Genomic DNA, 55,800 nt, shown 5'->3' with positions numbered 1-55,800 from the left:
TGTTCGGCCACTTCCTCACGCTGTCGCTGATGTCGGTCGGCGGCGCCATCTCGACGACGTCGGAGATGCACCGCTTCCTCGTCGAGCAGCACCACTGGCTCACGCAGGAACAATTCAACCAGTCGATCGCCCTCGCCCAGGCCGCCCCGGGGCCGAACGTCCTGTTCGTCGCCCTGATGGGGTGGCATGTCGGCATGAACGCCGGCAGCACGGCCGCCGCCCTGTTCGGCGTGCTCGTGACGATGGTCGGCATCATGACGCCGTCGACCGTCATCACGTACACTGTGGCCGGCTGGGGCCACCGCAACCGCGACCTGCGCGCCGTGCGCGCGTTCAAGCAGGGCATGGCACCCATCGTGATCGCGCTGCTGCTGTCGACGGCATGGATCATGGCCAGCTCGGCGGCCATCATCACGCCACCGGCCGGCGCCGCCATCGCTGCCGGCACATCCGTCGCATCCGTCGCTGCCGCGCCAGCCGCTGCCGGCCCCGCCGCCGCCGCGCTGCGCGCCGCGCTGGCGCAATGGCCCCTGTGGCTCACGGTCATTGTCAGCTGCCTCGTCATCTGGCGCACGCGCATTCACCTGCTGTGGCTGCTGGCTGCCGGCGCCGTGCTGGGCGCGCTCGGGCTTATCTGAAGCGCGTTGGCGGCCCGTCCGCGCACAGGGCATACTTGTGTTTTTGACCATCCTATCCTCCGACGGACCGAGCCATGACCGAACTCCTCAGTGAACACGCTTGCTTCGACGGCGTCCAGCGCTTCTACCGCTACGATTCCGCCGCCATCGGCTTGCCGATGCGTTATTCCGTTTACCTTCCTCCCGGCGCACAAGGCAAGCGCCTGCCCGTACTGTTCTACCTCGCCGGCCTGACCTGCACCGAGGAGACCTTCATGACCAAGGCGGGCGCCCAGCGCGTGGCAGCGCAGGAAGGCCTGATCCTGGTCGCGCCGGACACGAGCCCGCGCGGCGCCGGCGTGCCGGGCGAGACGGACAGCTGGGACTTCGGCGCCGGCGCCGGCTTCTACGTCGACGCCATCTGCGCCCCGTGGTCCACGCACTACCGCATGTACAGCCACATTCTCGAACTGCGCGAACTCGTACTGGCTACCTTGCCTGCCGACCCGGCCCGCGTCGGCATCTTCGGCCACTCGATGGGCGGCCACGGCGCGCTGATGCTCGCGCTGCGCAACCCCGCCCTGTTCCGCTCCGTCTCCGCGTTCGCCCCCATCGCCGCGCCGTCCCGCTGCCCGTGGGGCGAGAAGGCGTTCGGCGGCTACCTGGGGCCGGACCGCAGCACATGGCGCGCGTACGACGCGACGGCGCTGATGGCCGCCGCCGACGCACCGCCGTTTCCGAAAGGGATCCTGATCGACCAGGGCCTCGCCGACAAGTTCCTGGCCGAGCAGCTGTACCCCGACGCGTTCGCGGACGCTTGCCAGGCTGTCGGCCAGCCGCTCGCGCTGCGCCGCCATCCGGGCTACGACCACGGCTATTACTTCATCTCCACCTTCGTCGAAGAGCACCTGCGCTTTCACCGCCGCAACCTGGGCTGACGCCGCCGCCCTCTTCCGCGTCATGCGGACGGACGGGGCGGACGGCGCACGCCCACGCCGTCATTGACCCGCGCGGGTTCGCGAAATTCCCCGCTTTCGTCCACCGCCTGGCCGGGATCAAACCTCGGCCAGGGCGCCCGCGCACGTATCGGGACACCACTTGCAAACGCATGTCGACCGCCCTATAAATGGGAGTGGCGGCGTCCGGCGCGTCGTCGGACGTCATTCCTGAACGTCATTCCGAGATTAACAGGGAGGTCTATCATGAACCTGATCAGAAGAGGCACGACGCCGCTTTCCACGTTGCGTCCCGGCGCCATGGAAGACCAGTTCGGCCGCATGGTCGAGAACATGTTCCAGGATTTCTTCGCCCCGCTCGCCCAGAGCCGCTGGGCCGGCGAGGACGTCGGCATGCCCCGCCTGGACGTGAGCGAGACGGAAAAAACCTTCGAAGTGAAAGCCGAGCTGCCAGGCGTCAAGAAGGACGACGTGCACGTGTCGATCGACGGCCAGCGCGTCACGATCGAGGGCGAATGCCAGCAGGCAAACGAACAGCGCCAGGGCGAACAGGTGGTGTATTCTGAGCGCTCGACGCGCAAGTACCAGCGCAGCTTCACGCTGCCCGCCGAGGTCGACGATGCCAATGCGCAGGCCCGCCTCGAGGACGGGGTGCTGATGCTGTCGCTGCCCAAGAAACAGGGCGGCACGGCGCGCCAGCTGACGATCCAGTAAGCCGCAACGCGCCGCCGCGCGAACCGCGGCTTCGACAGAGAACCGCGGGAGCAGCGCATCATGGTCGATCACCGTCCATTCAAGAACCGCACCGAGGCCGGCCGCCAGTTGGCGAAGCGCCTCGGCGCCTATGCGCGGCGGCCCGATGCCGTCGTGCTCGCGCTGCCTCGTGGCGGGGTGCCGGTCGGGTTCGCCATCGCGCAGCGGCTCGGCATCGCCCTCGACATCCTCCTCGTCCGCAAGCTCGGCATGCCGGGCCATGAAGAGTTCGCGATGGGCGCCGTCGGCGGCGGCGGCGTGCGCGTGCTGCAGCCCGGCGTGCCCGGCCTGATGGGCGTCACGCCCGAGGCCGTGGAAGCCGTCACGGCACGCGAGCTCGCGGAGCTGCAACGGCGCGAGCTCGCCTACCGCGGCGGCCGCCCGCCCCTCGACCTCGCCGGACGCAGCGCCATCCTCGTCGACGACGGCGTCGCGACGGGCTCCACGATGCTGGCCGCCATCGAAGTGGCGCGCCGCCTGGGGCCGCGCACGCTGGCGCTGGCGATCCCCGTCGCACCGCCCGACACGGCAGCCGCGCTGGAGGCGCGCGTCGACGATTTCGTCTGCCTGTCGACCCCGTTCCACTTCCGCGCGGTCGGCCAGTGGTACGACGCGTTCGACCAGACCACCGACGAGGAAGTGCAGGATTTGCTGGCCACCGCCTGGCATGACGAGGCGGCGGCCGGGGCCAGACCAACCGGAGGAGCGAACCATGAAAAACACGACGGACACAGGTTATGAAATCGCGCAATTGCTGGGCGGGGCCGCGGCGGGCGCCCTGCTGATGTACATGCTCGATCCGGACCGCGGCAGCGCGCGCCGCGCCCAGTCGGCGCAAGCCGTGCGCGACGCGGCTGCGGGCACGTCCAGTGCGCTGGGCAGCGCCTGGCGCGGTGCGGGCGCGCGCATCGGCGCCGTGACCGACGACTTGCGCGAGCGGGCCTCCAGCCTCGCCGACACGGCGGTGACGCGCGTCACGAGCGCGACGTCCGGCTCGGCGCTGGAACGCATGGGCCACGCGGCCAGCGAGGCACTCGACGCCGGTATCGACAAGGCAAAGGACGCCATCGACACGGGCAAGGCCAAGGCCCGCGGCATGCTGGCCGATGATGGTGTCAGCACTGGCAACCCTCTCGATAGAACCAGCGACGCGCTTGCCGACGCGACGGGCGCCGGCGGCCTGCGCGCGCGCATGCGCGACGCGCTGCACGCCGGTCCCGGCGACGAATGGACACCCAGCGCGCGCAATTCGGCGCTGGCCGGCGGCGGCCTGCTGGCCTTGTACGCGCTGACGCGCCGCTCGCCGCTGGCCCTCGTGCTGGGCCTGGCCGGCGCCGCGCTGCTGGCCCGCGGCGCCACGAACCAATCGCTGCTGGGCCTGCTACGTGGCCGCGGCGTCGGGCTGGACCAGACCATCGACTTCAGCAAGTCCATCCACATCGACGCGGCGCCGGACGACGTGTACGACGTGTGGACCAATTACGAGAACTTCCCGCATTTCATGTCGCACGTGGTCGAAGTGCGCGACCTGGGGCGCGAGCGTTCGCACTGGGTCGTGCGCGGCCCCGGCGGCAGCGAGTTCGAATGGAATTCCGTCCTCACCGAGCACACCCGGCCGCACCGCCTCGCCTGGCGCAGCGAGGCCGGGGCCGAGATCCCGCAGAGCGGCTCGATCCAGTTCGAACCACACCGCGGCGGCACGCGCGTTACCGTGCGCATGTCGTACACGCCGCCGGCGGGCGCCATCGGCCACAGGCTCGCCACGTTGCTCGGGTCCGATCCGAAGGCGCAGATGGACGACGACCTCGCGCGCATGAAGGCGTTCATCGAGCGGGGCGCCGTCCCGCGCGACGCCGCGCGGCCCCGTGCCGGCAGCCGCTGGCTGCACTGAGGACGACATGGCAACCGCGCACACGATCAACGCGCTCCGCGCCGCCGCCCGTCCGCTGACGGGTGGCGAGCGCGACTACGACGCCCTGCTCGACCTCGTCGGCGACGCGCGCTTCGTGCTGCTGGGCGAGGCGACGCACGGCACGCACGAGTTCTACGAGGAACGGGCGCGCATCACCCGGCGCCTGATCGAGGACAAGGGCTTCCATGCCGTGGCCGTCGAGGCCGACTGGCCGGACGCCTACCGCGTCAACCGCTACGTGCGCGGACGCGGCGACGACCGCGATGCGAACGAAGCGCTGTCCGGCTTCAAGCGCTTCCCGAACTGGATGTGGCGGAACACGGACGTGGCCGCCTTCGTCACCTGGCTGCGCCACCACAATGCCCGCGCCGCCGGCCCGCAAGTCGGCTTCTACGGGCTCGACCTGTACAGCATGTTCACGTCGATCGAGGAAGTGCTGCGCTATCTCGACGAAGTCGATCCACAGGCGGCGCGCCAGGCGCGCGAACGCTATGCCTGCTTCGACCACTACCACGAGGACAGCCAGCACTATGGCTACACGGCGAGCCTCGACTTGTCCGCGTCGTGCGAGGAAGGTGTGCTCGAGCAATTGCGCCAACTGCAGCAGCGGGCCGCCGACTACATGTACCGGGACGGCGACGAGGAAGCGTATTTCTATGCCCAGCAGAACGCGCGCCTCGTCAAGAACGCCGAGGAATACTACCGGACGATGTTCCGGGGCCGCGTGTCGTCCTGGAATTTGCGCGACAGTCATATGGCGGAAACCCTGGACGCGCTTGCCCACCACCTGTCGAAGGACCACGAGCCGGCCAAGATCGTCGTCTGGGAACATAACTCCCACATCGGCGACGCGCGCGCGACGGAAATGGGCGAGATGGGCGAATGGAATGTCGGCGAACTGGCCCGCAAGGAATACGACGGGCAGACGCGCCTGATCGGCTTTTCCACGTTCGACGGCTACGTCACGGCCGCGTCCGAATGGGATGCGCCGGCCGAGCACAAGCGCGTGCGTCCCGGCATGCCGGGCAGCTACGAGGAATTGCTGCACGAGACGGGCCTGCCCCGCTTCCTGCTGCCGCTGCGCGACGGCGACGCCGCCGTCCGCCAGACGATGCTGGAGCGCAGGCTCGAGCGGGCCATTGGCGTCATCTACCTGCCGCGCACGGAACGCCACAGCCATTATTTCGCGGCCGAGATGGCGCGCCAGTTCGACGCCGTGATCCACATCGACCACACGACGGCCGTGCGACCGCTCGACGCGGGCGGCGGCTGGCATGCGGAAGAACCGCCGGAGACTTACCCGACCGGCATCTGACCACGCGCCCGGGCTCTTCCACCACGACTGTCGCGCTGCCTCGGCGCGACGGCTCCGCACACCACGCGAAATATGTGTCGCAATCGCATCGATGTGAGAATTGGCGAGATTGCATTCGATTCAAGATTGTAAAATGAACAAACTCATTGCACGCTTGTTGCGCTTCGTCAATGACGATTCGTACAGTGCAATTATTCAAAACATTTGTTCACAATCGAGGGTCATGAAACCAATCCGGGTATCGATCATTGCCGCCCTGCTCGCCGGCAGCGCCAGCCTGCATGCGCAGGACACCAATTCCAAGGTCGAGCATTGCGACCGTCCGCTCGGCACGCTCGCCGTGACGGAAGCCCAGAGCGACAGTTCGCGGGCGCTGCAGAGCTACGGGCTGGGCTCGCCGGTCGCGCTGCTGCGCATCATGGTGCAGCAATCGAATTGCTTCCAGGTCGTGGAGCGCGGCGCCGCGATGGCGAATCTGCAGCAGGAACGCGAACTTGCGGCGAACGGCGAGACGCTGGCCGGCAGCAACGTCGGTAAAGGCCAGTTGCAGGCGGCGGACTTCGTGATGACGCCCAATGTCCAATTCGCCGCGAAGGACACGGGCGGCATCGGCGGCGCGCTGTCGAACTACGGCGGCCGGCTGCTGGGCGGCCTGGGCCAGATCGCGGGCGGCATCGCGGGCAACCTCAAGTTCAAGGAAGCGCAGACGAGCCTCCTGATCGCGGACGTGCGCTCCGGCATCCAGGTGGCCGCGGAAGAAGGCGTCGCGACGAAAACGGACTTCGGCGTCTCCGGCTGGAGCTGGGGCGGCGGCGATTACACGCGCCTCGGCGGCTACACGAATACGCCGGAAGGCAAGATGGTCGCGGCCAGCCTGCTCGACAACTACAACCGCATCGTCCTCAAGATCCGCAACCAGCCCACCCTCGTGCGCACGGCCAGCGTGGCCGCCAAGGCGAACGCGCGCGCATCGACGCGCGAAGGCGTGCCGGTCGCGGCCGGCGCCAGCGTGTACGCGCGACTGGCAAGCGTCAAGGTGTTCACGGAACCGCGCGCCGGCAGCAAGGTGATGGGCACGCTCAAGCGCTCGGAAGAAGCGATCGCCACGGGTGAAGAGCGCGACGGCTTCGTCAAGATCGACGGCGAGAACGTCTCCGGCGGCTGGGTCCAGCGTACCCTGGTGGCGACGGAGCCGGCACCACAGTAAGCCGGCCTGTCAACGCAGGCGCGTCGCCGCCTGCGGCCCGGGCGGCGCGACCGTTGCGTCCTCCCTGCGCACGACGCAACGGTCGCGTCCGCCATTCTTGGCCGCATACAGCGCCGTGTCGGCCCGACCCAGCACCTGGTCCTGCGTGGGCGGCGGGCCGTCCGCGCCGTGTACGAGCGCGATGCCGACGCTGGCCGTCACGTCCAGGTTGCCGGCGCCCGTCGCGAACGGCCGGCGGATCGCTTCCACGATCTTCGCGCCGATCCGCTCCGCTTCCTCGACACCCTTGACGTCTTCCAGCAGCACGACGAATTCGTCGCCGGCGAGGCGCGCCGGGGTGTCGGTCACGCGCACGCAGCCGGCCAGGCGCTGGGCGAATTCCTTCAGCACCTCGTCGCCGACGCCATGCCCCCACGTGTCGTTGATCGTCTTGAAGTGGTCGATGTCCATGTAGGCGACGCCCAGCACCTGGCGCTGGCGCCGCACGCGTTCCAGCGCCTGCCCCAGCATTTCGCCGAACAGCCGGCGGTTCGCGATACCCGTCAGGCTGTCGAAGCGCGCCATCTGCACGAGGCGGCTCTCGGCCTCCTTCACGCGCGTCATGTCGTGCGCGAGCGCGTACACGCCCGCGACGGCGACGGTCACGCGGCCTTGCGCCTGCACGTCCGGCACGAACGTCCATTCCAGGATGCGGTGCCGGCCCAGCGCCTGCAGCGGCATCTCGAACGTGGCGCCGACACCCTCGAACGCCTGGCGCAGGCGCGGCCGCGCCGCGTCGTACGCGGGCTTGCCGAGCACTTCGGCGAGGTGCATGCCGGGCAGGTGCACCGGATCGAGGCCCAGCCACGCATGGAACGTCGCGTTGCCGAAGCCCATGCGGTGGTTGCGGTCGATGTAGCAGATCAGCACGGGCAGGTTGTCGGCGATCAGGCGCAGGCGTTGCTCGCTCGCGGCCTGCGCCAGCTCCGCCTCCTTGCGCTCGCTGATGTCCATCGCAAGGACGAAGAAGCCGACGACGCGGCCGTCGGCGTCGACGTCGGGAATCGTGTCGATCATCTGGTGGCGCCTGGCGTCGTCGCTGCGCACGTCCTCGACGTGGCCATGTTCGCCCCGCAGCGCGGCGCGAATCAGGGGTTCCAGCCGCGTGTAGCCGGCGTCGCCCAGCGCCTCGCGCACCGTGCGCCCGAGGGCCCAGTCGGGCGCGGTGCCGATCATGCGGTCGAAGCCGGCGTTCGTGAATTCGAAGCGCTCGTCGCGGTCGACGTAGGCGATGACGGCCGGGACGTTGTCGGCGATCGCGCGCATGCGGGCGGCCGCGCGCTCGCGCGCGTGCACGAGGTCGTGGAACGCGCGCCCCAGTTCGCCGACCTCGTCGCGGCGGGCCAGCGCGAGCACGTCGGTCGCAGCCCCGCCGTGGCGCACCGCGGCCACGTTGCGGCGCAGCGCATCGAGCGGCTGCAGGCCGCGCCGCACGAGCCACCACGCGAGCGTCGCGGCGATCAGCGCCAGCGCGCCCGCGACGGCCAGCACCGTGCGGCGCACGCGCGCGAGCGGCGCGAACGCCTCGGCCTCCGGGTAGTGGGCGCCGAGGATCCAGCCGTTCGTCGCCAGGCGTTTATAGGTGACGATGGCGGGACCGGACCCGTCGCTGCCGTGCAGCCAGCCCTCGAAGCCGCGCAGCGCCGCCTGCAGGCCGGCCTCGCCGCCGCGCTTGTCGTCCATGCGCTCCATCACCCGCTCGCGGGCCGGGTGGTCGATCAGCACGCCGTCGGCGGACATCAGGAACAGATAGCCGGTGCCGCCCGGGCGCAACGCGTCGACCTGGCGCAGGAAGCGCGCATGCTGCAGGTCGATGCGGCCGGCCAGCACGTAGACGATCTCGCCGTGGTCGTTGAACACGGGCGCCGTGACGAGCACCATCTTGGCGCCGGACAGGCGGTTCTGCAGGGGATCGGAGACGATGCCGCGTCCGCGCAGCAGCGTCTCCTCGAAATACGGGCGGCCGGCGGCCGAGAGGGGCTGGACGCCCGGCGCGGTCGCCCCCGACGCAACCAGTTCGCCGCTGCGCGCGAAGGCGCTGATGTCGGCGAAGCCATCGGGCGCATCGGCCGTGCGCGCGGCCAGCCAGGCCTGCATGCGGCGCGGGTCGCGGCGCGCGTCCGCCGGGAGCGCGGCGGCCAGCGCCGCCATCTGGCGCAGGCGGGCCTGCAGCAGGTCATCGAGGAAGGCGGCGGCGCCGGACACCATCGTGTACTGCTGCCCGCCCAGCACGGCGCGCAAATCCTGCTCGGCCACGTCCAGCGCGAGCGGCCCCGCCAGCAAGGTGGTACCCAGCACCAGCACGCCGACGGCACCGGCCAGGCGGCTGCGCAAGGTGGTCGGCAAGGAAATCGGTCGTCGCATGAGGGTCGGGTCGGGACGGTGCGTCGCTGCGTAGGGGACCGCACCAGTATGTCACAGCGCCCGGATTTGATGCGAAAAATGCCAAAACGTTGCTCGCGACGGGGCCGTTTGGTTTAGCATGGCACAGTTTTAGTCCGGCACCGAATCCATCCCACGAGACATGAGTAAATACACACTGCACGTCAACGGCAAGGCCCGCGCCGTCGACGTCGAAGCGGACACCCCGCTGCTGTGGGCACTGCGCGATACGCTGGGCCTCCCCGGCACGAAATACGGCTGCGGCGTGGGCGCCTGCGGAGCGTGCACCGTGCACGTGGACGGCCAGCCGGCGCGGGCCTGCCAGCTGCCGGTCAGTAGCGTCGGCAAGCGCCGCATCACGACGATCGAAGGCCTCGACGCGCGCGCCATGCATCCGCTGCAGCAGGCCTGGGTCGAACTGGACGTGCCGCAGTGCGGCTATTGCCAGGCCGGGCAGATCATGACGGCGTGCGCGCTGCTGAAGCAGCATCCGCGCCCCACCGACGCGCAGATCGACGAGGCGATGGCGGGCAACCTGTGCCGCTGCGCGACGTACGTGCGCATTCGCGCCGGCATCCACCGCGCCGCGGACATCGCGGCCGCGGGCACCGCGAAGGACAAGGCATGAGCCGCGCGCCGACCTCACCCGCCCGCCGCCGCTTCCTCGGCCACGCCGCCGGCACCGCGCTGCTGCTTGGCGTCCTGCCCGGCGGGGCGATCGTTGCGGCGGCCGATGCCGCGGCGGCCGATGCCGCGGCGGCCGACGCCGAGACGGGTGCCGACTTCGTCCCGAACGCGTTCATCCGCATCGGCACGGACGGCCGCGTGACGCTCGTGTCGAAGCAGCCGGAAATCGGCCAGGGCATCAAGACGTCGCTGCCGATGGTGCTGGCCGAGGAGCTCGACGTCGACTGGCAGTCGGTGCGCGTCGTGCAGGGCGACCTGAACCCGATCTACGGCTCGCAGGGCGCAGGCGGCTCGACGTCGACGCCGACGAACTACGACAACTTCCACCGCCTCGGCGCCACCGCCCGCGCGCTGCTCGTGCGCGCCGCCGCGCAGACGTGGAACGTGCCGGCGTCCGCATGCCGCACGGAGAACGGGACCGTCGTGCATGGCGCGAGCGGCCGCAAGCTGGGCTACGGCGCCCTCGTGCGCGCGGCCGCCGCGCTGCCCGTGCCGCCCGCCGCCGACGTCGTCGTGAAGGCCCCGGCCACGTACCGCCTGCTCGGCACGCGCGTGGGCGGTGTCGACAACGCGGCGATCGTCGCGGGCGATCCGCTGTTCGGCATCGACACCCGGCTGCCCGGCATGCTGTACGCGACGTACGTGAAATGCCCCGTCCTGGGCGGGCGCCCCGTCGAGGCGAACCTGGACGCCGTCAAGGCGATGGCCGGCGTGAAGGCCGCATTCATCGTCGAGGGCACGGAAAACCTGAATGGCCTGCGGCCGGGCGTCGCCATCGTCGCCGACTCGACGTGGAACGCGTTCCGCGCCCGCAAGAAGCTGCAGGTGGCATGGGACGAAGGCGACGGCGCGCACCACAGCTGGTCGGGCTTCCTCGCCCAGGCGCACGCAGCGAGCGGCCAGCCCGGCGCCGCGATCATGCGCAAGGACGGCGACGTGGAAGCCGCCCTCGCCGGCGCCGCGCGCACCGTCGAATCGAACTACTTCTACCCGTTCATCTCGCACGCGAGCATGGAACCGCAGAACTGCACGGCATGGTTCAAGCCGGCGGACGGCACGCTCGAACTGTGGGCGCCCACGCAGAACCCGGGCGCGGGCCAGGCACTCGTGTCCACGACATTCAACATCCCGAAGGACAAGATCACCGTCCACATCACGCGCAGCGGCGGCGGCTTCGGGCGCCGCCTGTCGTCCGACTTCATCGTGGAGGCGGCCGCCATCGCGCAAAAGGTCAAGGCGCCCGTCAAGCTGACGTGGATGCGCGAGGACGACCTGCGCCACGACCACTTCCGCGCGGGCGGCTTCCACTTCCTGCGCGGCGGCGTCGACGAGCAGGGCAAGGTGGTCGCGTGGCACGACCACTTCGTCACGTTCGCGAACCGCGTCGAGAAGAAGGAAAACGACGGCGGCACGGCGAGCGTGCTGCAACCAGGCAGCGGCGCCAACCTGTCCGGCGACGAATTCCCCGGCCGCTGGCTCGCCAACTGCCTGATCGAACAGACGCCGCTCGAATGCCGCATCCCGATGGGGCCGTGGCGCGCGCCGGGCAGCAACGTGTTCGCGTGGGTCTTCCACAGCTTCATCGACGAACTCGCGCACGCGGCCGGCCGCGACCCGATCGCGTTCCGCCTCGACCTCCTCGGCGACAAGGACCTCGTCGCGGGCACGGGCGAGCGCGGCGTGCCGTACAACGTGGGCCGCATGCGCCACGTGCTCAAGGCGGTGGCGGAAAAATCCGGCTGGGGCCAGCGCAAGTTCGCGCGCGGCCAGGGCGCCGGCGTCGCCTTCCACTTCAGCCACCGGGGCTATGTCGCCGAAGTGGCCGAGGTGACGGTGTCGAAGGAAGGCCGGCTGCGCGTGGACCGCGTCGTCGTCGTCGCGGACATCGGCGCGCAGATCGTGAACCTGTCCGGCGCCGAGAACCAGGTGCAGGGCTCCGTCATCGACGGCCTCTCCACGCTGATGTATCCGGCGCTCGACATCGACAAGGGCCGCATCGTGCAGAGCAACTTCCACGACTACCCGCTGCTGCGCATGCCGGACACGCCGACGAAGATCGAAGCGCATTTCCTCAAGACGGACTACCCCGTCACCGGCCTGGGCGAACCCGTATTCCCGCCGCTCGCGCCGGCCGTCTGCAACGCGATCTTCGCCGCTACGGCTAAGCGCGTGCGCGAGCTGCCGCTTGCGACGACGGACCTGTCGTGGGGCTGAGCGGGTGACGGCACCCTCCGTGTCCGACCTGCTGGGCCAGGCCGTCCGCCTGCACCAGCAGGGCCGGCTCGACGACGCCCTCGCGCTGTACCGGCGCGTGCTGGAGATCGACCCGCGCCAGTTCGATGCGCTGCACCTCGTGGGCGTGGTCGAGCGCCAGCGTGGCCGGCCCGCGCGCGCCGTGGAACTGATCGAGGAAGCGCTGCGCGTCGACCCGCGGCAGCCGCGCGCCCACTGCAACCTGGGGGCCGCGCTGCAGGACCTGGGCCGGACCGACGCGGCGCTGGCCAGCTACGAGGCGGCGCTGCGCCTCGACCCCGGCTATGCGCTCGCCTGGGACAACCGGGGCAACACGCTGCGCCGGCTCGGGCGCCTGCAGGACGCGCTGGACAGCTACGAACGCGCCCTCGGCATCGCCCCGGCGCTGGCGGACGCGTGGTGCCACCGCGCCATCGCGCTGCACGACCTGGGGCGCCACACTGACGCGGCCGCGAGCGCCGAACAGGCCCTCGCGCTGCGGCCCGCGCATGCCGACGCCCTCGTCGCGCTGGGCCACGCGCTGCAGGCGCTGGACCGGCACGCGGCCAGCGTCGACGCCTATGACCGCGCGCTCGCGCTGGCACCGCGGGCCGACACATGGTGCGCGCGCGGCGCCGCGCTGAAGAAATCGGGCGACCTCGCCGCCGCGCTGCACAGCTACGAACGGGCGCTGGCGCTGAAGCCCGACTATGCGCTGGCCGAGCACTACCGCGCAAACGCCTTGCGCGCGCTCGGGCAGCGCGACGCGGCCATCGGGGCCTATCGCCGCGCGCTCGCGCTGGGCGCGGACGCGGACGACATCCGGTTCGCGCTGGCCGCGCTGGGCGAGGCGGCGCAACCGGACGCCGCGCCCGCCGACTACGTGAAGCATCTGTTCGACCAGTACGCGGGCCATTTCGACCGCCACCTCGTCGACGTCCTCGGCTACCGCACGCCGGCGCTGCTGGACGCGCTGCTGCGCCCGCACCTCGCGGCGCTGCCACTCGCGGCCGTGCTGGACCTGGGTTGCGGCACGGGCTTGTGCGCGCCCTTCCTGCGGCCGCTGGCGCGCCACGTCACGGGTGTCGACCTGTCGCAGCGCATGCTGGACAAGGCTGCGGAACTGGGGCTGTACGACGAACTCGCGTGCGCCGACATCGTCGAGTGGCTGGCGGCGCGCACGGCGCCGTGCGACCTCGCCGTCGCGGCCGACGTGCTCGTGTACCTCGGGGACCTGGCACCGCTGTTCGCCCGGATGCGGCGCGTGCTGCGCGCGGGCGGCGTGTTCGCGCTGTCGTGCGAGGCGCTGGCCGACGACTGTGTTGGGGCCGCGGCCGGATATACGCTGCAGCCGTCGAACCGGTTCGCGCACGCGCTGGCGTACGTGACGGAGACGGCGCAGGCGGCGGGGTTCGCGGTGATCGCGACGGAACGCGCCGTGCTGCGGCGCGATCACAGCCGCGATGTCGACGGGTATCTGGTTCTGCTGTCGTAGGGTGGGCACCCCGTGCCCACGCGTAACGCATGCATGTCGCTCACGTGCGCGTGGGCTCGGGGAGCCCACCCTACCTCCACGGGAATCACGCGACGGGAATTACGCCATGGCGATCACGCGACGGACAGCGCGACCATCCCGAACTCGCCGAGGCGCACCGGCACTGCGCCGCGCGCCACCATGCGGTCGAGCGCACGCCTGCCGTCGCCCGGGTGCACGTCGACGGCGCGCATGGCTTCCGGCACGACGAGCGTCGTCAACCCCTCTTCCAGCGCGTCGCTGACGGTGTTCAGTACGCAGTAGTCCGTCGCCAGACCCACCACCGTCACGCGCTCCACGCCGCGGGCGCGCAGCTGGGCGGCCAGGTCGGTGGCGCCGAACGCGGAATAGGCGTCGACGGGGGCCGTGTCGGCCTTCGAGATGACGACGGCGTCGTCCGGCAGCGCCAGCTCGGCCGCGAATTCGGCGCCAGGCGTGCCAGCCACGCAGTGTGGCGGCCACGGTCCGCCCTGGGCCTGGAACGAGCAGTGGTCTTGCGGGTGCCAGTCGCGCGATGCGAACACGGGCAGGCCCTGGGCGCGGTACAGCTCGATCAAGTGGTTGATGGGTGCGACGACTTCATGGCCGCCGGCCACCCCGAGCGCTCCGCCGGGCAGGAAGTCGGCCTGCATGTCGATCACGAGCAGGGCGTCGGACTTGTCGAGGTGAATCGCACTCATATCGTTTCTCCAAAAGCGGCGGCACGCCGCGACATCCCATTGTCGCGCAAACTCAGTGCCGCGTCTGGCGCGCGGCGAGCGCGGCGGCCGATGCCGGGTCGGGGTCGTGGCCGCCCAGCCGGTCGAGGATCGCGGCGGCCCGCTCGGCCAGCGCCGCATCGGCCGGGCTCACCGTGACCTGGCAGTCGCGCACGTCCTCCTGCGCGACGGGCGCGTACGTGTGCGAATAGGCGGTCTTGCCCGTGACGGCGGGCGAATCGCCCACCGTGAAATTGCCCTGCGGTGGACCGGCCTCGTCTACGCGGACGTCGATCGCGACGTCGTCGGCCGCGATGCCCGCGGCCAGCAATTCGAGGCGCGCCTGCTCGGCCGCGGTGACGTGCTTGAACGTGCGTACGATGGGTTGCTGCATGGTGTCCTCCTGCATCGATTCACTTGCCCCCACCGTACCAGAATCGCGCGCCCGGCGTCGCCCGTCCCGCTCCCGCACGATGTTTTCTCATATGCAACGAGCATTATCAGCCGAATATTCACTTGTGCGGCAAGGTTTCACGGCTTTAGTACAATTAGGAAACACCATGCCTTTGGCAGCCGCGCCTTGACTTTTCAGTAACATCATTCCCAAGAGAGAACAATGAAAATTTCAGCCCGGATCGCGTCTTCCCGTCCACTCGCCACGACAGCCATGCACGGCCGCGTGGAAACGCTGCGTAACGAAGGCCAGTCCGTGATCGATTTCTCGATCGCCATCTCGCATTTCCCCGCGCCCAGGCCTGTGCTGGACGCCGTGAACGCCGCCGTCGAACGCCAGCGCATCATGCCGTACACGAGCGTCGTGGGCGCGCTCGACGTGCGGGCACACCTGGCGGCCAAGGTGCGTGCCGAAAACGGGGTGGACGCGAGCCCCGACGAGATCATCGTGACGAACGGCGCCAAGCAGGGCTTGTACGAAGCACTGTATACAATGGCCGATCCGGGCGACACCGTCCTCGTGTTCAAGCCACACTGGCCCGCATATGTTGCTACGTCACAACTACTGGGCTTGCGCCCCATTCTGGCCGACTTGCCTGAGGAAATCACGCCCGCCTTCCTGGACGGGCTCGGCCAGCCGGACATCGTCATCATCAATAACCCGCACAATCCCACCGGCAAGGTGTACACTCGCCGGGAACTGGAATACCTTTGTGCATGGGTGGCGCGCATCGGGGCGCGGGTGATCGTCGACGAAAGCTACGAACACCTGATCTTCGAGGGCGGACACACCAGCCTCGCGGCATTGTGCGACTGGCGGGAGATCGGCGTGGTCACGCTGTTTTCGGCCTCGCAAAGCTATGCCATGATGGGCTGGCGGGTCGGCTTCGCGCTGGCGCCTGCGGAGGTGGTCAACGCGATGCAGACGCTGCAGGGCCCGATCACGGCAGCCGCGCCGCATTTGTCGCAGGTGGCGGCGAGCGTCGCCTTCGCGACCGGTGCCCCGCGCGCGATGATGGCGGACTACCGTGAACGGCGCGACCTGGCAGCGCGGCTGTTTGCCGAGGTCCCCTGGATCGTCATGCATGCGCCGGCATCCGGTCCGTACCTGTGGGGCGACGTACGCAGCCTGACGATGGACACCGTCGGCTTCGCCGAAGCGCTGCTCGAGGAAAAGAGCGTGGCCGTGATGCCGGGCGAGGCGCTGGGCGTGCCGGGCTTCATCCGCCTCGGCTATATTTCGGACGACGTGCCGACGCTGCGCGAAGGCTTTCGCAGGATAATCGAATTTGGTGAAGCGTTTGCCGCTCACGAGGCGGCAGATAGAAGATAGATAAGATGACATCTCGCTTGAGCCGCTTTCGGCTGAACAGCCTGCGCAGCCGGCTCATGTTGCTGGTCGCGCTGGCGATCACCCCGTTGGCGGTAATGACGATCCTGTCCGGCATCCGCGAACGCGAGCATGCCGTCAAGGCATCCGAAGAAAACCTGCGCCGCCTGACCGGCATGGCGGCCGCCAACGAAGCCCAATCGATCGAGGGCGCGCGCCAGATCCTCGTCGACCTGGCCAGCGTCCCCGACCTGATGGGCGACACGGCCAAGTGCACGTCGCTGCTGTCCGACGTCCTCGACCGCAACGAGGGCTTCGTCAATTTCGGCCTCATCCAGCTGAACGGCGACGTCACGTGCAGCGCCGTGCCGCTGCTGCATCCCGTCAACCTGGGCGACCGCAGCCACTTCCGCCGCGCCATCTCGGAGCGCCGCTTCATCGCCGGCGACTATGTGTTCGGCCGCGTCATCAAGAAGCACACGATCAACCTCACCTACCCCGTCATCGACCGCAGCGGCAAGGTGCTGGCCGTCGTGTTCGCGGCGATGGACCTGGAAGGCCTCGACACCTTCATCAACGACATCAATCTGCCGCCCGGCTCCGTGCTGGCGACGGCGGACGCGCGCGGCAGCATCATTTCGCGCCGGCCCGATCCGGAACGCTACTTCGGCACCAAGCTGTCGCCCGCGACGCTGGAGGCGATGAACACCGCGGGCCAGCGCGCCGTGACGATCCGCGGCGACGACGGCATCGAGCGCCTGCACACGTTCGCCCGCGTGGGCGCGCCCGCGCTGACCGACTACACGGTCACGATCGGCATCCCCACGGAGACGATCGTCTCGGCCGCGCGCCACGACCAGATCATGTCGCTGCTCGGCCTCGGCGCCACGACCTTGCTCGCGCTGCTGGCCGCATGGCTCGTCGGCGACGTGCTGATCGTCCAGCGCGTGCGCAAGCTGATGGGCACGGCCGAACGCATCGCGGCCGGCGACCTCGAGGCGCGCTCCGGCATCGCCTACGGCCACGAGGAGATCGGCAATCTGGCGCTCGCGCTGGACCGCATGGCGGCCGCGCTGCAAAAGAAGGAGACGGCCCGGTCGCTCGCCGAGCGCGAGCTGCGCGCGGCCGACCAGCGAAAGGACGAATTCCTCGCGATGCTCGCGCACGAACTGCGCAATCCCCTGGCACCGATCAGCACGGGCGCCCACCTCCTCAAGCTGCTGCACTCCGATAACGCCCAGATCACGCAGACCTGCTCCATCATCGTGCGCCAGGTCGACCACATGACGAGCCTCGTCGACGACCTGCTGGACGTGTCGCGCGTGACGCGCGGCCTCGTGTCGCTGGCGACGCAGGTGCTCGATTTCAAGCGCGTCGTCGACGATGCGGCCGAGCAGATCCGACCCCTGATCGCCGCGCGCCGCCACCGCGTCGTGATCGAGCTGCCGCCCGCACCCGCCTACGTCAAGGGCGACCACAAGCGCCTCGTGCAGGTATGCGCGAACCTGCTCAACAACGCGACCAAGTACACGCCGGAAGGCGGCACGATCCAGCTGCGCGTGGACGCCGACGGCGACGACTATGTGCTGACGGTCGCGGACGACGGCATCGGCATGGAGCCTGCGCTCGTCGAGCGCGTGTTCGACCTGTTCACGCAGGCCGAGCGCACGCCGGACCGGTCGCAGGGCGGCCTCGGCCTCGGCCTGGCCCTCGTGAAGAGCCTCGTGGAATTGCACGGCGGCGAAGTGAAGGCGTACAGCGCGGGCCTCGGCAAAGGCTCCACGTTCACCGTGCGCCTGCCCTGCTACACGCAGGACGTCGTGCTTGCGCCGCCGTCCGTCGTCGGCGAACGCCAGGGCGAGGGCGCCGTGCCGCTGCGCATCCTGCTCGTGGACGACAACGTCGATGCCGTGCACACCTTGCAGCTGTTCCTGCGCTCCGGCGGGCACCGTGTGGAAGTCGCGTATTCCGCCACCGACGCGCTGGCACTGGCGAAGACGTTCGTGCCGGAAGTGTGCCTGCTCGACATCGGGCTGCCCGATTTCGACGGCAACGAACTGGCACGCCGACTACGCCTGCTGCCCCAGGCCGCGGGGTCCACGCTGATCGCGATGACGGGCTACGGCCGCCAGCAGGACCGCGACGCGTCGATGGCGGCCGGGTTCGACCATTATCTCGTCAAGCCGGTCAATACGATGCAGTTGGCCGATATCCTCGCTGCGGCCGCGGAAGCAAATATCCGCCGCTGATCCGCGGTGGGCACTTTACGATGCGGGTCCGCGACGTTTCGCGTGGGCTCGGGGAGCCCACCCTACGATACTCTCGCTGGCCGTAGGGTCGGCACCCCGTGCCCACGCGTGCCGGCATACCGCGACGCCGGCGTTCACTTCACGCCGTGCCGTTTCAACCAATCACGCTGCGCCTGCGCGATCCGGTCCGCCTCTGCGCGCGTCCCCCGCTCGACGCCGTCGATGACCGGATCCTTGAACGCGACGGCCGACAAGCGCGTCCACTGCGCCGGATCCGCCCCGTCCAGCACCGCGAGCGCCGTGCGGTTGAACAGCGCCGAACGCTCGCGCATCTCGCGCGCGCCGTATGCGCTGCTCGCCTGCCGCGGCGACCCGATATAACCCTGCCAGCCGGGCGCGCGGGCGATGCGCGCCGCGTCGGCCGGCGAATCGGCCGTGTTCGCGGGCACCGTCGCGTACGTGCCAGCCACGAGGTCGGGACGCAGGAACAGGATGCGGCTCGTCTCCGACATCCCCGCGTGCACCTCGAAATGCCCCTCTTCCCGCATGGCTGCCGCGGGACGCGCCCGCGCGGCTTCCGTGTCGCCCAGCAGCAGGCCGGGCAGGTTCATCATCGTGCCGCCGTACGTGTCATGGAAGTAGTCGCCGGCCTGGTCGAGCATCAGGTTGTGCAAGGGCGAACCGTGGTTGTGCATCACGAAGATCCAGCGGAAGCCCTGCTCGCCCAGCGCGCTGGCGAGATCCATGAAGACGTCGCGCTCCGTTTCCGGGCGCACCGTGTACGAGCCGGGGAACACGTGGCGCCCGCCGAACACGTTCGCACCGGACGTACCGAGCGGGATCGTGGGGAATCGCAGGACCTTCCAGCCGGGCCGCGCGACGATCGCCTCCGCGAGCGACTGCGTCCACCACTCGTTCATGAAGGTGTCCGTCCCGGACGGCAGCGCGGGTCCGTGTTCCTCGAGGATGCCGCCCGTCAGGATCACGGCCGTGCGCGCGCGGTCGAGCGCCCCGATCTGGGTCGCGTTCATCTCGGCCACGTGGTAGACCTGGGCCGCGGCGGCGGTGGACAGCGCGGCCAGTACGGATGCCAGCAGCATACGCAGTGTGGATGTCATGGCGTCTCCCGGAGATGTCAATACACACAAGCATACCGTACCGCGCCCATCTGGCCCATCCCTTATCATCGGCACGGAAAGGAGGTGCCATGGAGACCGTCGAAGTCGTGCTGGCGATGCTGGTCGCCGTGATCGCCAGCGCCTACCTGGCGCGCCTGCTGCCCGTCGCGCTGCCGCTGCCGCTGATCCAGATCGCGCTGGGCGCCGTGATCTCCGGGGTGTTCCGCCACGGCGTCGCGCTCGACCCGGACATCTTCTTCCTGCTGTTCCTGCCGCCGCTGCTGTTCGTGGACGGCTGGCGCATTCCGAAGATCGGGCTGTTCCGCGACAAGGCGACGATCCTCGAGCTGGCGCTGGGCCTCGTCATGTTCACCGTCGCCGGCGCCGGCTGGCTGCTGCACTGGATGATCCCCGCGATGCCGCTGGCCGTCGCGTTCGCGCTGGCCGCCATCGTGGCGCCGACCGACCCCGTGGCCGTGTCGTCGATCACGGCGCGCGTGCCGATGCCGCCGCGCCTGCAGCACATCATCGAGGGCGAAAGCCTGCTCAACGATGCGAGTGGCCTCGTGTGCTTCCGCTTCGCCGTGGCCGCCGCCATGACGGGGCAATTCTCGCCGACGCGCGCGAGCCTGACGTTCCTGTGGATCGCGCTGGCCGGTGTCGCGGCCGGCGTCGCGATCACGGTCGCCATCACGCGCACGCACGGCATCCTGCAGCGCCGCTTCGGCGAGACGGACGGCGTGCCCGTGCTCATCAACCTGCTGACGCCGTTCGGCGCCTACCTCGTGGCCGAACGCCTGAACGCGTCCGGCATCCTGGCGGCCGTCGCGGCGGGTGTCACGATGAGCTACCTGGAACTGTCCGGCGCCGCCACGCCCGGTACGCGCATCCGCCGCAACGTCATCTGGGACACGCTGCAGTTCACGTTGAACGGCACCATGTTCGTGCTGCTGGGCGAGCAACTGCCCGACATCGTGCGCGGCGCCCTGCACCCGGCCGGCGGCGCGCCGTTCGACCTGGCCTGGCTCGCCGGCCGTGCGCTCGCGCTGAGCGTGGGCCTCGTGCTGCTGCGCTTCGCGTGGGTCTGGATCTCGCTGCAACTGACGCTGCTGAACCGCAAGCGGCTCGGCCGCCAGCTGTTCAAGCCGCGGCTGCGCGTGATGCTCGCGACCTCCGTGTCCGGCGTGCGCGGGGCGCTCACGATGGCAGGCGTGATGACACTGCCGCTCTCGTTGCCGAACGGCGATCCGTTCCCGGCCCGCCAGCTGGCGATCTTCCTGGCCGCCACGGTGATCGTGTTCTCGCTGCTGCTGGCCAGCGCCGCGCTGCCCGCCGTGCTGCGCGGCCTGACGATGCCGGACGAGCCGGAAGCGACGTGCAGCGAGGACGACGCGCGCCACGCGGCCACGCAGGCGGCGATCACGGCGCTGGAACAGGCGCAGAAGGCCGATGCCGGCACGGCGGACCAGCACGGCCAGGCCCTCGCGCACGTACTGCGGTTGTACCGGCACCGCCTCGCGACGGCCGATGCCGCGGTGGGCCACAGCGACGCGCAGGCGCTGCAGCGCACGGAACGGCAATACCGCCTGCTCGCGCTGAACGCAGAGCGCGACACGGTGCTGCGCCTCGCCCGCCGCATGGACGTCTCGGACGAAACGGCGCGCAAGCTGCTGCGCCAGATCGACCTGCTGGAAGCGCGCTACCAGCAGGATTGACTGCGGCTCATCCGGCGCCGCGCTCCCCGAGGCTGCTCCTCAGCCAGTCGCGCCCGCGCGCGTCGAGCGCGGCCGCGATGACGTCGGGCGGCAGGCTGTACACGGTCGCCCAGGTCGCGCGTCCGTCCGGCGCGTTCGACGGAAAACTCGTCGTCTCGATGGGCCAGTGGTATTTGCGCTTGAGGGCGCGGACGATGGCGGCGAGCGTCACGCGGCCGCGCAACGGTTCGGCGCCCGCCTGGTCGGCATTCGACAGCAGCACGGCGAGCACGAGGCCGCGCGCCGTGCGCGGGCCGGGGAAGATGGGATTTTGTCTGGGCATCCGGCATTCTAGCTACGTTAGTTCCCGAACGGTGCGCACAGGGCGCCAGCGTAGACTGGGCGCACCAGTCGAACGACGAGCCCCCGATGAACAGCGAAGACGCCACGCCCGCCAGTGCCGTGCCGAACACCGATCCGCCCGCCGCCGCGAAGGCCGCGGGTTTGCGCTATGTCCTCGACGACCGGCCGGGCATCCACCGCGAGCCGGATGGCGACGCGTTCCGCTACGTCGATGCGAAGGGCGAACCCGTCGACGACGAGGCGACGCTGAAACGCATCAAGTCGCTCGCGATCCCGCCCGCGTGGACGGACGTGTGGATCTGCCCGCAAGCCAACGGCCACCTGCAGGCGACTGGACGCGATGCGCGCGGGAGAAAACAGTACCGATACCATCCGAGATGGCGCGCGGTGCGCGACGAAGTGAAATACGAACGCATGATCAACTTCGGCAAGGCACTGCCGAAGATCCGCAAGGAAGTCGACCGCGCCCTCGCCCTGCCCGGCCTGCCGCGCGAAAAAGTCCTGGCGACGATCGTCTACCTGCTCGAGGCGACGATGATGCGCATCGGTAACGACGAATACGCCCGCGAGAACAAGTCGTACGGGCTGACCACGTTGCGCAACCGGCACGTCAAGATCGACGGCAGCGAAGTCGAATTCCGCTTCCGCGGCAAGAGCGGCGTCTACCACGACGTCACGGTGCACGACCGGCGGCTGGCGCGCATCATCCAGCGCACGCGCGACCTGCCCGGCCAGGACCTGTTCCAGTACCTCGACGAGGACGGCGAACGCCACACGGTGGGTTCTTCCGACGTGAACGACTACCTGCGCACGATCACGGGCGAGGATTACACGGCGAAGGACTTCCGCACGTGGTCCGGCACGGTCCTCGCCGCGATGGCGCTGCAGGAATTCGAGACCGTCGATTCCGACGCCCAGGCCAAGAAGAACGTCGTGCGCGCCATCGAATCCGTCGCCGAACGGCTCGGCAATACGCCGTCCGTGTGCCGCAAGTGCTACGTGCACCCGGCCGTGCTGGACGCCTATCTCGACGGCACGATGCTGGAAGGCTTGCGCGCCCGCGCCGAGGAAAGCCTCGTCGAGGACTTGCAGGACCTGCAGCCGGAAGAAGCGGCCGTGCTGGCGATGCTGGAACGCCGCCTCGCGCAGGAAACCGCGGACGCCGACCTGGCCGTCAAGCGCCGCGCCGCCTGATCATTCCGTGCGCTCGGCCAGCCCGAACGCGCCCGGCCGCAGCCAGCCCCGCTCGATGCGGAAGCGCCACACGCGCTCCACCGGTGGCACGCGGCCCGGGTCGGCCGCGGTCCAGTCGACGTCGACGCGGCCCTGCAGCTGCAGCATGTCTCCCGTCGCGACGTCGGCCAGCACGATCGCCGCGCGCGGCTCCGCGACGAAATTGCCGAGCGTGTTGAAGTAGCGGTTGCCCGCGAAGTCCGGCACCGTCAGCACGTCGCCGTCCAGCCGCGCGAAGCCGGCCGGGCCACCCCGATGCGAAACGTCCAGGCCCGCCGCGGCCCCTTCCGCGCCGGCGCCGCTGGCACTCGCGACGAACAACGTCGTCGCCTCAAGCAGCATGGCGCGCGCCCGGTCCGGGACGTTGGTACGGAACATCGTCACCGGGCCGCGCGCGCGCTCGACCGGCACCAGCGACCGGACGTGGATGTAGCGCGGACAGTTGCCGAACGATTGCACGACGTCGACGGCGAAGCCGTTTTCCCCAACCAGCGCGACGACCCCGTTCAGGCGGTTGCGCCGGCGCGTGCCGACGTCGATGCCCAGCATGCCGATCGGCGAGCCGGCCAGCAGGCGCGCCCGCACGGGGTCGCACACTGTCGGCAGCGCGGCCACGTCGAGGCGCGCCGGATCGGGCGATGCGGCGAAGCCCGGCGGACCTTGCACGAGCGTGGCGAGCGGCCAGCCGTCGGCGTCCGCGACGGCCACGCAGACGAAAGGCAGCAACGGGAAGAACGTGCGGTGCTGATCCGGCATGCGATTGCGGATCGGCGCGCTGAACGGCTCGACACCGGCCAGTGCCTGCGCGCGCAACTCGCCTTCATGGAAGGGCATGGGAATGCGGTCGCCATCCATGATCGATTACTCCGCGGGCAGCGCGACGAAGCCCGGCAGCGCCTGCACGCGTGCGATCCACGCTTGCACGTGCGGATACGCGTCCAGCGCGATGCCGCCTTCCGGCGCGTGGGCGACGTAGCTGTAGCACGCGAGATCGGCGATCGTCGGCACGGCGGCCGCAAGCCAGTCGCGCGCGGCCAGCTCGCCTTCCATCAGGCCCAGCACGCGCCCGGCCAACGTCTGCGACAACGCCGCCGGCACGCCCGTGTCGTAGAAGCGCTTGCAGATGCGCGCGCTGGCCGGGCCGAACGCGATCTCGCCCGCCGCCAGCGACAGCCAGCGCTGTACGCGGGCGGCACCGACCGGATCTTCCGGCAGCCACGCGGTGCCGGCCGCGTAGCGCTTCGCGAGGTAGACGAGGATGGCGTTGCTGTCCGCCAGCACGACATCGCCGTCCTGCAGGACGGGAATCTGGCCCAGCGGATTCAACGCGCGGAACGCCGGGGCCGCGCGCACGGCGGCCGGGCTGTCGGCGAATTCATGGGGCAGGTCGAGGAAGTGCAGGAACATCAGCACGCGGTGCGTGTGGCCGGACAGGCGGGTGCCGTGGAGGATGCGGGTCATGGTCGTCTCGCTGTGTGGGTGGTCGATGACGCCATCGTAGTGCGGACGCATTCTTATCGGAATCCGGCATAATGACAATTCAGCATTCCGACTTTTGAAATAATGGACCGACTCGACGAGCTGCACGTATTCATCGCCATCCTCGACGCGGGCAGCATGGCGTCCGCCGCGCGCAAGCTGGGCCGCTCGCCGGCAGCCGTCACGCGCATCCTCGGCACGCTCGAGACCCGCGCGGGCGCCCGGCTGTTCGAGCGCAGCACGCGGCGCCTGACGCCGACGGAAACGGGCCTGCGCCTCGCGGACCAGGCGCGCCGCCTGCTGGCCGACTACGACGCCGCCCTGCAGCCGCCGGGCGCCGCCGCACCGCGCGGCCTGCTGCGGCTGACGGCGCCCACCGTGTTCGGCCGGCGCCACGTGGCGCCCGTCGTCACGCGCTTCCTCGCGCTGCACCCGGAGATCCAGGTCGACCTGACGCTGTCGGACCGCAACGTCGACCTGATCGAGGACGACATCGACGCGGCCGTGCGCATCGGCCCGCTCGCGAACGTGAGCCTCGTCGCGCGGCGGCTGGGCGCAGTCGGGCGGGTGACGGTGGCGAGCCCCGCCTACCTCGACCGGCACGGCACGCCGCACGTGCCCGCGGACCTGGCGGGCCACGAGCTGATCATGTCGACGTCCGTGCGCAGCGTGGCCGAATGGCGCTTCCGCGGCGAAGGCCGCGAGCACGTCGTGCGCTACGCCCCGCGCCTGCGCATGAACGACGTGGAGGCCGTGCTGGCGGCGGCGCGCGACGGCTTCGGCATCGCCCGTGCGCTGTCGTACCAGGTCGAGCCGGACCTGCAGGCCGGCCAGCTGCGCCGGCTGCTCGCCGGCTACGAGCCGGAACCCCTGCCCGTGCAGCTCGTGCTGCGCAGCAGCCGCCACATGGCCCCGCGGCTGCGCGCGTTCGTCGACTTCGCGGTGGGGGAATTCGCCGCGCTGGCCGTGATCCGCTGAGCGCCGGAACGCCAGCCGGCCTTCGATCGAATCGCCGAGCGGCAGCGCCATATCGGCCTTCTGGCTATACTGGACGGCTCGACCTCGACAGGAGACATGCATGGCGCAGAAGATCATCGGTATGCTGGGCGGGATGAGCTGGAAAAGCTCGGCCGAATACTATCGCCTCGTCAACGAGGGCGTGCGCGACCGCCTCGGCGGCCTGCACTCGGCGCAGTGCCTGATGTGGTCGTTCGACTTCGACGACATCGCCGTCCTGCAGCGCGAAGACCGCTGGAACGATGCGGCCGACCTGATGGTCGAGGCGGCGCAGCGGCTCGAACGGGGCGGCGCCGACTTCCTCATCATTTGCACGAACACGATGCACAAGGCGTACGACCGGCTGCGGGCCGCCGTCGACCTGCCGCTGCTGCACATCGCCGACCCGACAGCGGAACGCATCAAGGCGGACGGCCACAAGCGCGTCGGCCTGCTGGGCACCGCGTTCACGATGGAACAGGATTTCTACAAGGGCCGCCTCGCCGACCTGCACGGGCTCGACGTGATCGTGCCGGACGCCACCGACCGCGCGACCGTGCACCGCATCATCTACGACGAACTCGTGCAGGGCAAGGTCGAAGCCGCGTCGCGCGATGCCTACCGCGCCGTGATCGGGCGCCTCGTCGCCGCGGGCGCGGAAGCGATCATCCTCGGCTGCACGGAGATCATGCTGCTCGTCGGCCCCGAGGACAGCCCCGTGCCGCTGTACGACACGACGGGGCTGCACGCGGCGGCCGCCGTCGAGCTGGCGCTGGGGTGACGCCTACCCTGCCGGCGGGATGTTGTGGTTGAAGCGGAACAGGTTGTCCGGGTCGTAGCGCTGCTTGACCTGCACGAGCCGGTCCCAGTTCGGCCCGTACGCTTCGTGGATGCGCGTCTCCTCGTCCTGCGTCAGGAAGTTGACGTAGACGCTGCCCGCCGCGTACGGCGCGACGGCCGCGAAGAACTCGCGCGCCCAAGCCACGCAGCGCGCGTCGTCGGCCGCGTCGGACCAGCGCCCGTGCACGTTCATCGCGTACGTCACGTTGCGGTGCGGGTACGCCGTCGCATCGACGGCCGGCTCGTTGGCGCGGCCGCCGATGAGGCCCAGGAAGATCTCGCACTGCGGCGACGGCACGCTGCCGGCATAGCGCAGCACGACGTCGATCGCGTCGTCCGACAACGTGGCGAAATTATGCGACTTCCAGTAGTTGCGCGCGCCCGGCGCCAGCAGCGGATCGAAGGTCTGCTGCCACGCCGCATACGGCACGGCGCCAACGTGCTCGCCCAGCACGGTGCCGAACGCGCGCACGGGGGCGATCGCCGGCAACGCCTCGTCCGGCGGCCGCGGCGAGAACACGGCCAGCGCGACGATGTCATGGCCGTGCACGTCCGCCGGCAGGAACGGCAGCGGCGGTGCCTTGCGCAACACGGCCCAGATCGAGACGTCATACGGCAGCGTGTCCACGTAGTCGCGGTAGCGGCGCAGCACGTCCCTGCCCTCGGCGGCTGAAAACACGATCAGCCCGGCCGTGACGGCCGGCCCCACCGCGTGCAGCGCGAACTCGAAGCGGGTCACGACGCCGAAGTTGCCGCCGCCGCCGCGGATGGCCCAGAACAGGTCGGGCTCGGCGCGCGGGCCGATGTGGCGGCGGCGCGCGTCGGCCGTGACGATGTCGGCGCCGACCAGGTTGTCGACCGCCAGCCCAAGCATGCGCGACAGCCAGCCGAAGCCCCCGCCCAGTGTGAGGCCGGCGACGCCGGTCGTCGAATTGATGCCGAGGGGAACGGCAAGGCCGTACGCCTGCGTCTCGTGGTCGACGTCGCCCAGCAACGCGCCGCCGTCGACCCAGGCAAGGCGCGCGTCCGGATCGACGTGGACGCGGCGCATGGCCGAGAGATCGATCACGAACCCGTCGTCGCACACGGCGTTGCCGGCGATATTGTGGCCGCCGCCGCGCACGGCCAGCGGCACGCCATGGTCGCGCGCGAACGCGACGGCCGTGCACACGTCGGCCGTGCCGGCGCAGCGATGGATCAGCGCCGGGTGGCGGTCGATCATCGCGTTCCAGATCTGCCGCGCACCGTCGTAGTCCGGGTCGCCCGGCCGCAGCAGCGGTCCTCTCAGGGCCGTCCGCAGGCCCTCGACCACATCGTTGTTCAAGCTCGTCATGTCGTCCTCCGTACGCATCCGTCTCTTTCAGCATAGGAGACCGCGCGGACGTTGCAAGGAAGGTGGACTATAAAACCAGTCGTTCCGTACTGGGTTTGTCGCGCATAAACAGGAGGTTTGCCTAACGAAACCGGGACACTCGGCTGATGTCCGAGACTCTTCCTATCGATAGACTTGTTCTCAAGCATTGACCCTAAGCAAATAAATCACTGATCCAAGTCAAGCAGGGAGCAAACAACATGAGCGAGCTCGACGCCTTTTTCGCACTCACCGCCATGCTGGTCACGAATCCGCGCACGGTGGTGTTGTTCGTGCTGCTCGCGACAGCCGCCGTGCTGGACGTGCGCCACCAGCGCATCCCCAACTGGCTCACGATGGGCGGCCTGGTCTTCGGCCTCGGCTACAGCATCTTCGTGCCGTTCTGGGGTGACCACGGCATCCTGTGGGCGCTGGCCGGCGCCGGTGTCGGCTTCGCCATCCTGTTTCCGCTGTGGCTGCTTCGCCTTACCGGCGCCGGCGACGTCAAGCTGATGGCGATGACCGGTTCGCTGCTGGGCCTGCAGGCCGTTCCGCTCGCCCTGATCGGTTCCCTTGCCGCAGGCGGCGTGTGCGCCATCGCCTTTGCGCTGCTCCACCGCAACCTGCGCCTCATGCTGGGCAACGTCGTGCGGATCCTGCACCTGGGCAGCATCGCGGTCGCGGCCGGCGTGCCCGTCCGGATCGCGACGACGGGCTCCGATTCCGTCGGCAGGCTGCCGTACGGCGTTCCCATCGCGCTCGGCACCATCACGACGACGGTCGCCGCACACTTCGGTTTCCTCTGACACGACTCCGGTGACATCATGAAAAACGTCAAGGCATTCGCCCTGCTGCTGCTTGCGGCCGTCCTCGGCCTCGTGGCCGCCATCTACGCCAACAACTGGGTCGGCCAGCGCAACAAGGTCGCGGCCAACAAGGTGGTCGTCGCCACCGTCGACATCCCGGCCGGCAGCCGGCTCGAACCGGAAATGCTGACGACGATCGACTGGCCTGCCACGGCACTGCCGACAGGCGCGGTCGCCGATCCCGCCGCGCTGAAGGCCCGCGTCGTCAAGCTGGACGTGGTGCGCGGCGAGGCCATCATCGGTGGCAAGCTGGCTCCGGTCGGCACGATGGGCGGCCTGTCCGCGGTCATCGCCGAGGGCAAGCGGGCGATGACGGTGCGCGTCAACGACGTCGTCGGCGTGGCCGGCTTCGCCCTCCCCGGCAACTACGTCGACATCCTCGTCCACGCCCAGCGCGAAGAGGGCAAGGGCGAGACGAAACCGATCAGCAAGACCGTGCTCGAACATGTGCTCGTGCTGGCCGTGGCGCAGGAAGCAGGCCGCGACGACACCAAGCCGAAGGTCGTCAACGCGGTCACGCTCGAGCTGTCGCTGGCCGACTCGGAAAAACTCGACCTGGCCCGCAGCATCGGCACCCTGTCGCTCGCCCTGCGCAACCAGTCGGACGAAGCGACCGTCAGCACCGCCGGCATCACCCGTACCGAACTGCTGGGCGAACCGAAAGTCTTCAAGACTGCCGCCCCCGTCCGCGTGACGCCGCCCCGGCCGCGCCCCGCCGCGCCGGGCCACTGCATCGAAGTCATCGAGATGCCCGATGGTTCGAGCAGGCAGAGCTGCTTCAACTAGCGACCACGCCAACCGGACTGGAGTCAATCGTGCGCCATACCGTCCTCACCACGCTCGCCGCCGCCGCGCTGTGCTGCGCCAACGCCGCCGCCTCGGGAACAACGTCCGCAGCAACCGCCCGGCACGCCGCCGCGCTGCGCCAGTGCACCGCCACGCAGGTCGAAAAGCCGTCGTATGTCACGCTCGGCAAGTCGACCGTCGTGATGCTGCCCTATGCCGTCATCCGCATGGCCGTCGGCGGCGCCCAGCCCGGCCAGCGCGCCGCCGTGGCGCAGCCGACCGGACCCACGCTGCCCGGCATGCCGCAGGCCGCCATGCCCGCCCCGGTGCCGGAACAAGATGGCGTGTCGGAAGTGCGCATCACGCTGCTGGCGCCGACGGAGCTGTTCGTCCTCGGCCGCAAGACGGGCGCCATGAACGTGATCCTGCAGGATGCCGAAGGCCGCTGCCACCTGAAGGACATCGTCGTGACCGTCGATCCGGAAGCGCTGCAGTCGCTGCTGGCCGACCTGGTGCCGGACGAACGCGGCATCCGCGTGAAGGCCGCCGAAAACAGCCTCGTGCTGACGGGCGAAGTCAGCGACCCGGCGGTCCTCGACCAGGTGCTGTCGCTGGCCGCGTCCTACGGCGACGGCAAGAAGGTCGTGAACCTGCTGCACGTCGCGGGTGCCCAGCAGGTCATGCTCGAGGTGAAGATTGCGGAAGTCAGCAAGACGCTGCTCGACAAGCTGGGTTCCAGCGTCGGCCTCGCCCGCAGCCGCAACGGCGGCACGGACACGTTCTCGCTGCTCTCGAACTTCCTCAGCGAAGGCGGCGCCTTCGCCCAGGCGATGCGGCTCGGCCGCACGACGCTGCAAGTCGACGGCCAGAAGGACGACGGCCTCGTGCGGGTGCTCGCCGAACCCAACATCATGGCCGTCAGCGGGCAGCAGGCCAGCTTCCTGTCAGGCGGCAAGATCTTCATCCCGGTGGCACGCGATCCCAGTGTCGGCGGCTTGACGACGATCACGCTGGAAGAGAAGGAATTCGGCATCGGCATCAAGTTCACGCCGACGGTGCTGGGCGGCTCGCGTGTCAACCTCAAGATGGTGTCCGAAGTGTCCGACCTCGCGCAGACGGGCAATCCGTTCGTGTCGGTCAACGGCGTCACCTCGGTGCTGCCCTCGTTCACCGTGCGGCGCGCCGACACGACGGTGCAGCTGAACGACGGCCAGAGCTACGTGATCGCGGGGCTCATCAAGAACAACACGACGGAGACGATCAAGCGCTTCCCCGGCCTGGGCGAGATCCCCGTGCTCGGCGCGCTGTTCCGCAGCAGCGAATTCCAGAAGGACCAGACGGAGCTGATGTTCGTCGTCACGCCCCGCCTCGTCAAGCCGCTGGCCACCGCGCCGCGCCTGCCCACCGACAACCACGTGCCGCCGGCACGGGCCGAGGTGTACCTCAACGGCAGCCTCGAAAGGAGCACCAAATGAAAACGATCACCGTATGCGCGCTGGCGCTGCTGGCCGGCGGTTGCGCGGAGACCCCGACCCCGCACTACGACATGCAGCTGGGTGCGGCCGTGCGCGCGGCCAGGCTCGCGATGACGATCGATCCCGCCGCGGGCAGCCGCCCCGACGAGGTCAAGGGCATCGACGGCCGCGCCGCGAAGGAAGCGATCAAGCGCTACCAGGATTCGTTCAAGGAACCGCCGCCGGTCGTGAACGTGGTCAACATCGGCGGCGCGATCGGCGGCGGGAACGGCGGCTCCGGCGGCCGTTGAAGCCCACACCGCGCCGAATGCGGAGCGCAGTCGGCTCCGATATGAAGTAGTAGCAGAGGCAGCACCGGGCCGGCATCGGTCGGCCCATGATTTTCCACTAACCAGTCATTGAAAGGACTTTGAAATGGACATCCTGAACTCCATGAAAACCCTGGCCACCGACTTTGTCCGCGAGGAAGAGGGATCGCAAGTCGTCGAATACGGACTCATCATCGCCCTCGTGTCGATCGCGCTGGCGCTCGGCCTCGCCAAGATCGCCGGCTCCTCACCGTTCTCGGCACTGGCGACGCGGATCGCGACTTGCCTGAGTGGCAGCGGCACCTGCACCTGAACCGGGCCGCGGTGGGCGGCGCCGCTGTCCGGAACCGCCCAACCCTCGCTTGTCACGAGCACGAAAGGACGATCATGCGGTTCCTGATCAAACAAAGGAGACACGAAGCGGGCGCGGTCATCGTCACCGTCGCGCTCCTGCTGTTCCTGCTGCTCGGCTTCATGGGACTGGCGCTCGATCTCGGACATCTCTTCATCGTCCGGACGGAACTGCAAACGTCGATGGACGCGTGCGCCCTCGCCGCCGCGCAGGAATTGAACGGCCAGCCCGATACGCTGACACGGGCCACCAATGCCGGCATCGCGGCCGGCAACGTGAACCGGGTCGACCTGCAGTCCGCCACCTGGAGCGGCAAGGGTCAGGTGACGGCCGCCGACATCACGTTCCGCGACCAGAACCACGACGTCGGCGCCACCAGTGCGACGGCGCGCTACGTGCGCTGCAACCACATCCAGCACGACACGACGACAAACCTCGTCCACATGGCCGGCCTGCTGGTCGGCTCCCCGGCATTTGCCGCGAAGATGGACGTCGCCGCCCTGGCGGAAGCGACGACCGCGCCGGCGCAGTCGACCTGCCCCATGCCCCTCGCACTGAAACCGAAGACGGGCGGGACCGCTCCCAATTTCGGCTTCGTCAAGGGCGAATGGGTCACGCTGTTGAGCAAGACCTCCGCGTCGGCCGGGCAGATCGGCTGGGCGAACCTGGACGGCAGTACCAGCGCCTCCGAAACGGAAGCCGAACTGAAAGGCTATTGCGGCACCAAGGTGGGCAGCAAACTGGGCACGCCTGGCGTGCAGGGCACGGTCGCCGACACGTGGAATGCGCGCTTCGGCATCTACAAGAACAACAGCGGACCGGCCGTCGCGAGCCCCGATTTCACCGGATTCGTGTACACCAAAGCCGGCACGTGGCAAACCGGGAGCAATGCCTACGGCGATTTCGTCAACAAGCGCCAGGCGTTCGCCAACTGCGCCAGCTCGGTCGGTGCCTGCGAGACCGCGACCGGATTGAAACTCAACCAGTTCACGACGGTGGCCACGGGCGGGGCGAACGGCGACCTGAAGAAATACGGCACCAACCGGCGCCTCGTCGTGGTGCCGGTCGTCGACGGCGGCTACAACGTGATCAACTTCGCCTGCATGCTCATGCTACAGCCCATTCCTTCGCCCTTTGACGACGTGCAGCTGGAGTTCCTGGGCAACGCCTCGGATGCGGCCAGTCCCTGTACCGCCAACGGTCTCCCGGGTGGCCTCGCGGGGCCGCTCGTTCCCGTCCTCGTCCGTTAAGGAGTTCGTCATGAAGCACCAGAAAGGCATTGCTCTGGTCGAGTTCGCCCTGATCCTGCCGATGTTCGTCATGCTGCTGTTCCTGACGACGGAATTCGGCCGCGCCTACTACCAGTACGATACGATCACGAAATCCGTCCGTCAGGCCGCGCGCTACCTGTCGGTGCGCGCCCAGGGCAAGGACATCGCCAACGCGAAGAACATCATCGTCTACGGGAACCCGACCGGTACCGGCTCGCCGCTCGTTCCCGGACTGACGCTGTCCAACGTACCCGATCCCGTCTGGAACACGGCGGGCAGCTACCCAGTCATGAACACCGTCACCGTCAGCGTCACCGGATTCACGTTCGTGCCGCTGGCCGGGAACGTGTTCGGCATGAGTCTCAACAACATTGTCTTCGGCACGATCCAGGCCACGATGCGGAGCCCGTCATGAATACCAGGCAAAGGGGCTCGACCAGCGTCGAATTCGCCCTCGTCTTCCTCCTGCTCCTTGGCTTCCTGCTGGGCATCCTCGACTTTGCGCGCCTGCTGTACACGTGGAACGCCGCCAACGAGACCGCCCGCGCCGGCGCACGGTACGCGGTCGTGTGCGCGGATCCGACCAACAAGGCACGGATCCTCGCGACGATGCAGGGATTGATGCCGCAGATCTCCGACATCGACGTCGCCTGGCAGCCGGCAAACTGCGATGCGACCAACTGCGAATCCGTCACCGTCTCGATCACGGGCCTGCAATTCCGCTGGATCGCTCCCATCCCGAGCCTGCTGGCCACCCCCCTGGTCATGCTTCCCGGATTCTCGACCTACCTCCCGCGCGAGATGATGACCTACAACCCCCTGATCTGCTAGCCCATCGAGAGGACACCATGAAAATCGTAATCGTTTCCGAGGACAAGGCCTTCCTCAAGCTGGCGGCCTCGATCCTGGCCGTGACCGGCCACGACCTCATGAGCACGGCGGGCAACGCGGCCGAGCTGCGCACGCTCGCCAAGGCGCTGGCGCCGGACGTGCTGCTGCTGGACGGCCGCAACGAAGAGGCGCTCGACTTCGCACAGATCGAGCGCACGACCATGCAATGCCCCGGGGTGGCGGTGCTGCTGCTGTCCACCGCGCGTGCGCCCGGCTTCCTGATCGACGCCATGCGTGCCGGCGTGCGGGAGGTGCTGCCGTCCGCGCATCCCGGCGAGCTGCTGGCGGCTGTCGAACGCGCGGCGGCGAAGCTGTCGGCCGTGCGCACGGCCAACCACGGCAAGATCCACGCCTTCATCGGCACGAGCGGCGGCAGCGGCACGACGTTTCTCGCGACGAACTTCGGCTACCAGCTGGCGCAGACCCACAAGGTGCTGCTGATCGACCTGAACCTGCAGTTCGGCGACGCGCTCAGCTTCCTGCAGGACACCCGCGCGGCGAGCACGATCACGGACCTGACGCGCGACATCAAGCGTCTCGACGCGCCCCTGCTCCACGCAACCACCATCAAGGTCACGCCCACCTACGGCATCCTCGCGGCGCCGGAAGAGCCGGGCCAGGCCGCGGACATCCGCCCCGAGCACGTGGACGCCATCCTCAAGCTGGCCGTCACGCAGTACGACTTCGTGCTGCTCGACCTGCCGCGCGTCGTCGACGCCATGCTGATGACGGCGCTGGACCAGGCCGCGTCGATTTTCCTCGTGCTGCAGGCCAGCGTGCCGCACCTGCGCAATGCCGACAAGCTGATGTCCGTGTTCCGCTCGCTCGACTACCCGAAGGACAAGATCGAGCTGCTGCTGAACCGCTACGACAAGCGCGACGACATCACGCTCGACAAGATCCGGCACACGCTGGGCGCGCACGAGATCCACATGATCGCGAACGGCTGGCGCCAGGTGAGCACGGCAATCAACCACGGCGTGCCGCTCGTGCAGGTGGAGCGCAAGCACGGCGTGATCCGCGGGCTGTCGGAACTGGGCGGCGCGATGGCGCCCTCGGCCGAGCCGCCTGCTGGCCTGTTCGACCGCCTGTTCCGGCGCGCCTGACCCGACCGACGGAGGATGCCATGTCCCTGCGCGAAAAACTCAGCATGCCCGCCGCCGCGGATGCCGGCAAGGCCGGCGCCCAGCAGGCGATCCTGCGCGACGCCTACAAACAACTGAAGGAGCAGATGCACCTGAAGCTGCTCGACCGGTTCGACCTCACGGTACTGGAAACCCTGCCGGCCGACCGCCTGCGCCAGGAGATCGCCACCGCGATCGACGGCATGCTGCTGGACGAGGACACGCCCGTCAGCGGCATCGAACGGCGCATGCTCGTGCGCGACATCCAGCACGAGATGCTGGGCTTCGGACCGCTCGAACTGCTGATGGCCGATCCGGCCGTCTCCGACATCCTCGTCAACGCGTGGGACAAGATCTACGTCGAACGCCACGGCAAGCTGGAACTGTCCGACGTCACGTTCACGGACGACCGCCACCTGATGCGCATCATCGACAAGATCGTGTCGCTCGTCGGCCGCCGCATCGACGAATCGAGCCCGATGGTCGACGCGCGCCTGCCCGACGGCTCGCGCGTCAACGCAGTGATCCCGCCGGTCGCGCTGGACGGCCCGATGATGTCGATCCGCCGTTTCGCGCACATCCCGCTCAAGATGACGAACCTGGTGGACGAGCTGCACAGCCTCACGCCGGACATGGCCGACATGCTCGAGGGCCTGAGCCGCGCGAAGGTCAACATGATGATCTCGGGCGGCACGGGCGCCGGCAAGACGACCTTGCTGAACATCCTGTCCGGCTACATCCCCGAGGTCGAGCGCCTCGTGACAATCGAGGACGCCGCCGAGCTGCAGCTGCAGCAGCCGCACGTCGTGCGCCTGGAAACGCGGCCGCCGAACATCGAGGGCAAGGGCGAGGTCACGGCGCGCGCCCTCGTCAAGAACGCCCTGCGGATGCGCCCGGACCGCATCATCATCGGCGAGGTGCGCGGCGCCGAGGCGGTCGACATGCTGCAGGCCATGAACACGGGCCACGAAGGCTCGCTGACGACGATCCACGCGAACACGCCGCGCGATGCGCTGTCGCGGCTGGAAAACATGATCGGCATGGCCAACCTGAACCTGCCGCACAAGGCGGCGCGCCAGCAGATCGCGTCCGCCATCACGGTCGTCATCCAGGCGCTGCGCCTGCCGGACGGCCGGCGCAAGGTCACGAGCATCCAGGAGATCACGGGCATGGAAGGCGACGTGATCACGATGCAGGAAATCTTCGCTTACCACCAGACGGGCGTCGACTGCGACGGCCGCATCATCGGCCATTTCCAGGCGACGGGCGTGCGTCCCCGCGTCGCCGAGCGGCTGCGTGCATTCGGCATCCACCTGCCCGACCACATGTTCGATCCGTCCCGCCGCCTTGCCTGAGGAGAGCGTCATGTCAGAGAACCCGTCCGGCCAAGGCTTGTTCGTGATCCTGCTGCTAGTGTTCGTATCCGTCGTCCTGTTCGTCGAGGGCGCGTGGCTGCTGTACCGCGCGCGCCGCGGGCCGGAGGCGATGCGGCTGCAGCGGCGCCTCGACCAGCTCCAGCACACGACCGCCAGCCCGGCCCGCCGCCCGCTGCTGAAGCGGGGCCGCCTGTCGGAGCTGTCGTTCGTGGCCCGCATCCTGAGCGGCGTCGTCGTGGCGTCGACCCTGCACAACCTGCTCGGCCAGGCCGGCCTGCACTGGACCGTCGCACGCCTCCTGCTGCTCAGCGCTGCGGCCGGTGCCGCCGGGCTGGTGGTGGGCACTGTGGGGGCGCAGCCGCTGTACTTCTGCCTCATCCTCGCGGCCCTGCTGGCCGCCCTGCCCTGGGGCTACGTGGCGACGAAACGCCGGCGCCGGCTGCGCCGGCTCGATCAGCAGTTGCCGGAAGCGCTGGACCTCATCACGCGCGCCGTGCGCGCCGGCCACTCGCTGCCGCTGGGCATCCAGATGCTGGCCGATGAAATGCCGGAGCCGATCGCCGCCGAGTTCCGGCTCGTGCACGAGCAGGTCAGCTTCGGCGTCTCGCTCCAGCAGGCACTGGCGGGGCTGTGCGCGCGCGTGCCGCTGACGGACTACCGGTATTTCGCGGTGGCCGTCCTGATCCAGCGGCAGTCGGGCGGCAACCTGGCGGAAGTGATCGGCAACCTGAGCAAGCTGATTCGCGAACGCCTGAAACTGCTCGCGCGCGTGCGGGTCCTGTCGGCGGAAGGCCGGATGTCCGCCTGGACGCTGGCCTTGCTGCCCTTCCTGCTGGGCGCCCTGCTGTACTGGATCAATCCCGATTTCATGCGACCGCTATGGGTCGACCCCATCGGCGTCAGCATCCTGCGTACCCTGCTGTGCATGATGGTGTTCGGCATCATCGTCCTGAGCCGCATCACCCGTATCCGTGTCTGAAGGAGAACGCCATGTTACTGCCCATCGTCGTGTTCCTTGCCGTTACCTTCGGCTGTGTCGGCCTGTACCTGTGGCTGGTTCCCGACCGCACCGGCCGGCGCCTGCACGCGCTGGCCCCCGCCAGCCCGGCCGCGCCGGCCTGGCGCGAGCGGATCGCCAATGCCGTGACGCCGTTCGCCAGGTTGTCGACGCCCGCCGGCAACTGGGACACGTCGCCGATCCGCATCAAGTTCATGAACGCCGGGATCCGCCATCCGAAGGCGCCGCACGTGTTCTTCGGCCTGAAGACGCTGCTGCCGGCGCTGGTCGGCGTGCCCACGTACCTGGCCCTGCGCGTGTCGCACGAGGCGACGGGCATGACCCTGCTGCTGTGGGTCGTCGCCGCGGCGACCGCCGGCTGCTACCTGCCGAACATCGCGCTGGCGCTGGCCGCGCGCGCGCGCAGGCGCGACATTTTCGACGGCTTCCCCGACGCCGCCGACCTGCTGCTCGTGTGCGTCGAGGCGGGGCTGGGCATGGACACGGCGCTGACACGCGTGGCCGAGGAAATGCAGGCCAGGAGCCCGGCCCTGGCCGAAGAACTCCAGCTGACGAACCTCGAGATGCGTGCCGGCGGCACGCGCGAAACGTCACTGCGCAACCTGGCGCTGCGCACGGGCGTCGAGGAATTGACGTCGTTCGCGACGATGCTGAGCCAGGCGGACCGGTTCGGTGTCAGCATCGGCGATTCACTGCGGGTGTTTTCCGACGATTTGCGCCACAAACGCCAAACCCGGGCGGAAGAAAAGGCCGCCAAAATACCGACCAAGGTGCTATTCCCGCTCGTCCTGTTCATTTTCCCGTCGATTATCATGGTCGTGCTCGGGCCGGCCATCATTCAGATAATCCGGACAATCGCCCCGCTGCTCCTCCATTAATCAGAAACGACGCGCTTCACGCTATTTCGGCAGTATTTGTTACCAAATGGCTCTGCGCGTACACATATAAATCCAGCCGATTACTCAAGCCGAGTTTCTGATAAATCGATGATAGATGATTCCGCAATGTGGATTCGGAAATGAACAGGATTTTCGCCAGGTCCCGATTCGTCCGCACCTTGTTGGTCACCACGGCCTGCAGGACGCGCCGCTCGCGGGGCGTCAGCGCATCGAGGCCGTCGTGGTGCGCATGCCCCCGCACCGACTCGCCGCCGCGCAAGGCGTTGAGCGCGAGACAGGTCGCTTCGCGCCCGAACCACAGCTCGCCCTGATGCGTCTTCTCGATGGCCTTGACGATCTCGTCGGCGCTGGAGCTGCGGCTCAGCAGGCCGTGCGCACCGCAGCGCAGCGCCGACGCCAGCGTGTCCGCCCCCACCTCTTCCGCGAACAGCAGCGTGTGGCGCCCGCACGTCAGCACCTCGGGGAGGGTAGTCTGGTGGGCCGTGACCGCGAGCTCGTACTTCATCAGCACGAGGTCCGGTGCCACCGCAGGCAGCTGGAGCAACGCATCGGATTGCGTGCCCGCAACGCCCACCACTTCCATGCCCGGCCGATGGCTATTGATCAGTTTGGTCAAAGCCCACAGGATCAACTGGTGGGTTTCCACCACCATGACGCGAATGGGCGTCTCCGATATCGACAGTCGTTGTGGCGTCATATTTCATTCCTGAAATATAAATAAACCCGCATTCCCATAAGGCGCGCCGGTGCTCGTATTGCAATGACGGACCCGCATTCCGCGTGTTATTTATCGATGTGCTAGGTAAATATAATATCGCCAGTTGTTGCGATTCGAACGCCTCCAATGATTTTCAGGTGAAATATTTTGTGATAATCCATGGATGTTGCGGCTTCCAGACATCGGCTTTCCGCGAATGGTTAATTACCGAATCGACGCCATTTCACGAATGCATGAGCGAATGTCCGCCGCGTCGGTTTGGACTTATAATCGGCCTTTTCTCGAATCCCGATTCCATGCTCGCCCAACGCGGCCCATCGCTATCCCTGCGTCACCTCCTGGTCCTGCTGACGGCAACCGGCCTGCTCCCCCTGGCCGCGCTGGGCGCCTGGAGCGTGCACCTCGCCGCCGAATACCATCAGAGCGAACAGGAGCGTGCGCTGCTGGACCTGGCGCGCGCACTGTCGAGCGCCGTCGACGCGGAACTGGACGGCACCGTCGCCACCCTCGCCAGCATGGCGCGCACGCCGGCGCTCGAGGCGGGTGACCTGGCCGCCTTCTATCCCATTGCCCGCGACCAGGCCAGGGCGCAGGCCGAATGGCTGGGCGTGACGTTGGCCGGCAGCGACGGCCGCATGCTGTTCCGCACGACGGCACCGTACGGCGCGGCACCGCAGCCGATCGCCGATCCGTCCAGCCTGCGCCTCGCGCTCGTGCTGCGCCGCCCCGTGATCGGCCACGTGGCGCGCGGCCAGGGCGGACGCGCCGCCGTGCCCGTGCGCTATCCCGTGACCGACGTGCACGGCCGGCCGTACGTGCTGACGGCGATCGTCCAGCCCGACCGCATCATGCGCGTCGTCACGCGCCAGCAGGTGCCGCCCGGGTCCGTGATCACGGTGCTGGACGGCGATGGCGCCATCGTCGCCCGCTCGAAGGGCGGACTGGAGCTCATCGGCACCGTGCCCAGCCCGTCGCTCGCGCGCCTGATCCGGCTGAACGGCCCGGAAGGCACGGGCCAGACACAGTCGATCGAAGGCGCGTCGCTGGCATCGGCCTACACGCGGCTGTCGCGCTACGGCTGGACGGTCGCCGTCGGCGCGCCGCCCGTCGGCTGGGCGGGCGGTCCCACGGAAGGCTTCAAGTGGTACGGCGCGGGCATCGTGCTGTCGCTGGCGCTGAGCATCGGCCTCGCGTCGCTGCTGGCCCGGCGCATCGTGCGCCGGATCGCCGCCGTCGAGGCGGGCGCCGCGGCGCTGGGCGCGGGCACGGAACTGGCCCTGCCCCATTCGCGCATCCGCGAGATCGACGCGATGGGCACCGCGCTGGCGGCGGCCGGCGCGCGCCGCGCCGCCCATGAACAGGAACGGGGCCGGCTGCTCGACTCCCTCGCCGACGCGCTGGCGCGGCGCGAGGACGCGCTGGAACAGGCGCGCCAGGCCGGCCGCGCAAAGGACGAATTCCTCGCCGTGCTGGGGCACGAGCTGCGCAATCCGCTCGCGCCGATCGCCGGCGCGCTCGACCTGATGGACCTGCGCGGCGACACCGCGAGCCTGCGCGAGCGCGGCATCATGCGGCGCCAGGTCGAGCACCTGAAACACCTCGTCGACGACCTGCTCGACGTGTCGCGCATCGCGTCCGGCAAGCTGCGCCTCGACGTGTGTCCCGTCGACCTGGCGGCCGTCGTGCGCCACGCCGTCGCCGCGCTGCCCGGGCAGCCGATCCGCGTGCAGGCACCGGATGCGCTGTGGGTCGACGGCGACGAGCACCGCCTCGTGCAGGTGCTCGGCAACCTGCTGTCGAACGCCGCCCGCTTCGGCAGCACCGATACGCACGTCGCCCTGGACCGCGGGCACGACGCGGCGCTCCTCGTCGTGGCCGACAACGGCATCGGCATGGAAGCCGGCCTGGCGGCGCGCGTGTTCGAGCCGTTCTACCAGGCGCCGCAACCGCTCGTGCGCCACGCCGGCCTGGGCCTGGGCCTCGCCATCGTGCACCGCATCGTCGAGCTGCACGGCGGCCGCGTGCGCGCACACAGCGACGGCCCCGGCCTCGGCAGCCGCTTCGAGATCCTGTTGCCGCTGGGCGCGCCCGCGTGCGCGGCACCGCCCGCCGCCGTGCACGCGGCCGCGCCGGCGCTGCGGGTGCTCGTCGTGGACGACAACGAAGACGCCGCCGCCCTGACGGCCGCCGTCCTGCGCGAGCTGGGGCACGACGTGCGCACGGCGCACACGGCGGCGGCCGGGCTGGACGTGCAGGCCGCATGGCCGCCCGACGCCGCGATCCTCGACATCGGCCTGCCGGACATGGACGGCTACGCGCTGGCCGCCGCGATGCGCCGCGCCGCGGCGGGGCCGCTGCGGCTCGCCGCGCTCACCGGCTACGGCCGCCAGGCGGGTGTGGCAGCGCATGCGCAAGGCGACATCGCCGTGTTCGACCTGCACCTGACCAAGCCGGCCAGCGTGAACGATTTGCGGCGGGCGCTTGGAGCCGCGGACACCTGAGCGGACGCCGGCCCGTTGTTAGTGCTTCTCGTCCGGGGGTGCCTGCGGCGGAAAGCTGCCATACATCGCGGTGCAATCCTTCTCGGTCGGCTGCCCGGCCGCCGCCTGCGCCTTGCGCGCCGCTTCCAGCGCGCGCTGGAACGCCTCGGTCTTCATCAGGCCGGCCGCCCAGGCGCGGGTCGGCTCGTCCCAGCCGCCGACCCAGGAACGGGCCACCGCCTCCTTCAGGTTCGGGTACCGCGTCTCGCACGCCTCGCCGACGGCCTTGACCTGCGCAAGGTAGCGGGTCGCCTGCTCGGACGACATGACGTCGTCGGCCAGCGACGCGCCTGCCGCCACGGCGAGCAAGGCGGCAACGAGGGCACGGTTCGATCTTTTCATCGTCAGGATCCTTGGTCTAGATGCGCTGATCGAACACCTGCCGCAGATACGCGATGAAGGTCTCGTCCGTGGAAAAGCCCTTGCCGGGGCTGTCGGACAGCTTGGCGACGGGCTGGCCGTTGCAGCGCGTGAGCTTCATGACGATGTTCAGCGGCTCGAACTGCGTGTCGTTCGTCAGCTTGGTGCCGATGCCGAAGCCCGTCATCACGCGGTCGGCGAAATGGCGGTACAGCGAGAGCGCCTTCGGTACGGTGAGCGCGTCGGAGAACACGAGGCGCTTCGTGCGCGCGTCGATGCGCAGCTTGGCGTAGTGCGCGAGGGCCTTCTCGCCCCATGCCACCGGGTCGCCGGAATCGTGGCGCAGGCCGTCGAACAGCTTGGCGAAATACAGGTCGAAGTCGCGCAGGAAGGCGTCCATGCCGACGACGTCCGTCAGCGCCGTCCCCAGGTCGCCCCGGTATTCCTGCACCCAGTCTTCCAGCGCCTTTTTCTGGAAATCGCGCAGGCGCACGTCGAACGACTGGAACGCCTGCATGTATTCGTGCGCCATCGTCCCGATCGGCACGAGGTCGAATTTTTTCGCCAGGTACACGTTCGACGTGCCCTTGAAAAATTGCGGCAGCTCGCGCGCGAGCGTGGCCACGACTTCCTCGTGCCAGTCGCCGGAGAAACGCCGGCGCACGCCGAAATCGAAGAACTCGAACGGATTCAGCCGCTTCGGTTCCTGCTCGAACGCCCGGAACTCCGCGATCTTCTGCGCCAGTCGTTCGCGCGCCACGGTCAGCGCGGCCTGCTGGTCGAAGCGGCGGAAGTACAGTTCGTTGACGATGTACAGCACGAATATCTCGAAACCCATCACGTGCGCGATCGGGCCGCTGGCACGGATGCGCAGGTGCGGGCCGTCCGTATCGACGTGGATGAACTTGCGCTGGAAACGGAACAAGGTGAGGAAGTCGGCGAAGTCGCTTTTGATGAAGCGCAGCGACCGCATGTAATCGACGTCCTCCTCGCTGAACATCAGCGTGCACAGATGGTCCAGCTCCCGTTCGACGTCGTCTTTCAGCTCGGCCAGCGGATACGCCGGCGTGTTGCGGCACTTGAACTCGTAATCGCCGGTGGCGTTCGGGTGCATGTGCAGCAGGGCTTGCCACATCGTGAATTTGTAGAGATCGGTTTCGAGCAGGCTGCGGACGACGGGTTTCATGGGCGGGCTGCGGTCACATTGTGAGTGTTGTCGGTATTGTCGGTGCGATCGGCCGGCCCTGCCGGGCCGCGGCGGCTGCCTCAGGCCGGGGCGCCGGCGGCCTTGCGGCTGCGCTTCTTCGGCGCCAGCATCGTGCCAGTGCAGGCCGGCGTACCGCAGCGGCAGGCGAACAGGCGCTTCAGCGCGGGCGTGTGGCGTTCGTCGTAGATCAGCGCATAGTTGTAGTTCAGTTCCTCGCCTGCGTCAATGTCGCGCAACGCGTGGATGTACACGCGGCCGTCGTCTTCGTAGGCTTCGCAGTTGGGTTCGCACGCGTGGTTGATCCAGCGGGCGTCGTTGCCGCGCCGGCCGCCGTCGATCACGTTGCCGTCGGCCAGGCTGAAGTAGAACGTGTGGTTGACGGGGCCACCCCGTTCGGCGGCGCGGCGCGTGGCGTCGTCCCACGTGATGCGCTCGCCGCGGTATTCGATGATGCGCTCGCCGGCCGCGATCGGGCGCAGCGCGAACACGCCCTTGCCGTGCACCGGCGATTCGCGCACTTCGTAGGCGGCGGGGGCCGGCTTGGCGGCCTTGGCGGCTGACGTTGCGGCTGAATTCATGCCGGATTTGCCGGCGGCGGCGCTCCGTGCCTGGCTTGCGGTCTGCTTCGATGTGGACGGTCGGGCTGGCGTGGTCATTGGGTCGACTTCGGTTGGATGGCGAACGGCTATTATTGATCGGATCGGGGCGTGGCCGCCACACGCCACCGATCGCCCGTTGTGTTGCCGTCAGGCCCCGAGGTCCTCCTCGCGGAACTCGAGGTCCGCGCGATCGCCCGCCAGCTCGGCCTTGCGCAGCTCGACGCGGCGGATCTTGCCGGAAATCGTCTTCGGCAGCTCCGTGAACGCGATGCGGCGGATGCGCTGGTAGGGCGCCAGCCGGTCACGCGCGAACGCGAAGATCGCGGCGGCCAGTTCGCGCGTCGGTTCCACGCCCGGGCGCAGCGCGATGAACGCCTTCGGCACGGCGAGGCGGACCGGGTCGGGGCTCGGCACGATCGCGGCTTCCAGGACGTCCGGATGCTCGATCAGCACGCTCTCCAGTTCGAACGGGCTGATGCGGTAGTCGGACGACTTGAACACGTCGTCGTTGCGGCCCACGTAAAAATAATAGCCCTCGTCGTCCACGCGTGCCGTGTCGCCCGTGTGGTAGTAGCCGGCGCGCATCACGTCGGCCGTCTTCGCGTCGTCGCTTTCGTAACACAGCATCAGGCCCAGCGGCGCCGGATCGAGCGCCAGCGCGATCTCCCCTTCCTGCGCGGGCGCGTCGTCGATGTCGAGCAGGGCGACGCGGTAGCCCGGCAGCGGCCGGCCCATCGAGCCCGGCTTGATCGGCTGTCCCGGCGAATTGCCGACCTGGCACGTGGTCTCCGACTGGCCGAACCCGTCGCGGATGCGGATGCCCCACGCGCGCTCGACCTGCTCGATGACTTCCGGGTTCAGCGGCTCGCCCGCGCCCACGAGTTCACGCAGCGGCGGCCGCCATTGCGCGAGGTCTTCCTTGATCATCAGGCGCCACACCGTGGGCGGCGCGCACAGCGACGTGACGCCGCAACGCACGATCGTGTCGAGGCACGCGCGCGCGGAAAAGCGTTCGTAGTTGTACACGAACACGGTGGCGCCCGCATTCCAAGGCGCGAAGAAGCAGCTCCACGCATGCTTCGCCCAGCCGGGCGAGCTGATGTTCCAGTGCACGTCGCCCGCGCGCAGGCCGATCCAGTACATCGTCGAGAGATGCCCGACCGGGTAGCTCTGGTGGCTGTGCAGCACGAGCTTCGGTTTCGCCGTCGTGCCCGACGTGAAGTACAGCAGCAGCGGATCCGTGGCGCGCGTGACGCCGTCCGGCACGAAGCCGTCGTCGGCCGACACGCTGTCCGCATAGTCGCGCCAGCCTGGCGCGGCGCCGCCCACGGCGATGCGCGTGAAGTCGCCGGCCATCTCCGCGAACTTGTGCGTTTCCGATGCCTGCGCGATGACGTGGCGCACGCGGCCCCGCTGCAGGCGGTCCTGCAAATCGTTGCCGGAGACGAGCATCGTCGTGGGCACGAGCACGGCGCCCAGCTTGATCCCCGCCAGCATGGCTTCCCACAGCTCGACGCGGTTCGGCAGCATCAAGAGCACACGGTCGCCGCGCCGCACGCCGGCGTCGCGCAGCCAGTTCGCGACCCGGGCCGAGCGCGCCGCCATGTCGGCGTAGCTGATCTTGTGTTCCGCGCCATCTTCGTCGACGACCCACAGCGCGGGCGTCGCATTGCCTTGCGCCTGCGTGTCGAAGTAATCGAGCGCCCAGTTGAATTCGTCGAGTTCGGGCGAGACGTAGTCGCGGTACGCCGTCGCATAATCGGTGCGGTGCTGCTGGAGGAAGTCGCGCGCGCGGATGAAGCGCTCGTACGGGGATGCCATCGTTCGTCTCCTTTATGTGCGGACGGGCGCCTCGTGAGCGCCCGTCTCCATTCTGCCACGGCCGGGCCGCACGCAGGAAGCGGTCAGCGCCGCCGCAGCTCCTGCGCCTGGGCGATGGTCTGCTCGTCCGTCGGCGTCATCATGTCGATGACGCGGCAGTCGCCGCACATGCGCATGCGGTCGAGATGGCCCGCGAACGCGGGATGGCCGGCGAGGCGCGCCAGCATGCTCTCGACCATGCGCAGGGTGCCGAACGGCTTGTCGCAGCGGATGCAGTGGAATGGCTGCGTCTCGTTCAGCACGACGGGCTCCTTGCGCGTCGCGCGGAACGACAGGCGTGGCACGAGACGGATCGCGTCTTCCGGACAAGTGGTAGCACACAGGCCGCACTGCACGCAGTTCTTTTCGATGAAGCGCAGCTGCGGCGCGTTCTGGCCGTCCTGCAGCGCGGACGCCGGGCACGCGCCGACGCACGCCATGCACAGGCTGCATTTGCCGGGATCGACGGCCAGCGCGCCGAACGGACTGCCGTCCGGCAGCGCAATCTCCTCCACGGGTTGTGGCGCCTCGCGCAGCAGGTGGTCCAGCGCGTAGTCGAGCGTGTTGCGCTTGTCCGCCGCGGCGTTGAAACCGGCGCGACGCGCGGGCACGTCGCCGCGCGGCGCGTGCCGCAGGCCCAGCGCCAGTTCGTCCGCGTTCGTCACACGCAGCAGCTGCACGTGCGGACCCGCATAGCCGAGCCCCGCCATGATCGTCTGCGCGATGGCCATCTGCTCGTCCAGCGCGGCGGCATACTGCGGCGCCTCCGCATCCGTCATCAGCACGGCGACACCGGCCGCGCCCCATGCGAGCGCCGCGAGCCACAGGTCGATGCCCGTCGATGCCGTGTGGTGCACGCCCAGCGGCAGCACGCGCCCAGGCACGGCGCCTTGTGCGTCCAGCGCGTCGAGCAGTGCGGCGCCGTCCGCGCCGTGCACGAGCAGCACGGGATCGCGCCCGCCCGCCTGCGCGTACGCGCCCAGCAGCGCCTTGATGCGCGTGGCCGTGTGCGGCGCGCCCGGATACGCATACGCGAGCGCCCCCGTCGGGCACACGGTCGTGCACGCGCCGCAGCCCGCGCACAGGTACGGGTTCACGGCGATCAGGTCGCCCACGCCCGCGATCGCACCCGCCGAGCAGACCTCCACGCAGGCATTGCAGCCCGTCTTCTTGTTGCGGCCGTGCGCACACAGGCGCGCCTTGTACGCGAAGTACGTCGGCTTTTCGAAGTCGCCGACCATGTTCGCCAGCGCGTCGACGGCCGCCAGCCGTGCGACGGGGTCCGGCCCCGGCGCGTGATAGCCGTGCGGGCGCTGGTGCGTGGCGATCTGCGGACTCGGGCCCAGGTCGAGAACGAGGTCGAAGCGCGCCTGCTGCGGTGCCGTGCCCGGTGCCTGCCACGTCGCGTCGAACGCGCCGAGCCAGCCGGTCAGCACGAGTGCACGCGCGACGAACACGGGGAACAGCCGCGGTGGCTCGGTTGCGGCGTCGGCATCGCCGTCCAGCAGCAGCACGGTCACGGGCAGCAGGGCCGCCAGGCGCTCGGCCCACGGCAGCGCGTCGGCGCGGGGGCCGATGACGAGCGTGCGTCCGGCCGAACGGTAGCCGACGGTGTCCAGCGGCTCGGGCGCCGGCAGCGCCCCCAGTGCGCCCAGCGCCGCATCGCGCGCGGCGCGGTCGCGTTCGTCCTGCATGGGGTCGGGCGGGATGCCCTGCCCTTCGATCATACGGATATTCATCGTGTCTCGGTTCAGGTTGTCGTTGCAGGTATCGTGGTCAGGTGGCGTCCGGCGGGTCGCCCGGCGGCGGATCGGGGTCGTCCGTGGCCACGTCGACGGCGCGCCGCAGCACCTGCTTCGCATGCGCAAGCGACGCGAGCATGGCCTCCGACATTGGACTCGGTGCCGTGTAGTCGCCCATGTAGACGTCCAGCCCGTCGATCGTGTTGAAGTGCGGGTCGGCGAAGAGTGTCTTCAGCGCCGTGCGGCGCACGGCAGCGTCGACGCCGCGCGCGACGAACGCGGAGAAATCGGAGTCGTGCGTCAGGCGGGCGACGTCGTCCATCGTCGGCAGCGGGACGGGTGCCGCGGCGGCGGCATCGGCGAGCGCGGGCACGGCCGCGGACGCCGGCTCTTCCGGTATCGGTGCGGTGCCCGTCCGGACTTCCGTCTTGCGGCGCGCCCAGCGGCGCAGAAAGCCTTCGTCCGCCAAGGTAGCCCCCGTCATCCGTGCTGGCGGCCGCGGCGCGGCTTCGGCTGGTAGTGCGCGCGCAGATAGCCGGCGAGCCACGCATAGATCTCGGCCGGCATCGTCACGCCATCGGCGTTCTCGCCGGAGTCGAACATGCGCGTGCCCTCGACGTAGCTGACGGACGCCCGCACGGGCATCGCGCGGCCGTTCTCCATCCGCCACAGCACGAAGACCTTCGATTCGGGGGCCACGCAATTCTCGTAATAGCCCTCGTTCTCGTCCGGATAAAGTTCCAGTTCGAGGCCGGACACGAGGTAGTAGTCGCGCTCCGGCGACTGGCTCAGCACCTGCACCGGCGGCAGATCGCCGCGGTCGGGGACGACGCCCACCGCTTCCCACGCTTCGTCGGCCCAGCGGTGTCGGAGTGTCCGCCGCTGCATCAGCACGGCGATGGGCATCGAGGCCATCTTCATTGGTTGTGCACCTTCGGCGTGCCTTTCTGCACGGTGGGCGGCGTACCCGCCGGCTCGGCCTTCGTGGGGCCGGCTTTCACGTCCATGCTGGGCGGCGCCGTGCCCAGCTTCTCGCTCTTGATGGGGGCGGCGGCACCCGCGGCCGTCAGCTTGCCGTCCGGCTGTCCGGCCGGCGCGGCCGCCTGCGTGGGCGACGCGGCGGCCGCGATGGCGACGGGCGCATGCGTCGTCCAGCCTTGCGCGCCCGCGCGGGCGCGCCAGCGCGCAGCGAGGGCGTCCATCGACGCGCCCAGCTTCTGCTTGTCCTTCGCGGCCTGCGCGTCGGCGGCCGCCTTCTTCGCGGCAGCGGCTTCCTGCTGGGCGGGTGTCGGTGGCGGCAGCGCGGCGTGCGCCGTCGCGGCCGCGCACGCCAGCGCCAGCGTCAAGAGCTTGTTACGCGCCGCATGCGCGCGCTTGTCGTCCGTCCCGTTCATCGTCCGCGTCTCCATCGTCGTCACCGTCCCGGCGCCGCCGCGTGCGACGGATCGTGGTTGACGGCACCCGGCTGCGGCCCGATCTCGGCCGGCGTGGGTGGCGCCGGCTTGCCGTGGTCGCCCGGCTCCACCTGCGTCGTGCCCTGCGTGCCCGCGCCGCTGGGCGGCGTCACGCCCTGGCTTGGGCCCTGGCCCGTCTCACGCACGGCGCCACCGGTCGCGGCGCCGCCCGTGTTGCCGCCGCTGCCGCCCGCGATGCCCGGCGTGCCACCCGCATAGCCGGCGTTCGTCTTCGGGCCGCCGTGCGCGGCCATCACTTGTCCGCTCGTGCCGCCGTCGGCCGTCACCATGCCGGGGAATTTCGTCTTGCGCTGGGCGTTGTCGCCGTGCTGCTTGCACCCTGTGGCGGCCAGCGCCAGCAGCGTCATCGCCAGGATCGTCTTCGTCGTATGCATGTCGCCCCCTCAGTGCGCCGGTCCGGGTCGCGTGCGCGGGCCGGACGGCGGCGCAGGCGGCGGCTGGTCGGGCGGCAGGCGGTCGTCGAACGTGCCGGGCGCGACACCGGCCTTCACTTCGTCGTACCACACGGCGTGGTGCGCCCTGGCCCACGATTCGTCGACGGTCCCGTGGCGCATCGCCTCGTACGCGCCCGGCGTGCCCCACGTGCCGATGTAGATGTGGCCCATCGCCGCGGCGATGTAGAACGTGGCGCCCGCGATGTGCAGGTAGTTCGCCACCTGCAGCACGTAGCGGGTCTGGCCGAACGTCACGAAATCCAGGATCAGGCCGGTGACCGACATCACGAGGCCCAGCAACGTGACGCCCAGCCAGAACCAGGACTTCTCGCCCGCGTTGAAGAACCCGGCCGGCACGTGCTTGTGCGAGACGAGCCCTCCGCCCTGCCTGATCCACTGCCAGTCGATGCGGCGGAACACGTTCCGGTGCAGGAACGTGAAGAACATCAGCACGGAGCACACGATGAACAGCGGGCCCAGGAAGTTGTGCAGGTACTTGAAGACGTAGGCGATGGCCGCGAACACGTCATGCCCGACGAGCGGCAGCAGGAGCTTCTTGCCGAACATGATCACGAGGCCCGTCACGGCGAGGATGATGAACGTGATCGCCGTCGCCCAGTGCACACCGCGTTCCCAGTCCGTGAAGCGGCGGATGCGCCGGCCCGTGTCCGGTTCTTCCACGCGCGCGGGGCCGATGGCGCGGTAAAAGAAGAAGAGCGCCACCAGCACGACGACGAGAATCGTGCCCATCGCGGTGGCGATCGGCCCGTTGCGCCATACGCGCCACTGGTTGCCGCCGCGCTGGACGATCACCGTGCCTTCCGACTTGCCGTACTGGCCGAGGTAGTGGCGGTCGATGTGCACGCGGCCGGACGCTTTCGAACCGAGTCCCGGCTCCGGCGTGTGCGAATCGTGTTCGGCCTGCAGGATCGTCTGTTCCTCCGCGTACGCGGGTTCGGCGCGGTTGTTCGGGACGGCCGCATGCGCGGCGCCGATCAGCCACAACGACACAAAAAGGGTCAACAGCGACGCCAGGAACGATCGTAACGTGAATGACATGGTCGGCTCCTGCTACGGGTTGGCCCGGTTGTATTCGTTCTGATTCATGTTGCGGTTGCTGATCGTGCCCCACCACGACAGCTTGTCGTCGTGGAAGTGCCGGTGCATGGGTCGGTCGTCCTTCTTCCCGGCGTACATGCCGTGCACCCAGTTCGGATGCTGGTCGACTTCGAGGCAGCCCGCGAGCAGGGTCAAAGGCAGGCAGAGGATGATGAGGCGCTTCATGTCGGCAGCCTCCCCTCGTCGTTCTGCGAATCCTTCAGGTTCTGGTTCTCGCGCGGGCCATCGCCTTTCGCCTTGATGTCGCCACCACGCTTCGGCTTGCCGTACGCGATCTTCCAGCCCCACAGCTCCGGTCCGTAGCCGCGCGTCTCCACGCGCTGGCGGTAGATGTCGGCGATGACGGTGGCGTCGCCGGCGATCAGCGCCTTCGTGCCGCACATCTCCGCGCACGCGGGCAGCTTGCCTTCGGCGATGCGGTTGCGGCCGTACTTCTTGAATTCCGCCTCGGACGTGTCGGGCTCCGGACCGCCCGAGCAGAACGTGCACTTGTCCATCTTGCCGCGGTGGTTGAACAGGCCCGTCGCCGGGAATTGCGGCGCGCCGAACGGGCACGCGTAATAGCAGTAGCCGCAGCCGATGCACTGGTCCTTGTCGTGCAGGACGATGCCGTCTTCCGTGTGGTAGATGCAGTTGACGGGGCAGACGGCGAGGCAAGGCGCGTCGCTGCAATGCATGCAGGCGACCGAGATCGAGCGCTCGCCCGGCACGCCGTCGTTGATGGTGACGACGCGGCGACGATTGACGCCCCACGGGGTCTCGTTCTCGTTCTTGCAGGCGGTCACGCAGCCGTTGCAGTCGATGCAGCGTTCCGTGTCGCATATGAACTTCATTCGGGCCATCTCATTCCCCTCCGCTATTCGTTGACGTTCGCGGTGTGCTGGCGTTACCCGTGGGCACGGGGTGCCCACCCTACGGCTGCTGGCGGCGACGCGTATCCTCGTAGGGTGGGCACCCCTGTGCCCACGCGCGGCGTTCGCGACGCGTTGGCCGTCAAGCGCGCACCAGACGGCATAAGGACACCTTCGTTTCCTGCATCATCGTCACGGCGTCGTAGCCGTACGTCCATCCCGTGTTGACGGCCTCGCCGCGCACCGCGGGCGCGCCGCCTTCCGGATAATGCTTTTCCAGGTCCTCGCCCATCCACCAGCCGCCGAAGTGGAACGGCATCCACACGAGCCCCACCGGAACGCGCGGCGTCACCATCGCCATCAGCTTCAGGCGCGCGCCCGTGGGCGTCTCGACCCACATGAATTCGCCCAGCTTCACCCCGATCTGCGCCGCGTCCTCCGGGTTCACTTCGCAGAACATGTTCTGCTGGAGCTCCGCGAGCCACGGGTTCGACCGCGTTTCTTCCCCGCCGCCCTCGTATTCGACGAGGCGGCCCGACGTCATGATCAGCGGGTAGTCTTTCGCGAAATCGACTTCCTGCACGGACTTGTACAAGGTGGGCAGGCGCCAGAACGCGGCCTTGTCGTCGTACGTCGGGTACTTCGCGACGAGGTCGCGGCGCGGCGTGACGAGCGGTTCGCGGTGCGTCGGCACGGGGTCGGGGAAGTTCCACACATTGCAGCGGGCGCGCGCGTTGCCGAACGGCGCGCAGCCGTGGGCGATGACGACACGGATGATCCCGCCCGACAAATCCGTCTTCCAGTTCTTGCCCTCGGCCTGCACCTGCTCTTCCGGCGTCAGCTCGGCCCACCAGCCCAGTTTTTTCAGGAACACGTGGTCGAATTCCGGATACCCGGTGTCGATCTCGGAGTCCTTCGTGAACGAGCCGTCGGCCGCGAGCAGCGGCTCGCCGTTGTGCTCCACGCCCCAGTTGGCGCGGAACGGCAGGCCGCCTTCCGCGACGCTCTTGTGCAGGTCGTACAGGATCGGCGTGCCCGGATGCTTCATCTCCGGTGTACCCCAGCAGGGCCACGGCAAGCCGTAGTAATCGCCCTTGCACGGGCCGGATTCCGCGCGCATCGTCGTCGGGTTGAAGTCGCGCTTGTGCTCCATGTGCAGTTTCAGGCGCTCGGGCGAGCAGCCCGTGTAGCCGATGGTCCAGCACGAGCGGTTGATCTCGCGGAGGATGTCTTCGATGACGGGCTCGTTGTTGACGACCTTGATGTTCTTGACGAGCTGCTCGCCGAAGCCGAGCTTCCGTGCGAACAGATACATGATCTCGTGGTCCGTCTTGCACTCGAACAGCGGCTGGATCACGCGCTCGCGCCATTGGATCGACCGGTTCGACGCCGTCACGGAGCCCTGCGTCTCGAACTGCGACGCGGCCGGCAATAGGTAGACGCCATCGCTCCTGCCGTGCATGGCGGCCGTCATGCTGGGGTAAGGATCGATGACGACCATGAAGTCCAGCTTCTGCATGGCCGCTTTCATGTCGGGCAAACGCGTCTGGCTGTTCGGCGCGTGGCCCCAATAGAACACGGCGCGCAGGTTGGTCGGCTGGTCGACGTACTGGGTGTCCTCGAGGACGGCGTCGAACCAGCGCGACACGGTGATGCCCGGCTTTTCCATCAGCTCCTTCGAGCCGAAGCGCGACTTGATCCAGTCATAATCGACGCCCCACACGGTGGCGAAATGCTTCCACGCGCCTTCCGCGATGCCGTAGTAACCGGGCAGCGAATCGCCATTCGGGCCCACGTCCGTCGCGCCCTGCACGTTGTCGTGGCCGCGGTAGATGTTGGCGCCGCCGCCCTGCACGCCGATATTCCCCAGCGCGAGCTGCAGGATCGACAGCGCACGCACGTTCGCCGTGCCCACGTGGTGCTGCGTGATGCCCATGCACCAGACGACGGACGACGGCTTGTTCGTCGCAAGCATCTCGGCCGCCATGCGCACGGACGCTTCCGGCACGCCCGTCACGTCACTGACTTTATCGGGCGTCCACTTCGCGACTTCCTTGCGCACGTCGTCCATGCCATACGTGCGCGCCGCGATGTACTCCTTGTCTTCCCAGCCGTTATTGAAGATGTGCCACAGCATGCCCCACACGAACGCGATGTCGGTGCCGGGGCGGATGCGCACGTAGTGGTGGGCGAAGCGGGCCGTGCGGGTAAACCTCGGGTCGACGACGATCATCTTCGCGCCCAGCTCCTTCGCATGGAGGAAGTGCAGCATCGAGATCGGGTGCGCCTCGGCCGGGTTCGAGCCGATGAACAGCACGGCCCTGCTGTAGTGGAGGTCGTTGAACGAGTTCGTCATCGCGCCATACCCGTAGGTCTGGGCGACGCCGGCCACCGTCGTCGAGTGGCAGATGCGGGCCTGGTGGTCGCAGTTATTCGAACCCCACATCGACACCCATTTGCGCAGCAGGTACGACTGCTCGTTGTTGTGCTTCGAGCTGCCGATGACCATCAATGCGTCCGGCCCGGATTGCGCGCGCAGCTTCAGCAAGCGGTCGCCGATCTCGTTGATGGCCTGGTCCCACGTGATGCGCTCGTACTTGCCGTTCACGAGCTTCATCGGATAGCGTAGCCGGTGCTCGCCGAAGCCGTGCTCGCGCACGGAGGCGCCCTTCGCGCAGTGGGCGCCCATATTGATCGGCGAGTCGAACGCGGCTTCCTGGCGGATCCACACGCCGTTGCTGACGACGGCTTCCACGGAACAGCCCACGGAGCAGTGGCTGCACACGGTGTGCTTGACCTCCACCTTCGGCTGCGCCGGCGCGGGGTCGGCCGCCGTCGCGGGCTGGATCACGTTCAGCGGCAGGTGGCGCGCGAGGGCGCCCGCGCCGGCCGTCACGCCGGCGCCGACGAGGAAGCGGCGCCGTTTGAGGCCATTGTCACGCGAAGTTTTCACCAGGGTCATCGTGTCCTCCCCTACCAATAAGCCGCAGTGCGGTAGTAGCGCCGGATGTGCTCCGTCTCGTGGTAGCCCTGCGCGTTCTGCGGTTCCGCAGGCGCGACCGGGGCCGGAGCCTCGGTCGCACGCGCACGCGCGGCCGCGACGACGGCCAATGCGCCCAGCGGCGCGGCCTTCAGCAGGCTGCGGCGGGCGGGATCGGGTTGCTTCTCGTTGTCCATGGTGGTCCTCATGCGGCGATCGGGTCGGTCGTATCCAGCACGGCGAAGGCTTGCGCTTCGATCGACAGGAAGGCATCGGCGACGCCGGCGACGACCCGGTAGAAATTGGCGTCGGCAACGCTCGCGACGTCGGCCAGGCACGCGGCGTACCACGGCCGGATGTGCGCCTCGAACAAGGCCTTCTGTACGGCGAGCCCGCGCGGGCGCATGCCGGGTCCGCCCTGGATCAGCACGCGCATCGTCTCGCACAGCGTGCCCAGGTGGTCCTCGAACTCGCCCACGCCCGGCGCGCGCGCGAGGCCCAGACGCGCGAGGTCGTGGCGCAGCGCGGCCAGCGGCGCGTCGTTCAAATGGCCCGTCAGGTAGAACGACGCATACGGGTTCAAGAGCGGCGTGCCCGTGCTGATGAACAGGGCGGAGAATTCGTCGGCGACGAGCGCCGCATCGACGACGGACGCGGCCTGCGTCAGCTTCAGCCACGCGTCCTCGAGGACGAATTCGCCCGCGGCCGCGACGGGGTCGGCGGCGGCCAGCGCCGCCAGCAGCGCGGCGTCCGGCGGGGCCAGCAGCAGGTGCGCGAACAGGCCGTAGAAATCGGCGCGGGCCTGGTCTTCGTCGGCGAGCGGCGCAGGCGTGGCGGCGCCGGTGCCCGCGTCGTCGTGCACTCTGGATGAACCCGTACGCTGCTCGCCCGACATATGTCTCCCGTTGGCAAATCTGCACGGGAAGTGTAATCCTTGACAACGTGGAGGCGCGCACGCTTGACGCCGGTACGGCAGAGCGACCCGGACCGTTGCGGCGGGATCGGCGCACGGGCGCGACACTTTGCCGGCGAATACGGCGCGGATGCTGCGATTTCCCTACTGGCGGCAGGGGAACGGGACTATAATCCACGCACTACCGCGAGGTCCTTGCCATGAATATTCCTGATACCGCAACCGCCGATAAAACGATCAGCATCAACGCGTTGAAGATCAGTTGCTCGGCCTGCAGCATGCACCAGCTGTGCCTGCCGATGGGCCTGGAAGACGCGGACATCGACCGCCTGGACAAGATCATCGGCAAGCGCCGCCGCCTGGAGCGCGACGAGCCGCTGTACAAGATGGGCGAGCCGTTCCGCAACCTGTACGCCGTCCGTTTCGGCCATTTCAAGACGTACCAGATCAATGTGGCCGGCGAGGCGCAGATCACGGGTTTCCAGATGGCGGGCGAACTCCTCGGCATGGACGCCATCAGCGGCGACCGTCACCACTGCGACGCGGTCGCGCTGGAAGACAGCGAGGTGTGCGAGATCCCGTTCGCGCACCTGGAAGACCTGTTCGGCCACGTGCCGACGTTGCTGCGCCACTTCCACCGTATCATGAGCCGCGAGATCACGCGCGAGCAGAACGTCATGCTCCTGCTGGGGAACATGCGCGCGGAGCAGCGCTTCGCCGTGTTCCTGGTGAACCTCTCCGCACGCTACGCGGCGCGCGGCTATTCGCCCACGCGCTTCCAGCTGCGCATGTCGCGCGAGGACATCGGCAACTACCTGGGTCTCACGATCGAAAGCATCAGCCGCCTGCTGTCGCGCTTCAAGAAGCTGGGCCTCGTGCACGTCGACAAGCGCGAGGTCGAGCTGCTGGAACCGGCGCGCCTGAAGGCAATGGCGGCCGGCACCGAGCAATGCAGCCCCATGGCGTAACGCGCCGCTGCGCTTCCCTGCTCAGGGCGCGTCCGCCACGATCGTGAGCGGCGCCGCGCCATCCCACCCTTTTGCCAGGCGCCAGTCGCGCAGCGATCCTTCCACGACCACCTGCCAGTGCGTACGCTCCAGCGCGGGCAGCGCCACGGCGAAGCTGCCGTCCGCCGCCGGACGCACGAACAGGCGCAGGTCGCGCCGCGGCAACGTGGGGTGCGCGAGATAGATCGTGA

At 68.9% G+C, this 55,800-nt stretch carries 55 protein-coding genes (2 of these 55 cut by a window edge); 30 read left to right on the top strand and 25 right to left on the bottom strand.

What is annotated here, in order from left to right; all coding sequences use genetic code 11:
* The 7 genes from HAV22_RS16315 to HAV22_RS16285 form a co-directional block, all read left to right on the top strand.
* Positions 1–638 carry the 3' portion of a chromate transporter gene (locus HAV22_RS16315; RefSeq protein ID WP_166860336.1) on the top strand. 49 nt of this gene lie to the left of the window's left edge, so the window shows 638 of its 687 coding nt (coding positions 50–687); its start codon lies off the left edge, out of view; it ends in the stop codon at positions 636–638.
* A gap of 74 nt (positions 639–712) precedes the next feature.
* A complete protein-coding gene (gene fghA, locus HAV22_RS16310) occupies positions 713–1,555 on the top strand; it encodes an S-formylglutathione hydrolase (RefSeq protein WP_166860334.1) in 843 nt (280 codons plus the stop codon).
* 264 nt (positions 1,556–1,819) lie between these two features.
* Positions 1,820–2,287 carry an Hsp20/alpha crystallin family protein gene (locus HAV22_RS16305; protein ID WP_166860332.1) on the top strand — a complete coding sequence of 156 codons (468 nt, stop codon included), beginning with the start codon at positions 1,820–1,822 and terminating at the stop codon, positions 2,285–2,287.
* Positions 2,288–2,347: 60 nt separating this feature from the next.
* Positions 2,348–3,067: a phosphoribosyltransferase gene (locus HAV22_RS16300; protein WP_166860330.1), complete on the top strand. Its 720-nt coding sequence runs from the start codon at positions 2,348–2,350 to the stop codon at positions 3,065–3,067.
* On the top strand, positions 3,039–4,217 hold the full coding sequence (locus HAV22_RS16295; RefSeq protein ID WP_166860328.1) for an SRPBCC family protein: 1,179 nt from the start codon (positions 3,039–3,041) through the stop codon (positions 4,215–4,217). The genes HAV22_RS16300 and HAV22_RS16295 overlap by 29 nt, the downstream gene beginning before the upstream one ends.
* A gap of 7 nt (positions 4,218–4,224) precedes the next feature.
* Positions 4,225–5,553, top strand: coding sequence for an erythromycin esterase family protein (locus HAV22_RS16290; RefSeq protein ID WP_166860326.1), 1,329 nt, complete (start codon positions 4,225–4,227; stop codon positions 5,551–5,553).
* Between the two features lie 223 nt (positions 5,554–5,776).
* Positions 5,777–6,760: a CsgG/HfaB family protein gene (locus tag HAV22_RS16285; RefSeq protein ID WP_166860324.1), complete on the top strand. Its 984-nt coding sequence runs from the start codon at positions 5,777–5,779 to the stop codon at positions 6,758–6,760.
* A 9-nt stretch (positions 6,761–6,769) separates the two neighbouring features.
* Here the strand turns inward: HAV22_RS16285 and HAV22_RS16280 are convergent, their stop codons facing one another.
* The gene (locus tag HAV22_RS16280) at positions 6,770–9,163 is read right to left on the bottom strand and encodes a sensor domain-containing diguanylate cyclase (RefSeq protein WP_166860322.1); all 2,394 of its coding nucleotides are present in this window, start codon (positions 9,161–9,163) and stop codon (positions 6,770–6,772) included.
* A 160-nt stretch (positions 9,164–9,323) separates the two neighbouring features.
* Here HAV22_RS16280 and HAV22_RS16275 point away from each other — a divergent pair, with 160 nt between their 5' ends.
* The 3 genes from HAV22_RS16275 to HAV22_RS16265 are packed head-to-tail and all read left to right on the top strand — an operon-like array spanning position 9,324 to position 13,595.
* Positions 9,324–9,809 (top strand): (2Fe-2S)-binding protein, encoded by a 486-nt coding sequence (locus tag HAV22_RS16275; protein WP_166860320.1) that lies wholly within the window; start codon positions 9,324–9,326, stop codon positions 9,807–9,809.
* A complete protein-coding gene (locus HAV22_RS16270) occupies positions 9,806–12,082 on the top strand; it encodes a xanthine dehydrogenase family protein molybdopterin-binding subunit (RefSeq protein WP_166860318.1) in 2,277 nt (758 codons plus the stop codon). The genes HAV22_RS16275 and HAV22_RS16270 overlap by 4 nt, the downstream gene beginning before the upstream one ends.
* A gap of 4 nt (positions 12,083–12,086) precedes the next feature.
* Positions 12,087–13,595 (top strand): tetratricopeptide repeat protein, encoded by a 1,509-nt coding sequence (locus HAV22_RS16265; RefSeq protein WP_166860316.1) that lies wholly within the window; start codon positions 12,087–12,089, stop codon positions 13,593–13,595.
* A gap of 113 nt (positions 13,596–13,708) precedes the next feature.
* On the opposite strand, the gene HAV22_RS16260 is transcribed toward HAV22_RS16265, so the two are convergent.
* Together HAV22_RS16260 and HAV22_RS16255 are read right to left on the bottom strand one after the other, a co-directional pair.
* Entirely contained in the window at positions 13,709–14,314 is a 606-nt protein-coding gene (locus HAV22_RS16260; protein ID WP_166860314.1) for an isochorismatase family protein, read from the bottom strand.
* Positions 14,315–14,366: 52 nt separating this feature from the next.
* On the bottom strand, positions 14,367–14,726 hold the full coding sequence (locus tag HAV22_RS16255) for a hypothetical protein (RefSeq protein ID WP_166860312.1): 360 nt from the start codon (positions 14,724–14,726) through the stop codon (positions 14,367–14,369).
* A gap of 273 nt (positions 14,727–14,999) precedes the next feature.
* Here HAV22_RS16255 and HAV22_RS16250 point away from each other — a divergent pair, with 273 nt between their 5' ends.
* A complete protein-coding gene (locus tag HAV22_RS16250) occupies positions 15,000–16,118 on the top strand; it encodes a pyridoxal phosphate-dependent aminotransferase (RefSeq protein WP_229421270.1) in 1,119 nt (372 codons plus the stop codon).
* 5 nt (positions 16,119–16,123) lie between these two features.
* Positions 16,124–18,364, top strand: coding sequence for a hybrid sensor histidine kinase/response regulator (locus HAV22_RS16245; RefSeq protein WP_166860308.1), 2,241 nt, complete (start codon positions 16,124–16,126; stop codon positions 18,362–18,364).
* A 134-nt stretch (positions 18,365–18,498) separates the two neighbouring features.
* Here HAV22_RS16245 and HAV22_RS16240 read toward each other — a convergent pair whose 3' ends face one another.
* The gene (locus tag HAV22_RS16240; RefSeq protein ID WP_166860306.1) at positions 18,499–19,482 is read right to left on the bottom strand and encodes a creatininase family protein; all 984 of its coding nucleotides are present in this window, start codon (positions 19,480–19,482) and stop codon (positions 18,499–18,501) included.
* An 89-nt stretch (positions 19,483–19,571) separates the two neighbouring features.
* Between HAV22_RS16240 and HAV22_RS16235 the strand changes: the two genes are divergently transcribed.
* Entirely contained in the window at positions 19,572–21,197 is a 1,626-nt protein-coding gene (locus tag HAV22_RS16235; RefSeq protein ID WP_166860304.1) for a Na+/H+ antiporter, read from the top strand.
* A gap of 7 nt (positions 21,198–21,204) precedes the next feature.
* On the opposite strand, the gene HAV22_RS16230 is transcribed toward HAV22_RS16235, so the two are convergent.
* Entirely contained in the window at positions 21,205–21,519 is a 315-nt protein-coding gene (locus HAV22_RS16230) for a hypothetical protein (RefSeq protein WP_166860303.1), read from the bottom strand.
* Positions 21,520–21,605: 86 nt separating this feature from the next.
* On the opposite strand from HAV22_RS16230, the gene HAV22_RS16225 reads away from it, so the two are divergent.
* A complete protein-coding gene (locus tag HAV22_RS16225; RefSeq protein WP_166860301.1) occupies positions 21,606–22,733 on the top strand; it encodes a DNA topoisomerase IB in 1,128 nt (375 codons plus the stop codon).
* Here HAV22_RS16225 and HAV22_RS16220 read toward each other — a convergent pair whose 3' ends face one another.
* Both HAV22_RS16220 and HAV22_RS16215 read right to left on the bottom strand, forming a co-directional pair.
* Entirely contained in the window at positions 22,734–23,627 is an 894-nt protein-coding gene (locus tag HAV22_RS16220; RefSeq protein ID WP_166860299.1) for a pyridoxamine 5'-phosphate oxidase family protein, read from the bottom strand.
* A 6-nt stretch (positions 23,628–23,633) separates the two neighbouring features.
* Positions 23,634–24,233, bottom strand: a complete 600-nt coding sequence (locus tag HAV22_RS16215; RefSeq protein WP_166860298.1) for a glutathione S-transferase family protein — start codon at positions 24,231–24,233, stop codon at positions 23,634–23,636.
* Between the two features lie 102 nt (positions 24,234–24,335).
* Here HAV22_RS16215 and HAV22_RS16210 point away from each other — a divergent pair, with 102 nt between their 5' ends.
* Entirely contained in the window at positions 24,336–25,229 is an 894-nt protein-coding gene (locus tag HAV22_RS16210) for a LysR family transcriptional regulator (protein ID WP_166860296.1), read from the top strand.
* A 100-nt stretch (positions 25,230–25,329) separates the two neighbouring features.
* Positions 25,330–26,028: an aspartate/glutamate racemase family protein gene (locus HAV22_RS16205; RefSeq protein ID WP_166860294.1), complete on the top strand. Its 699-nt coding sequence runs from the start codon at positions 25,330–25,332 to the stop codon at positions 26,026–26,028.
* A gap of 3 nt (positions 26,029–26,031) precedes the next feature.
* On the opposite strand, the gene HAV22_RS16200 is transcribed toward HAV22_RS16205, so the two are convergent.
* Positions 26,032–27,420: an FAD-binding oxidoreductase gene (locus HAV22_RS16200; RefSeq protein WP_166860293.1), complete on the bottom strand. Its 1,389-nt coding sequence runs from the start codon at positions 27,418–27,420 to the stop codon at positions 26,032–26,034.
* A gap of 239 nt (positions 27,421–27,659) precedes the next feature.
* On the opposite strand from HAV22_RS16200, the gene HAV22_RS16195 reads away from it, so the two are divergent.
* The 12 genes from HAV22_RS16195 (at position 27,660) to HAV22_RS16140 (ending at position 37,783) form a co-directional block, all read left to right on the top strand.
* Positions 27,660–28,244, top strand: a complete 585-nt coding sequence (locus tag HAV22_RS16195; protein ID WP_166860291.1) for an A24 family peptidase — start codon at positions 27,660–27,662, stop codon at positions 28,242–28,244.
* A gap of 18 nt (positions 28,245–28,262) precedes the next feature.
* Positions 28,263–29,090: a Flp pilus assembly protein CpaB gene (gene cpaB, locus HAV22_RS16190; RefSeq protein WP_166860289.1), complete on the top strand. Its 828-nt coding sequence runs from the start codon at positions 28,263–28,265 to the stop codon at positions 29,088–29,090.
* 29 nt (positions 29,091–29,119) lie between these two features.
* Positions 29,120–30,565 carry a type II and III secretion system protein family protein gene (locus HAV22_RS16185; RefSeq protein ID WP_371869662.1) on the top strand — a complete coding sequence of 482 codons (1,446 nt, stop codon included), beginning with the start codon at positions 29,120–29,122 and terminating at the stop codon, positions 30,563–30,565.
* Entirely contained in the window at positions 30,562–30,855 is a 294-nt protein-coding gene (locus HAV22_RS16180; RefSeq protein ID WP_166860287.1) for a hypothetical protein, read from the top strand. Before HAV22_RS16185 ends, HAV22_RS16180 begins: the two co-directional genes overlap by 4 nt.
* A 124-nt stretch (positions 30,856–30,979) precedes the next feature.
* On the top strand, positions 30,980–31,186 hold the full coding sequence (locus tag HAV22_RS16175; RefSeq protein WP_166860285.1) for a Flp family type IVb pilin: 207 nt from the start codon (positions 30,980–30,982) through the stop codon (positions 31,184–31,186).
* A gap of 74 nt (positions 31,187–31,260) precedes the next feature.
* Positions 31,261–32,475: a pilus assembly protein TadG-related protein gene (locus HAV22_RS16170; protein WP_166860283.1), complete on the top strand. Its 1,215-nt coding sequence runs from the start codon at positions 31,261–31,263 to the stop codon at positions 32,473–32,475.
* Between the two features lie 10 nt (positions 32,476–32,485).
* Positions 32,486–32,911 (top strand): TadE/TadG family type IV pilus assembly protein, encoded by a 426-nt coding sequence (locus HAV22_RS16165; protein WP_166860281.1) that lies wholly within the window; start codon positions 32,486–32,488, stop codon positions 32,909–32,911.
* Positions 32,908–33,327 carry a TadE/TadG family type IV pilus assembly protein gene (locus HAV22_RS16160; protein ID WP_166860280.1) on the top strand — a complete coding sequence of 140 codons (420 nt, stop codon included), beginning with the start codon at positions 32,908–32,910 and terminating at the stop codon, positions 33,325–33,327. The genes HAV22_RS16165 and HAV22_RS16160 overlap by 4 nt, the downstream gene beginning before the upstream one ends.
* Positions 33,328–33,344: 17 nt before the next feature.
* Positions 33,345–34,493: a CpaE/TadZ family protein gene (locus HAV22_RS16155; protein WP_166860278.1), complete on the top strand. Its 1,149-nt coding sequence runs from the start codon at positions 33,345–33,347 to the stop codon at positions 34,491–34,493.
* Positions 34,494–34,513: 20 nt separating this feature from the next.
* Positions 34,514–35,866, top strand: coding sequence for a TadA family conjugal transfer-associated ATPase (locus HAV22_RS16150; protein WP_166860276.1), 1,353 nt, complete (start codon positions 34,514–34,516; stop codon positions 35,864–35,866).
* A 10-nt stretch (positions 35,867–35,876) separates the two neighbouring features.
* Positions 35,877–36,866 (top strand): type II secretion system F family protein, encoded by a 990-nt coding sequence (locus tag HAV22_RS16145; RefSeq protein WP_166860274.1) that lies wholly within the window; start codon positions 35,877–35,879, stop codon positions 36,864–36,866.
* 11 nt (positions 36,867–36,877) lie between these two features.
* On the top strand, positions 36,878–37,783 hold the full coding sequence (locus HAV22_RS16140; RefSeq protein WP_166860272.1) for a type II secretion system F family protein: 906 nt from the start codon (positions 36,878–36,880) through the stop codon (positions 37,781–37,783).
* A 16-nt stretch (positions 37,784–37,799) separates the two neighbouring features.
* Here HAV22_RS16140 and HAV22_RS16135 read toward each other — a convergent pair whose 3' ends face one another.
* Positions 37,800–38,501, bottom strand: coding sequence for a response regulator transcription factor (locus HAV22_RS16135; protein WP_229421269.1), 702 nt, complete (start codon positions 38,499–38,501; stop codon positions 37,800–37,802).
* Positions 38,502–38,818: 317 nt separating this feature from the next.
* Between HAV22_RS16135 and HAV22_RS16130 the strand changes: the two genes are divergently transcribed.
* Positions 38,819–41,023, top strand: a complete 2,205-nt coding sequence (locus HAV22_RS16130) for a hybrid sensor histidine kinase/response regulator (RefSeq protein WP_166860270.1) — start codon at positions 38,819–38,821, stop codon at positions 41,021–41,023.
* A gap of 18 nt (positions 41,024–41,041) precedes the next feature.
* Here the strand turns inward: HAV22_RS16130 and HAV22_RS16125 are convergent, their stop codons facing one another.
* The 15 genes from HAV22_RS16125 to HAV22_RS16055 form a co-directional block, all read right to left on the bottom strand.
* Complete coding sequence (locus HAV22_RS16125; protein ID WP_166860268.1) at positions 41,042–41,404, bottom strand: hypothetical protein; 363 nt, start codon at positions 41,402–41,404, stop codon at positions 41,042–41,044.
* Positions 41,405–41,420: 16 nt separating this feature from the next.
* The gene (pncB, locus tag HAV22_RS16120) at positions 41,421–42,608 is read right to left on the bottom strand and encodes a nicotinate phosphoribosyltransferase (RefSeq protein ID WP_166860266.1); all 1,188 of its coding nucleotides are present in this window, start codon (positions 42,606–42,608) and stop codon (positions 41,421–41,423) included.
* 80 nt (positions 42,609–42,688) lie between these two features.
* Positions 42,689–43,207 (bottom strand): SET domain-containing protein, encoded by a 519-nt coding sequence (locus tag HAV22_RS16115; protein ID WP_166860264.1) that lies wholly within the window; start codon positions 43,205–43,207, stop codon positions 42,689–42,691.
* A gap of 168 nt (positions 43,208–43,375) precedes the next feature.
* Positions 43,376–45,049, bottom strand: coding sequence for an AMP-binding protein (locus HAV22_RS16110; RefSeq protein ID WP_166860263.1), 1,674 nt, complete (start codon positions 45,047–45,049; stop codon positions 43,376–43,378).
* A gap of 83 nt (positions 45,050–45,132) precedes the next feature.
* Entirely contained in the window at positions 45,133–46,827 is a 1,695-nt protein-coding gene (locus tag HAV22_RS16105) for a 4Fe-4S binding protein (RefSeq protein ID WP_166860261.1), read from the bottom strand.
* 37 nt (positions 46,828–46,864) lie between these two features.
* Positions 46,865–47,314 carry a DUF3306 domain-containing protein gene (locus HAV22_RS16100; RefSeq protein WP_166860260.1) on the bottom strand — a complete coding sequence of 150 codons (450 nt, stop codon included), beginning with the start codon at positions 47,312–47,314 and terminating at the stop codon, positions 46,865–46,867.
* A complete protein-coding gene (locus tag HAV22_RS16095; RefSeq protein WP_166860258.1) occupies positions 47,311–47,751 on the bottom strand; it encodes a DUF3305 domain-containing protein in 441 nt (146 codons plus the stop codon). Before HAV22_RS16095 ends, HAV22_RS16100 begins: the two co-directional genes overlap by 4 nt.
* Entirely contained in the window at positions 47,748–48,224 is a 477-nt protein-coding gene (locus tag HAV22_RS16090; RefSeq protein WP_166860256.1) for a hypothetical protein, read from the bottom strand. Before HAV22_RS16090 ends, HAV22_RS16095 begins: the two co-directional genes overlap by 4 nt.
* A 20-nt stretch (positions 48,225–48,244) precedes the next feature.
* Positions 48,245–48,679, bottom strand: a complete 435-nt coding sequence (locus HAV22_RS16085) for a hypothetical protein (RefSeq protein ID WP_166860255.1) — start codon at positions 48,677–48,679, stop codon at positions 48,245–48,247.
* A gap of 9 nt (positions 48,680–48,688) precedes the next feature.
* A complete protein-coding gene (locus tag HAV22_RS16080) occupies positions 48,689–49,798 on the bottom strand; it encodes a formate dehydrogenase subunit gamma (RefSeq protein ID WP_166860254.1) in 1,110 nt (369 codons plus the stop codon).
* A gap of 12 nt (positions 49,799–49,810) precedes the next feature.
* The gene (locus HAV22_RS16075) at positions 49,811–50,023 is read right to left on the bottom strand and encodes a hypothetical protein (protein ID WP_166860253.1); all 213 of its coding nucleotides are present in this window, start codon (positions 50,021–50,023) and stop codon (positions 49,811–49,813) included.
* Positions 50,020–50,700: a formate dehydrogenase FDH3 subunit beta gene (fdh3B, locus tag HAV22_RS16070; protein WP_166860252.1), complete on the bottom strand. Its 681-nt coding sequence runs from the start codon at positions 50,698–50,700 to the stop codon at positions 50,020–50,022. The genes HAV22_RS16075 and fdh3B overlap by 4 nt, the downstream gene beginning before the upstream one ends.
* 151 nt (positions 50,701–50,851) lie before the next feature.
* Positions 50,852–53,671: a formate dehydrogenase subunit alpha gene (locus tag HAV22_RS16065; RefSeq protein WP_166860251.1), complete on the bottom strand. Its 2,820-nt coding sequence runs from the start codon at positions 53,669–53,671 to the stop codon at positions 50,852–50,854.
* A gap of 11 nt (positions 53,672–53,682) precedes the next feature.
* The gene (locus HAV22_RS16060; protein WP_166860250.1) at positions 53,683–53,898 is read right to left on the bottom strand and encodes a formate dehydrogenase; all 216 of its coding nucleotides are present in this window, start codon (positions 53,896–53,898) and stop codon (positions 53,683–53,685) included.
* Entirely contained in the window at positions 53,895–54,584 is a 690-nt protein-coding gene (locus HAV22_RS16055; protein WP_166860249.1) for a TorD/DmsD family molecular chaperone, read from the bottom strand. Before HAV22_RS16055 ends, HAV22_RS16060 begins: the two co-directional genes overlap by 4 nt.
* 218 nt (positions 54,585–54,802) lie before the next feature.
* Here HAV22_RS16055 and fnr point away from each other — a divergent pair, with 218 nt between their 5' ends.
* Positions 54,803–55,570, top strand: coding sequence for a fumarate/nitrate reduction transcriptional regulator Fnr (gene fnr, locus HAV22_RS16050; protein ID WP_166860248.1), 768 nt, complete (start codon positions 54,803–54,805; stop codon positions 55,568–55,570).
* A 21-nt stretch (positions 55,571–55,591) separates the two neighbouring features.
* On the opposite strand, the gene HAV22_RS16045 is transcribed toward fnr, so the two are convergent.
* On the bottom strand, positions 55,592–55,800 hold the final stretch of the coding sequence (locus tag HAV22_RS16045; RefSeq protein WP_166860247.1) for a FixH family protein. 304 nt of this gene lie beyond the right edge of the window; only the last 209 of its 513 coding nucleotides appear in the window; its start codon lies off the right edge, out of view; it ends in the stop codon at positions 55,592–55,594.

Origin of the sequence: Telluria antibiotica, assembly GCF_011682055.1 — a bacterium.
GTDB classification, from domain to species: Bacteria; Pseudomonadota; Gammaproteobacteria; order Burkholderiales; family Burkholderiaceae_D; genus Telluria; species Telluria antibiotica.
Note: the sequence above shows the minus strand (reverse complement) of the source record. Positions and strands in the feature narration are given on the sequence as shown.

Coding starts and splice junctions, on each gene's coding strand:
- HAV22_RS16210 (WP_166860296.1), top strand. CDS start 24,336: ATGGACCGACTCGACGAGCTGCACGTATTCATCGCCATCCTCGACGCG.
- HAV22_RS16220 (WP_166860299.1), bottom strand. CDS start 23,627: ATGGATGGCGACCGCATTCCCATGCCCTTCCATGAAGGCGAGTTGCGC.
- HAV22_RS16205 (WP_166860294.1), top strand. CDS start 25,330: ATGGCGCAGAAGATCATCGGTATGCTGGGCGGGATGAGCTGGAAAAGC.
- HAV22_RS16235 (WP_166860304.1), top strand. CDS start 19,572: ATGGAGACCGTCGAAGTCGTGCTGGCGATGCTGGTCGCCGTGATCGCC.
- HAV22_RS16105 (WP_166860261.1), bottom strand. CDS start 46,827: ATGAATATCCGTATGATCGAAGGGCAGGGCATCCCGCCCGACCCCATG.
- HAV22_RS16300 (WP_166860330.1), top strand. CDS start 2,348: ATGGTCGATCACCGTCCATTCAAGAACCGCACCGAGGCCGGCCGCCAG.
- HAV22_RS16130 (WP_166860270.1), top strand. CDS start 38,819: ATGCTCGCCCAACGCGGCCCATCGCTATCCCTGCGTCACCTCCTGGTC.
- HAV22_RS16065 (WP_166860251.1), bottom strand. CDS start 53,671: ATGACCCTGGTGAAAACTTCGCGTGACAATGGCCTCAAACGGCGCCGC.
- HAV22_RS16245 (WP_166860308.1), top strand. CDS start 16,124: ATGACATCTCGCTTGAGCCGCTTTCGGCTGAACAGCCTGCGCAGCCGG.
- pncB (WP_166860266.1), bottom strand. CDS start 42,608: ATGAAACCCGTCGTCCGCAGCCTGCTCGAAACCGATCTCTACAAATTC.
- HAV22_RS16275 (WP_166860320.1), top strand. CDS start 9,324: ATGAGTAAATACACACTGCACGTCAACGGCAAGGCCCGCGCCGTCGAC.
- HAV22_RS16170 (WP_166860283.1), top strand. CDS start 31,261: ATGCGGTTCCTGATCAAACAAAGGAGACACGAAGCGGGCGCGGTCATC.
- HAV22_RS16075 (WP_166860253.1), bottom strand. CDS start 50,023: ATGAAGCGCCTCATCATCCTCTGCCTGCCTTTGACCCTGCTCGCGGGC.
- HAV22_RS16100 (WP_166860260.1), bottom strand. CDS start 47,314: ATGACGGGGGCTACCTTGGCGGACGAAGGCTTTCTGCGCCGCTGGGCG.
- fdh3B (WP_166860252.1), bottom strand. CDS start 50,700: ATGGCCCGAATGAAGTTCATATGCGACACGGAACGCTGCATCGACTGC.
- HAV22_RS16295 (WP_166860328.1), top strand. CDS start 3,039: ATGAAAAACACGACGGACACAGGTTATGAAATCGCGCAATTGCTGGGC.
- HAV22_RS16255 (WP_166860312.1), bottom strand. CDS start 14,726: ATGCAGCAACCCATCGTACGCACGTTCAAGCACGTCACCGCGGCCGAG.
- fghA (WP_166860334.1), top strand. CDS start 713: ATGACCGAACTCCTCAGTGAACACGCTTGCTTCGACGGCGTCCAGCGC.
- HAV22_RS16155 (WP_166860278.1), top strand. CDS start 33,345: ATGAAAATCGTAATCGTTTCCGAGGACAAGGCCTTCCTCAAGCTGGCG.
- HAV22_RS16280 (WP_166860322.1), bottom strand. CDS start 9,163: ATGCGACGACCGATTTCCTTGCCGACCACCTTGCGCAGCCGCCTGGCC.
- HAV22_RS16195 (WP_166860291.1), top strand. CDS start 27,660: ATGAGCGAGCTCGACGCCTTTTTCGCACTCACCGCCATGCTGGTCACG.
- HAV22_RS16240 (WP_166860306.1), bottom strand. CDS start 19,482: ATGACATCCACACTGCGTATGCTGCTGGCATCCGTACTGGCCGCGCTG.
- HAV22_RS16180 (WP_166860287.1), top strand. CDS start 30,562: ATGAAAACGATCACCGTATGCGCGCTGGCGCTGCTGGCCGGCGGTTGC.
- HAV22_RS16225 (WP_166860301.1), top strand. CDS start 21,606: ATGAACAGCGAAGACGCCACGCCCGCCAGTGCCGTGCCGAACACCGAT.
- HAV22_RS16150 (WP_166860276.1), top strand. CDS start 34,514: ATGTCCCTGCGCGAAAAACTCAGCATGCCCGCCGCCGCGGATGCCGGC.
- fnr (WP_166860248.1), top strand. CDS start 54,803: ATGAATATTCCTGATACCGCAACCGCCGATAAAACGATCAGCATCAAC.
- HAV22_RS16095 (WP_166860258.1), bottom strand. CDS start 47,751: ATGAAGATGGCCTCGATGCCCATCGCCGTGCTGATGCAGCGGCGGACA.
- HAV22_RS16110 (WP_166860263.1), bottom strand. CDS start 45,049: ATGGCATCCCCGTACGAGCGCTTCATCCGCGCGCGCGACTTCCTCCAG.
- HAV22_RS16140 (WP_166860272.1), top strand. CDS start 36,878: ATGTTACTGCCCATCGTCGTGTTCCTTGCCGTTACCTTCGGCTGTGTC.
- HAV22_RS16145 (WP_166860274.1), top strand. CDS start 35,877: ATGTCAGAGAACCCGTCCGGCCAAGGCTTGTTCGTGATCCTGCTGCTA.
- HAV22_RS16060 (WP_166860250.1), bottom strand. CDS start 53,898: ATGAGGACCACCATGGACAACGAGAAGCAACCCGATCCCGCCCGCCGC.
- HAV22_RS16230 (WP_166860303.1), bottom strand. CDS start 21,519: ATGCCCAGACAAAATCCCATCTTCCCCGGCCCGCGCACGGCGCGCGGC.
- HAV22_RS16085 (WP_166860255.1), bottom strand. CDS start 48,679: ATGCATACGACGAAGACGATCCTGGCGATGACGCTGCTGGCGCTGGCC.
- HAV22_RS16080 (WP_166860254.1), bottom strand. CDS start 49,798: ATGTCATTCACGTTACGATCGTTCCTGGCGTCGCTGTTGACCCTTTTT.
- HAV22_RS16175 (WP_166860285.1), top strand. CDS start 30,980: ATGGACATCCTGAACTCCATGAAAACCCTGGCCACCGACTTTGTCCGC.
- HAV22_RS16250 (WP_229421270.1), top strand. CDS start 15,000: ATGCACGGCCGCGTGGAAACGCTGCGTAACGAAGGCCAGTCCGTGATC.
- HAV22_RS16200 (WP_166860293.1), bottom strand. CDS start 27,420: ATGACGAGCTTGAACAACGATGTGGTCGAGGGCCTGCGGACGGCCCTG.
- HAV22_RS16055 (WP_166860249.1), bottom strand. CDS start 54,584: ATGTCGGGCGAGCAGCGTACGGGTTCATCCAGAGTGCACGACGACGCG.
- HAV22_RS16285 (WP_166860324.1), top strand. CDS start 5,777: ATGAAACCAATCCGGGTATCGATCATTGCCGCCCTGCTCGCCGGCAGC.
- HAV22_RS16135 (WP_229421269.1), bottom strand. CDS start 38,501: ATGACGCCACAACGACTGTCGATATCGGAGACGCCCATTCGCGTCATG.
- HAV22_RS16290 (WP_166860326.1), top strand. CDS start 4,225: ATGGCAACCGCGCACACGATCAACGCGCTCCGCGCCGCCGCCCGTCCG.
- HAV22_RS16260 (WP_166860314.1), bottom strand. CDS start 14,314: ATGAGTGCGATTCACCTCGACAAGTCCGACGCCCTGCTCGTGATCGAC.
- cpaB (WP_166860289.1), top strand. CDS start 28,263: ATGAAAAACGTCAAGGCATTCGCCCTGCTGCTGCTTGCGGCCGTCCTC.
- HAV22_RS16125 (WP_166860268.1), bottom strand. CDS start 41,404: ATGAAAAGATCGAACCGTGCCCTCGTTGCCGCCTTGCTCGCCGTGGCG.
- HAV22_RS16115 (WP_166860264.1), bottom strand. CDS start 43,207: ATGAATTCAGCCGCAACGTCAGCCGCCAAGGCCGCCAAGCCGGCCCCC.
- HAV22_RS16215 (WP_166860298.1), bottom strand. CDS start 24,233: ATGACCCGCATCCTCCACGGCACCCGCCTGTCCGGCCACACGCACCGC.
- HAV22_RS16305 (WP_166860332.1), top strand. CDS start 1,820: ATGAACCTGATCAGAAGAGGCACGACGCCGCTTTCCACGTTGCGTCCC.
- HAV22_RS16160 (WP_166860280.1), top strand. CDS start 32,908: ATGAATACCAGGCAAAGGGGCTCGACCAGCGTCGAATTCGCCCTCGTC.
- HAV22_RS16165 (WP_166860281.1), top strand. CDS start 32,486: ATGAAGCACCAGAAAGGCATTGCTCTGGTCGAGTTCGCCCTGATCCTG.
- HAV22_RS16090 (WP_166860256.1), bottom strand. CDS start 48,224: ATGAACGGGACGGACGACAAGCGCGCGCATGCGGCGCGTAACAAGCTC.
- HAV22_RS16270 (WP_166860318.1), top strand. CDS start 9,806: ATGAGCCGCGCGCCGACCTCACCCGCCCGCCGCCGCTTCCTCGGCCAC.